Source organism: Pseudomonas protegens CHA0 (genome assembly GCF_000397205.1).
In the GTDB taxonomy this organism is placed as follows: Bacteria; Pseudomonadota; Gammaproteobacteria; order Pseudomonadales; family Pseudomonadaceae; genus Aquipseudomonas; species Aquipseudomonas protegens.
This window is the reverse complement of record NC_021237.1, coordinates 3,164,733-3,220,850: the sequence shown is the minus strand read 5'-3', so window position 1 is coordinate 3,220,850 and position 56,118 is coordinate 3,164,733. Positions and strand designations below refer to the sequence as shown.

51 protein-coding genes (2 of these 51 running past the window's edge) are annotated in these 56,118 nt (G+C 62.4%); 16 read left to right on the top strand and 35 right to left on the bottom strand.

The genetic code is table 11. From position 1 onward, the window contains the following. Window positions 1-754: the 3' portion of a PoNe immunity protein domain-containing protein gene (locus PFLCHA0_RS14560; protein ID WP_015635508.1), read on the top strand. Its footprint begins 23 nt before the window's first position; the window shows 754 of its 777 coding nt (coding positions 24-777); the start codon falls outside the window, past its left edge; the stop codon is at window positions 752-754. 58 nt (window positions 755-812) lie between these two features. Then, window positions 813-1,367, top strand: a complete 555-nt coding sequence (locus PFLCHA0_RS14555) for a hypothetical protein (protein WP_015635507.1) — start codon at window positions 813-815, stop codon at window positions 1,365-1,367. Window positions 1,368-1,592: 225 nt separating this feature from the next. Here the strand turns inward: PFLCHA0_RS14555 and PFLCHA0_RS14550 are convergent, their stop codons facing one another. The 9 genes from PFLCHA0_RS14550 to PFLCHA0_RS14510 all read right to left on the bottom strand — a co-directional run bounded on the left by PFLCHA0_RS14550 (window position 1,593) and on the right by PFLCHA0_RS14510 (window position 16,122). Beyond that, complete coding sequence (locus PFLCHA0_RS14550) at window positions 1,593-2,339, bottom strand: SDR family oxidoreductase (protein ID WP_015635506.1); 747 nt, start codon at window positions 2,337-2,339, stop codon at window positions 1,593-1,595. A 208-nt stretch (window positions 2,340-2,547) separates the two neighbouring features. Next, window positions 2,548-4,623, bottom strand: coding sequence for a putative bifunctional diguanylate cyclase/phosphodiesterase (locus PFLCHA0_RS14545; RefSeq protein ID WP_015635505.1), 2,076 nt, complete (start codon window positions 4,621-4,623; stop codon window positions 2,548-2,550). Between the two features lie 267 nt (window positions 4,624-4,890). Then, window positions 4,891-6,384 (bottom strand): efflux transporter outer membrane subunit, encoded by a 1,494-nt coding sequence (locus PFLCHA0_RS14540; protein ID WP_015635504.1) that lies wholly within the window; start codon window positions 6,382-6,384, stop codon window positions 4,891-4,893. After that, on the bottom strand, window positions 6,381-9,488 hold the full coding sequence (locus PFLCHA0_RS14535) for an efflux RND transporter permease subunit (protein WP_015635503.1): 3,108 nt from the start codon (window positions 9,486-9,488) through the stop codon (window positions 6,381-6,383). Before PFLCHA0_RS14535 ends, PFLCHA0_RS14540 begins: the two co-directional genes overlap by 4 nt. A 37-nt stretch (window positions 9,489-9,525) precedes the next feature. Then, window positions 9,526-12,624 carry an MdtB/MuxB family multidrug efflux RND transporter permease subunit gene (locus tag PFLCHA0_RS14530; protein WP_015635502.1) on the bottom strand — a complete coding sequence of 1,033 codons (3,099 nt, stop codon included), beginning with the start codon at window positions 12,622-12,624 and terminating at the stop codon, window positions 9,526-9,528. After that, window positions 12,621-13,940: an MdtA/MuxA family multidrug efflux RND transporter periplasmic adaptor subunit gene (locus PFLCHA0_RS14525; RefSeq protein WP_015635501.1), complete on the bottom strand. Its 1,320-nt coding sequence runs from the start codon at window positions 13,938-13,940 to the stop codon at window positions 12,621-12,623. Before PFLCHA0_RS14525 ends, PFLCHA0_RS14530 begins: the two co-directional genes overlap by 4 nt. A gap of 177 nt (window positions 13,941-14,117) precedes the next feature. Continuing rightward, the gene (gene tpx, locus PFLCHA0_RS14520; protein ID WP_011061148.1) at window positions 14,118-14,618 is read right to left on the bottom strand and encodes a thiol peroxidase; all 501 of its coding nucleotides are present in this window, start codon (window positions 14,616-14,618) and stop codon (window positions 14,118-14,120) included. Between the two features lie 333 nt (window positions 14,619-14,951). Next, window positions 14,952-15,635: a type 1 glutamine amidotransferase domain-containing protein gene (locus PFLCHA0_RS14515; RefSeq protein WP_015635499.1), complete on the bottom strand. Its 684-nt coding sequence runs from the start codon at window positions 15,633-15,635 to the stop codon at window positions 14,952-14,954. Window positions 15,636-15,678: 43 nt separating this feature from the next. Beyond that, window positions 15,679-16,122, bottom strand: coding sequence for an SRPBCC family protein (locus PFLCHA0_RS14510; RefSeq protein WP_015635498.1), 444 nt, complete (start codon window positions 16,120-16,122; stop codon window positions 15,679-15,681). Between the two features lie 369 nt (window positions 16,123-16,491). Between PFLCHA0_RS14510 and PFLCHA0_RS14505 the strand changes: the two genes are divergently transcribed. Then, complete coding sequence (locus tag PFLCHA0_RS14505) at window positions 16,492-18,129, top strand: molecular chaperone DnaJ (RefSeq protein WP_015635497.1); 1,638 nt, start codon at window positions 16,492-16,494, stop codon at window positions 18,127-18,129. Beyond that, window positions 18,126-19,103 carry a DUF3829 domain-containing protein gene (locus PFLCHA0_RS14500; RefSeq protein WP_015635496.1) on the top strand — a complete coding sequence of 326 codons (978 nt, stop codon included), beginning with the start codon at window positions 18,126-18,128 and terminating at the stop codon, window positions 19,101-19,103. The genes PFLCHA0_RS14505 and PFLCHA0_RS14500 overlap by 4 nt, the downstream gene beginning before the upstream one ends. A 53-nt stretch (window positions 19,104-19,156) precedes the next feature. Here the strand turns inward: PFLCHA0_RS14500 and PFLCHA0_RS14495 are convergent, their stop codons facing one another. Further along, complete coding sequence (locus PFLCHA0_RS14495) at window positions 19,157-19,828, bottom strand: DUF3313 domain-containing protein (RefSeq protein ID WP_015635495.1); 672 nt, start codon at window positions 19,826-19,828, stop codon at window positions 19,157-19,159. A 212-nt stretch (window positions 19,829-20,040) separates the two neighbouring features. Between PFLCHA0_RS14495 and PFLCHA0_RS14490 the strand changes: the two genes are divergently transcribed. Beyond that, complete coding sequence (locus tag PFLCHA0_RS14490) at window positions 20,041-22,398, top strand: tetratricopeptide repeat protein (RefSeq protein WP_041752232.1); 2,358 nt, start codon at window positions 20,041-20,043, stop codon at window positions 22,396-22,398. A 139-nt stretch (window positions 22,399-22,537) separates the two neighbouring features. On the opposite strand, the gene PFLCHA0_RS14485 is transcribed toward PFLCHA0_RS14490, so the two are convergent. Together PFLCHA0_RS14485 and PFLCHA0_RS14480 are read right to left on the bottom strand one after the other, a co-directional pair. Then, the gene (locus PFLCHA0_RS14485) at window positions 22,538-23,032 is read right to left on the bottom strand and encodes a DUF934 domain-containing protein (RefSeq protein WP_015635493.1); all 495 of its coding nucleotides are present in this window, start codon (window positions 23,030-23,032) and stop codon (window positions 22,538-22,540) included. Then, window positions 23,029-24,702 (bottom strand): nitrite/sulfite reductase, encoded by a 1,674-nt coding sequence (locus PFLCHA0_RS14480; RefSeq protein ID WP_015635492.1) that lies wholly within the window; start codon window positions 24,700-24,702, stop codon window positions 23,029-23,031. The genes PFLCHA0_RS14485 and PFLCHA0_RS14480 overlap by 4 nt, the downstream gene beginning before the upstream one ends. A 267-nt stretch (window positions 24,703-24,969) precedes the next feature. Between PFLCHA0_RS14480 and ccoN the strand changes: the two genes are divergently transcribed. Then, window positions 24,970-26,397 carry a cytochrome-c oxidase, cbb3-type subunit I gene (ccoN, locus tag PFLCHA0_RS14475; protein ID WP_011061125.1) on the top strand — a complete coding sequence of 476 codons (1,428 nt, stop codon included), beginning with the start codon at window positions 24,970-24,972 and terminating at the stop codon, window positions 26,395-26,397. Window positions 26,398-26,459: 62 nt separating this feature from the next. Then, entirely contained in the window at window positions 26,460-26,678 is a 219-nt protein-coding gene (locus tag PFLCHA0_RS14470; RefSeq protein WP_015635491.1) for a hypothetical protein, read from the top strand. A gap of 48 nt (window positions 26,679-26,726) precedes the next feature. Here PFLCHA0_RS14470 and PFLCHA0_RS14465 read toward each other — a convergent pair whose 3' ends face one another. After that, a complete protein-coding gene (locus PFLCHA0_RS14465; RefSeq protein WP_015635490.1) occupies window positions 26,727-27,218 on the bottom strand; it encodes an SET domain-containing protein in 492 nt (163 codons plus the stop codon). A 155-nt stretch (window positions 27,219-27,373) separates the two neighbouring features. Then, window positions 27,374-28,174: a helix-turn-helix domain-containing protein gene (locus PFLCHA0_RS14460; RefSeq protein WP_015635489.1), complete on the bottom strand. Its 801-nt coding sequence runs from the start codon at window positions 28,172-28,174 to the stop codon at window positions 27,374-27,376. Between the two features lie 78 nt (window positions 28,175-28,252). Here PFLCHA0_RS14460 and PFLCHA0_RS14455 point away from each other — a divergent pair, with 78 nt between their 5' ends. Continuing rightward, window positions 28,253-28,945, top strand: a complete 693-nt coding sequence (locus PFLCHA0_RS14455; protein ID WP_011061121.1) for an aspartate/glutamate racemase family protein — start codon at window positions 28,253-28,255, stop codon at window positions 28,943-28,945. A 113-nt stretch (window positions 28,946-29,058) separates the two neighbouring features. Here the strand turns inward: PFLCHA0_RS14455 and PFLCHA0_RS14450 are convergent, their stop codons facing one another. Both PFLCHA0_RS14450 and PFLCHA0_RS14445 read right to left on the bottom strand, forming a co-directional pair. Further along, window positions 29,059-29,571 (bottom strand): GNAT family N-acetyltransferase, encoded by a 513-nt coding sequence (locus PFLCHA0_RS14450; protein WP_011061120.1) that lies wholly within the window; start codon window positions 29,569-29,571, stop codon window positions 29,059-29,061. 89 nt (window positions 29,572-29,660) lie between these two features. Next, the gene (locus tag PFLCHA0_RS14445; RefSeq protein WP_041752229.1) at window positions 29,661-31,610 is read right to left on the bottom strand and encodes a hypothetical protein; all 1,950 of its coding nucleotides are present in this window, start codon (window positions 31,608-31,610) and stop codon (window positions 29,661-29,663) included. 197 nt (window positions 31,611-31,807) lie between these two features. Here PFLCHA0_RS14445 and PFLCHA0_RS14440 point away from each other — a divergent pair, with 197 nt between their 5' ends. Then, window positions 31,808-32,203 carry a hypothetical protein gene (locus PFLCHA0_RS14440; RefSeq protein WP_015635487.1) on the top strand — a complete coding sequence of 132 codons (396 nt, stop codon included), beginning with the start codon at window positions 31,808-31,810 and terminating at the stop codon, window positions 32,201-32,203. A 66-nt stretch (window positions 32,204-32,269) separates the two neighbouring features. Here PFLCHA0_RS14440 and PFLCHA0_RS14435 read toward each other — a convergent pair whose 3' ends face one another. The 10 genes from PFLCHA0_RS14435 to PFLCHA0_RS14390 form a co-directional block, all read right to left on the bottom strand. Beyond that, window positions 32,270-33,247 (bottom strand): LysR family transcriptional regulator, encoded by a 978-nt coding sequence (locus PFLCHA0_RS14435; protein ID WP_011061119.1) that lies wholly within the window; start codon window positions 33,245-33,247, stop codon window positions 32,270-32,272. A gap of 174 nt (window positions 33,248-33,421) precedes the next feature. Next, on the bottom strand, window positions 33,422-34,378 hold the full coding sequence (locus PFLCHA0_RS14430; protein WP_015635486.1) for a peptidylprolyl isomerase: 957 nt from the start codon (window positions 34,376-34,378) through the stop codon (window positions 33,422-33,424). Then, window positions 34,375-34,860, bottom strand: coding sequence for a YbjN domain-containing protein (locus PFLCHA0_RS14425; RefSeq protein WP_011061117.1), 486 nt, complete (start codon window positions 34,858-34,860; stop codon window positions 34,375-34,377). The genes PFLCHA0_RS14430 and PFLCHA0_RS14425 overlap by 4 nt, the downstream gene beginning before the upstream one ends. 20 nt (window positions 34,861-34,880) lie before the next feature. Continuing rightward, window positions 34,881-35,528, bottom strand: a complete 648-nt coding sequence (locus tag PFLCHA0_RS14420; protein ID WP_015635484.1) for a hypothetical protein — start codon at window positions 35,526-35,528, stop codon at window positions 34,881-34,883. Window positions 35,529-35,545: 17 nt separating this feature from the next. Next, entirely contained in the window at window positions 35,546-37,240 is a 1,695-nt protein-coding gene (locus tag PFLCHA0_RS14415; RefSeq protein WP_015635483.1) for a putative porin, read from the bottom strand. 40 nt (window positions 37,241-37,280) lie between these two features. Beyond that, window positions 37,281-37,997 carry an energy transducer TonB family protein gene (locus PFLCHA0_RS14410; RefSeq protein ID WP_011061114.1) on the bottom strand — a complete coding sequence of 239 codons (717 nt, stop codon included), beginning with the start codon at window positions 37,995-37,997 and terminating at the stop codon, window positions 37,281-37,283. A 3-nt stretch (window positions 37,998-38,000) separates the two neighbouring features. Further along, a complete protein-coding gene (locus tag PFLCHA0_RS14405; RefSeq protein WP_011061113.1) occupies window positions 38,001-38,426 on the bottom strand; it encodes an ExbD/TolR family protein in 426 nt (141 codons plus the stop codon). 11 nt (window positions 38,427-38,437) lie between these two features. Beyond that, window positions 38,438-40,255, bottom strand: coding sequence for a DUF2341 domain-containing protein (locus PFLCHA0_RS14400; protein WP_015635482.1), 1,818 nt, complete (start codon window positions 40,253-40,255; stop codon window positions 38,438-38,440). A 19-nt stretch (window positions 40,256-40,274) separates the two neighbouring features. Next, entirely contained in the window at window positions 40,275-41,909 is a 1,635-nt protein-coding gene (locus PFLCHA0_RS14395) for a ShlB/FhaC/HecB family hemolysin secretion/activation protein (RefSeq protein ID WP_375154139.1), read from the bottom strand. Window positions 41,910-41,983: 74 nt separating this feature from the next. Further along, window positions 41,984-42,586 (bottom strand): transposase, encoded by a 603-nt coding sequence (locus PFLCHA0_RS14390; RefSeq protein ID WP_019093945.1) that lies wholly within the window; start codon window positions 42,584-42,586, stop codon window positions 41,984-41,986. Between the two features lie 340 nt (window positions 42,587-42,926). On the opposite strand from PFLCHA0_RS14390, the gene PFLCHA0_RS14385 reads away from it, so the two are divergent. Then, window positions 42,927-43,115: a short-chain dehydrogenase gene (locus tag PFLCHA0_RS14385; RefSeq protein ID WP_375154140.1), complete on the top strand. Its 189-nt coding sequence runs from the start codon at window positions 42,927-42,929 to the stop codon at window positions 43,113-43,115. A 177-nt stretch (window positions 43,116-43,292) separates the two neighbouring features. Here the strand turns inward: PFLCHA0_RS14385 and PFLCHA0_RS14380 are convergent, their stop codons facing one another. Together PFLCHA0_RS14380 and PFLCHA0_RS14375 are read right to left on the bottom strand one after the other, a co-directional pair. Continuing rightward, complete coding sequence (locus PFLCHA0_RS14380; RefSeq protein WP_015635478.1) at window positions 43,293-44,504, bottom strand: MFS transporter; 1,212 nt, start codon at window positions 44,502-44,504, stop codon at window positions 43,293-43,295. A 14-nt stretch (window positions 44,505-44,518) separates the two neighbouring features. After that, entirely contained in the window at window positions 44,519-44,836 is a 318-nt protein-coding gene (locus PFLCHA0_RS14375; RefSeq protein ID WP_230493597.1) for a hypothetical protein, read from the bottom strand. Between the two features lie 99 nt (window positions 44,837-44,935). On the opposite strand from PFLCHA0_RS14375, the gene PFLCHA0_RS14370 reads away from it, so the two are divergent. Then, window positions 44,936-45,829, top strand: a complete 894-nt coding sequence (locus PFLCHA0_RS14370) for a LysR family transcriptional regulator (RefSeq protein ID WP_041752226.1) — start codon at window positions 44,936-44,938, stop codon at window positions 45,827-45,829. Between the two features lie 123 nt (window positions 45,830-45,952). Here the strand turns inward: PFLCHA0_RS14370 and PFLCHA0_RS31235 are convergent, their stop codons facing one another. The 4 genes from PFLCHA0_RS31235 to PFLCHA0_RS14360 all read right to left on the bottom strand — a co-directional run bounded on the left by PFLCHA0_RS31235 (window position 45,953) and on the right by PFLCHA0_RS14360 (window position 49,027). After that, on the bottom strand, window positions 45,953-46,492 hold the full coding sequence (locus PFLCHA0_RS31235; RefSeq protein ID WP_065363949.1) for a P-loop NTPase family protein: 540 nt from the start codon (window positions 46,490-46,492) through the stop codon (window positions 45,953-45,955). 339 nt (window positions 46,493-46,831) lie between these two features. Beyond that, window positions 46,832-47,428 carry a hypothetical protein gene (locus tag PFLCHA0_RS14365; protein ID WP_041752224.1) on the bottom strand — a complete coding sequence of 199 codons (597 nt, stop codon included), beginning with the start codon at window positions 47,426-47,428 and terminating at the stop codon, window positions 46,832-46,834. Window positions 47,429-47,483: 55 nt separating this feature from the next. Then, on the bottom strand, window positions 47,484-48,155 hold the full coding sequence (locus PFLCHA0_RS31230; protein ID WP_230493596.1) for a DUF998 domain-containing protein: 672 nt from the start codon (window positions 48,153-48,155) through the stop codon (window positions 47,484-47,486). A gap of 77 nt (window positions 48,156-48,232) precedes the next feature. Beyond that, a complete protein-coding gene (locus PFLCHA0_RS14360) occupies window positions 48,233-49,027 on the bottom strand; it encodes an NYN domain-containing protein (protein ID WP_041752223.1) in 795 nt (264 codons plus the stop codon). A 526-nt stretch (window positions 49,028-49,553) separates the two neighbouring features. Here PFLCHA0_RS14360 and PFLCHA0_RS14355 point away from each other — a divergent pair. Together PFLCHA0_RS14355 and PFLCHA0_RS14350 are read left to right on the top strand one after the other, a co-directional pair. Continuing rightward, on the top strand, window positions 49,554-50,024 hold the full coding sequence (locus PFLCHA0_RS14355; RefSeq protein WP_015635476.1) for a DUF6896 domain-containing protein: 471 nt from the start codon (window positions 49,554-49,556) through the stop codon (window positions 50,022-50,024). Then, window positions 50,021-50,452: a hypothetical protein gene (locus PFLCHA0_RS14350; RefSeq protein ID WP_015635475.1), complete on the top strand. Its 432-nt coding sequence runs from the start codon at window positions 50,021-50,023 to the stop codon at window positions 50,450-50,452. Before PFLCHA0_RS14355 ends, PFLCHA0_RS14350 begins: the two co-directional genes overlap by 4 nt. A 123-nt stretch (window positions 50,453-50,575) precedes the next feature. Here PFLCHA0_RS14350 and PFLCHA0_RS14345 read toward each other — a convergent pair whose 3' ends face one another. Continuing rightward, the gene (locus PFLCHA0_RS14345; RefSeq protein WP_015635474.1) at window positions 50,576-51,760 is read right to left on the bottom strand and encodes a contractile injection system protein, VgrG/Pvc8 family; all 1,185 of its coding nucleotides are present in this window, start codon (window positions 51,758-51,760) and stop codon (window positions 50,576-50,578) included. 164 nt (window positions 51,761-51,924) lie between these two features. Next, window positions 51,925-53,028 (bottom strand): extracellular solute-binding protein, encoded by a 1,104-nt coding sequence (locus tag PFLCHA0_RS14340; RefSeq protein ID WP_015635473.1) that lies wholly within the window; start codon window positions 53,026-53,028, stop codon window positions 51,925-51,927. Window positions 53,029-53,167: 139 nt separating this feature from the next. Here PFLCHA0_RS14340 and PFLCHA0_RS14335 point away from each other — a divergent pair, with 139 nt between their 5' ends. Continuing rightward, the gene (locus PFLCHA0_RS14335) at window positions 53,168-53,959 is read left to right on the top strand and encodes a response regulator transcription factor (protein ID WP_011061102.1); all 792 of its coding nucleotides are present in this window, start codon (window positions 53,168-53,170) and stop codon (window positions 53,957-53,959) included. Window positions 53,960-54,082: 123 nt separating this feature from the next. Then, the gene (locus PFLCHA0_RS14330) at window positions 54,083-54,865 is read left to right on the top strand and encodes a hypothetical protein (RefSeq protein ID WP_015635472.1); all 783 of its coding nucleotides are present in this window, start codon (window positions 54,083-54,085) and stop codon (window positions 54,863-54,865) included. 262 nt (window positions 54,866-55,127) lie between these two features. Here the strand turns inward: PFLCHA0_RS14330 and PFLCHA0_RS14325 are convergent, their stop codons facing one another. Further along, window positions 55,128-55,715, bottom strand: a complete 588-nt coding sequence (locus tag PFLCHA0_RS14325; protein ID WP_015635471.1) for a TetR/AcrR family transcriptional regulator — start codon at window positions 55,713-55,715, stop codon at window positions 55,128-55,130. Window positions 55,716-55,864: 149 nt separating this feature from the next. Here PFLCHA0_RS14325 and PFLCHA0_RS14320 point away from each other — a divergent pair, with 149 nt between their 5' ends. Beyond that, window positions 55,865-56,118 carry the beginning of an alkene reductase gene (locus tag PFLCHA0_RS14320; RefSeq protein WP_015635470.1) on the top strand. The gene runs 847 nt beyond the window's last position, so the window shows 254 of its 1,101 coding nt (coding positions 1-254); the start codon lies at window positions 55,865-55,867; its stop codon lies off the right edge, out of view.

Here is a 56,118-nt window from a genome sequence, read left to right as displayed (position 1 = left end):
CGACCCGAAGCAGTACCCCATCCTCCTGGAGTTCCTGGCGGGTACCGAAGCCCATTGGCAGACACACTCTATGGAAGAGGACTACCCCGGGCAGGAAGCCTCGCTCAAGGCCTGGGAGGTCAAGCGAGCACGCCTGGACCATCTGATCCTGGGCTACACCGGCGGCAAGGCCATGCCGGAGCTGGCCCAGGAGCTGGACGCACTGATCGCCAGCTACGAGGAGCATCAGCGCACCCTGGCCCTGTGCAACGAGGTGCCCGATATCGCGCCGCTGAACATCGAGGACTACCTCGACCAGTACGAGGAATACGTGCAGGTCATCAGCCTGTGCATCCTGCTGCAACGCCGCGACCTGCTGCCGCGCATGGCGGCGCTGCAGGACCGCGCCGGCTACCACGCCGAGGACACCCTGATCGAGGACTTGCTCAAGCCCTGCCTGCCGGGCCGCGCAGACATTGATGAGTGGTACCACCCGGTCTACACGCCGCTGATCAGGGCCATCTACGCCGATCAAGCGGACGAGGCCCGGGAGCTGCTGGTGGAGTACTGCAACCAGTGGTATGAAGCGTTCGAGCAGGCCCCATGGCACGACTCCCACCTGGACGGTGAATCCTACTTCGGCTACTGGGCCTTTGAAGCTGCGGCAGTGGCCTACCTCTACGGCCTGGACGACAGCGCGGTCAAGCACATGGTCTTCCCCCGGGAGATGCTCGAATACGCCCGGCGCTTTACCCCGCCGCCGATGCCCCAATAGCTGGCGCAGCACTGATAGCCCCCGTTTACCGCTCCTTCTTAAAGGTTATGCATTGCCCATGAAATCCTGGATCAAGACCCTGCTGATCACCCTGCTCGCAGCCGCCCTGTGCCTGCTGTTCGCCCGCGTTGTGCTGCCCCCGCTGCTGGTGCAGTTGATACCGCCGAGCTGGGAAGGCGGCCCGTGGTTCTGGGTCAATCTGCTGCTGGCGGGTTTCCTGGCCGGGCTGATGGTGGCGCCCCTGCTGCGGACCCGGCGTTATTACCCGGTGCCGCTGCTGCTTCTGCTGTCCGTCCTGGTGGTGGTCGGCAATTGGGCGCAGAACCGCTGCAACGACGCCCAGTTGCAGGCCATCGAACAGCTGGAAAGGCGCAGCGCGAGCCATTCGAACCTGGGGATCTCCAATGAGGAACCCGCACCTTCGGCGCCTGTGGACGTGAGCGCCACACCGGGCGTCTGGGCCCATGAGCAAGGCGATGGATATGGCTACAGCTGCAACCGCCCGGGGGAAACCCTGGGGTTCCTGATGCCACAGTTGATGAGCTTTGGCACCAGCGTACTGGGGCTATTGCTGGCCCTGCTGATCGGCCCCGGCCGCCGCCGCGCCCGCTGAGGAAACCGCAGGAGCTGGCTTGCCAGCGAAGGCGTCCGCAAGCGCGGCGCAAGACTCAAGGGCCTCTTCGCCGGCAAGCCGGCTCCTACACGGCAGACCACAAGCTCGGAGGGGGCTGTAGGAGCTGGCTTGCCAGCGAAGGCGTCTGCAAGGTCGGCGCAAGGCTTGAGGGCCCCTTCGCCGGCAAGCCGGCTCCTACGGGATAGGCCGCGGACTTGCGGGGGCTCAGCGGCCGCCGCCCAGGTCGACGAAGGTGCCGGTGGCGTAGGAGGCCTTGTCCGACAGCAGCCAGACAATCGCCTCGGCTACTTCATCAGGACGCCCGCCACGCCCCATGGGGATTGCCGATTCCAGCTTGCTGACCCGGTCGGCATCGCCGCTCAGGGCATGAAAGTCGGTGTAGATATAGCCCGGGCGCACCGCGTTGACGCGGATGCCCTCGCCCGCCACTTCCTTGGACAGGCCGATGGTGAAGGTGTCCAGGGCGCCCTTGGAGGCGGCGTAGTCGACGTATTCCCCCGGCGAACCCAGGCGCGCCGCCACAGAGGAGACGTTGACGATGCTGCCGCCCTGCCCGCCATGGCGCGGCGACATGCGCAGCACCGCGTGCTTGGCGCAGAGGATCGGCCCCATGACATTGGTCTTCATGATCTTCTGGATGCGAAATTCGGACATTTCATCCAGCCGCGACTTGTGGCCCACGGTCCCGGCATTGTTGACCAGGGCCGTGACCCGCCCCAGCTCGCTGTCGACCCGCTGGAACAGACCGATCACTTCATCCTCGATGCTGACGTCGGCGCGCACCGCAATGGCCTGCACGCCCAGGGCGCGAACCTGTTCGAGCACCTGCAGGGCGGACTGCTCGTCGGCCTGGTAGTTGATGCACACCTTGAATCCCTGCTGCGCGGCCAACACTGCCGTGGCGGCGCCTATACCCCGTCCGCCACCGGTGATGACGATGACTTTATCCATGCTGCCGACTCCCTCACTGAACATATCAACGCGAGCCATTAAACACCGCGCGGGCGGCGATGAAAACTGCGCAAATGTGCCACATCAAGCCAGTAGAAGTGCACGGTAGCCCCGCGCACCGACGGCGCAAACCGGCAGGGACCTGGGCGGCGGCCATATCCCTGCGAACTGCCGCCAGATCGCGACCGCAGCCGGCAAGGCGAGAGGCTCAGGCTTTTTCTTCGCCCCGGTGGATGCCCTGCATGAAACCTTCGGGCGGCAGCGGATGGCCAAGGAAATAGCCTTGCAGGGAATCACAGCCCAGTTGGGTGAGGAAGGTCTGCTGCACCCCGGTTTCCACGCCCTCGGCGACGATCCGCAGGCCCAGTGCCTGGCCCAGGGCGACAATGGCCGAGACGATGGCGGCATCGTCGCTGTCGTGCTCCAGGTCGCGGACGAAGCCGCGGTCGATCTTCAGCTCGTTGGCCGGCAGGCGCTTGAGGTACATCAGGCTGGAATAGCCGGTGCCGAAATCGTCGATGGACAGGTCCACCCCCATGTCCGCCAGCTGTTGCAGGACAAGCATGCTGACATCGGCGTCGTTCATTGCCGTGGTTTCGGTGATTTCCAGGGTCAGGTTGTTGGCCGGCAGGTGGTAGCGTTCCAGGGCATTGGCCACGCTCCTGACCAGCCCGGCATGGCAGAACTGCAAGGCCGAGAGATTCACCGCGATGCGCCAGTCGGTGTAGCCCTGGACGTACCACTCGCGCATCTGCCGGCAGGCCTCGTTGAGCACCCACTCGCCGATGGCAATGATCAGCCCGGTCTTCTCCGCCAGTTCGATGAACTTGTCCGGCAGCAGCAGGCCATGCTGGGGATGCTCCCAGCGCAACAGCGCCTCGGCCCCCACCGGCAGGCCATTGGCAGCGTCGAACTTGGGTTGGTAGTGCAGGCGGAACTGATGATGCTCCAGGGCATTGCGCAGGTCCTGCAGCAATTGCAGCTGGCGCCGGGCATTGCTGTTCATCGAGGCATCGAAAAAGCTGTAGCCATTCTTGCCGGTGCCCTTGGCGTGGTACATCGCCGCATCGGCGTTCATCAGCAGTTCCTGGGCACTCAGGCCATTGCCCGGGTACACCGCAATGCCGATGCTGGCGGAAATCTGCAGGTCGTGCTCGGCCACCCGGAACGAGCGCGATACCAGCCCCACCTGGCGTGCCGCCAGGCGCAGGGCATCGTCCGGCTCGGCCAGTTGCACCAGCAGCACGAACTCATCGCCGCCGATCCGCGCCAGGGTGTCTTCGCTGCGCAAATCCTCGCGCAGGCGCTGGGCCACTTCGCGCAGCAACTGGTCGCCCATGTGGTGGCCAAAGGCGTCGTTGACCGGCTTGAAACCGTCCAGATCGATGAACATCAGCGCAAAACAGCCACCATGGGCAGTGACCCGGTGCATCGCCTGGTCAATGCGGTCGGCCAGCAGAATGCGATTCGGCAGCCCGGTCAGGGTGTCGTGCAACGCCAGTTGGGTCAGTTCCTTGTTGGCTTCGGTCAACGATTGCGCCAGCACCGCGGTGCGGGCTTCCAGCCGCGCATCCAGCACCGAGGTCAGCAAGGCAATGATCAGCACCGCCAGGGTGGTGATCAGCACCAGGTTGTCCAGGCCCTTGCCGCTCAGGCCGTTGCCCAGGGCGCCGCAGAAACTGCCATCGGCGAAACGCGCCGCGGCCATGCCGGTGTAATGCATGCCGACGATGGCAAAGCCCATGACAATCGCCGCGCCGGTCCGGGCCAGACGTACGTAAGGGGTGTTCTGGCGCAGGCGAAAGGCAATCCACAGCGCCGCCAGCGACGCGCCGAAGGCAATCAGCAGCGAGGCGCCGAACAGGCTCGGGTCGTAGTCGATGCCCGGCTGCATGCGCATGGCCGCCATGCCGGTGTAGTGCATGCCACTGATGCCCGAGCCCATGACCAGTGCGCCGAACAGCAACTGCCACAGCGGCAGCCGCGGCTGGCTCACCAGCCACAGGGCAAAGCCGCAGGACAGGATCGAGATCAGCAACGACAAGGCGGTGAGCTGGATGTCGTAGCCCAGATCAATGGGCAGGCTGAAGGCCAGCATGCCGATAAAGTGCATGGACCACACACCGACGCCCATGGCCAGGGCTCCGCCCATCATCCATAGATAAGCGGCACGGCCGGTGGTGGTGGCAATGCGCCCGGTCAGGTCAAGGGCAGTATAGGAAGCGAGGATCGCCACGAAAATGGAGATCAGGACCAGTGCGGAGGAGTAGCTACCGATGAGCATGAGGCGTCTCTTGGCCGTTGTGCCGACATCCCTGCGCGGCGGGCAAAACCGCAGATTGTACTGATTGCGTGGAAGAACGCATCTACAAAGTTAGCAAAAAGCCATTAGTCGGACAGAACGCCGTTTTCGGCTGTCTCATACCCCTACAAGCCCTGTGGGCATGGGCTTTGCGGGAAGTCGTGAGCAGTTGCAAACGGCTCCGGATGCACTTTGCCTGAGGCTGTCGAGCAGGCCTTGCAGCCACCTTGCTGCAAGGCCTTCAAGGGCCTATTTCTGCTCGCTGGCCTGCAGTTGGCCATCCCAGCCACCGCCCATGGCGGCGATCAACTGCACGCTGGCGATCAGCCGGCTCTGCAACAGGCTGAGCACGCTACGCTCGTTGCTCAGGGCTGTGGTCTGGCTGGTGACCACATCCAGGTAGGCGATCAGCCCGGCCTTGTACTGGTTCTCGGTCAGGCGCAGGGCCTCGCGGGCCGAATCCAGGGCCTGCTGGCGCACCCCCGCCTCGTCCTCCAAAACCTTGAGCTGGACCATGTAGTTCTCCACCTCGCGGAAACCGTCGAGCACGGTCTGCCGGTACTTGGCCACGGTCTGGTCGTACACCGCCTCGGTGCGGTCCACTTCCGCCGAACGCTGGCCGCCGTCGAACAGGGTCATGGCCAGTTTCGGCCCTACCGACCAGAAGCGGTTGGGCAGGCTGATCCAGTCGGCGTAGGTGCTGCTGCTGTAGCCGCCGGCCAGGCTCAGGGTCAGGTCCGGGTAATAGGCGGCCTTGGCCACGCCGATCTTGGCGTTGGCGGCAATCACCGAACGCTCCGCCGAGGCGATGTCCGGGCGCCGCTCCAGCAGTTGCGACGGCACGCCTAACGGCACCTGGGGCAGCACGGGGATGGTCTTGCTCTCGGCCAGGTTGAACTCTGCCGGCGGCACGCCGATCAGCACGGCGATGGCGTTCTCGAACTGCGCCCGCTGCCAGATCAGGTCGATCAGGTCGGCCTGGGTGCTTTTGAGCTGGGTCTGGGCCTGGGCCACCGCGTCCTTGCCGGAGACCCCGGCCTGGTACTGGTTCTGGGTCATGGTCAGGGAGCGCTGATAGGCCGCCACCGTGGCCTCCAGCAGGCGCTTCTGCTCATCGATCACCCGCAGTTGCAGGTAGTTCTGCGCCAGCTCGGACTGCTGGCTCAGGCGCATGGCCGCCAGGTCGGCGAAGCTGGCCTCGGCGCTGGCCTCGTTGGCTTCCAGGTCACGGCGCAACTTGCCCCACACGTCCGCTTCCCAGCTCACCCCCAACTGGGTGTTGTAGGTGTCGCGAATGCCGCTGCTGGAACTGCTCAGGGCCGAACTGCTGCTGCCGGTGCCCTGGCTGGCGCGGGTCTTGCCGGCGCTCAGGTCGACACTGGGAAAGAACGAACCCCGGGAGCTGCGCACCAGGGCCCGGGCCTGACGGAACTGCGCCTCGGCCTGGGCCACGCTCTGGTTGGAACTGTTGAGCTTGTCGATCAGGCCATTGAGCTGGGCATCGCCGTACAGCTCCCACCAGGCGCCACGGGCCAGGGCGTCGCTGGGGTTGGCCTGGCGCCAGCCTTCGGCTTCCTTGTAGTGCACCGGCTCGGCCACCTGCGGGCGCTGGTAGTCGGGACCGATGGCGCAGGCGCTGAGCAGCAGCACGCACAGGCCCAGGCTCAAGGCCCGCGAGCCCCGGGCCATGGCCAGGCGCTGGGCGGACAGCAGAGTAACGGGACGGGACGATTGGTCGGTCATAGCGGCGTTTCCAGAGCAGCATCGGTACGGACCCCACGCCAGTGGTTGAACTTGTGGCGCAGGCGATCGAGATAGAGGTAGACCACCGGGGTGGTGTAGAGGGTCAGGACCTGGCTGAAGACCAGGCCGCCAATGATGGTCAGGCCCAGGGGCTGGCGCATTTCCGAGCCTTCGGCCCCGCCCAGCAGCAACGGCAAGGCGCCGAGGATCGCCGCCAGGGTGGTCATCAGGATCGGCCGCAGGCGTTGCAGGCAGGCGCTGCGGATCGACTGCAACGGGTCCAGGCCCTGGTGCCGCTCCAGTTGCAGCGCCAGGTCGATCATCAGGATCGCGTTCTTCTTCACCACCCCGATCAACAGGAACAGCCCCAGCAGCGAGATCAGGCTGAACTCACCACCCAGCACATAGATCGAGAGCAAGGCGCCAACCCCGGCCGAGGGCAAGGTGGAGAGGATGGTCAGCGGGTGGATGTAGCTTTCATAGAGCACCCCCAGCACCAGGTACACCGCCAGCAGCGCGCCGAGGATCATGAACGGCTGGCTCTTCTGGGTGGCGGCGAAGGCATCGGCGGTGCCGGCCATCTTGACGATCACGTCTTCGGGCATGCCCAGCTTGGCGATCGCCCGTTCGATGGCGGCGGTGCCCTGCTCCACCGTTACGCCCTCGGCCATGTCGAAGGAAATGCTTTCCGAGGCGAACTGCCCTTCATGGCTGACCCGGTCGTCTTCCAGGCTGTTTTCATAGTGGGCGATGGCCGACAGCGGAATCCGCGCGCCGTCGGCGGTAATCACCTGCACTTGATTCAGGGTAATCGGGTCCTGGGCGTATTTCGGGTTGACCTCCATCACCACCTGATACTGGTTGAGGCTGTCGTAGATGGTGGAGATCTGCCGCTGGCTGTAGGCGTTGTTGAGCACCGCGGTGACCATGTCCATGTCCACCCCCAGGCGCTTGGCCTGGTCGCGGTCCACCATCAGGGTCACTTGCTGGGCACCGTGGCCTTCCCGGGCGTCGATGGCGGTGAGCTCAGGCAAGGCGCGCAGCGCCGTCACCACTTTCGGGTACCACTGGCGCAACTCGCCCAGGTCGCCGCTTTGCAGAATGTAGGAATACTGCGAGGTGGTCTGCTCGCGGCCGCCGCCGAACTGCAGGTCCTGGTCGGCCATCAGCATCAGTTGCGCGCCGGGCACCTTGGGCATTTCCTTGCGCAGGCGCTCGATGACCTTCTGCGCCGAGATATTGCGTTCCTTGATCGGCTTCAGGCGTACCAGCATGAAGGCGTTGTTGGTGCCGTTGTTGCCACCGATAAAGCCGGCCACGCTCTCCACTGCCGCATCCTTGAGCACGGCGCGGCGGAATATTTCCATCTTCGGCTGCATCACGCTGAAGGACAGGCCGTCGTCGCCGCGGACAAAACCGATCAACTGGCCGGTGTCCTGCTGGGGCATGAAGGTCTTGGGCACCACCACGTACAGGGCCACGTTGACGCCAATGGTCAGCAGCAGGCTGAGCAGGGTCAGGCGCCTGTGCCGCAGCACCCAGTCCAGGCTGGTGGCGTACTTGCCCATCATCCAGTCGTTGCTGCGCCGGCTCCAGCGTTGCAGGCGGTTCTCCTGGCCCGGGGTGTGGGGCTTGAGCCAGCGCGCGCAGAGCATCGGGGTCAGGGTCAGGGACACCACCAGCGATACCACGATGGCCGCGGCCAGGGTGATGGAGAACTCGCGGAACAGGCTCTCGATGATCCCGCCCATGAACAGGATCGAGAGAAACACCGCCACCAGCGACACGTTCATCGACAGCAAGGTGAAGCCCACCTCCTTGGCCCCCAGGTACGCCGCTTTCATCGGCGCGATGCCTTCGTCGATGTGCCGGGAGATGTTCTCCAGCACCACGATGGCATCGTCCACCACCAGCCCGGTGGCAAGGATCAGCGCCATCAGCGACAGGTTGTTCAGGGAAAAACCGTAGAGGTACATGATGGCAAAAGTGCCCACCAGGGATACCGGTACCGCCAGGGTCGGGATCAGCGAGGCGCGGAAGTTGCCGAGGAACAGGTACACCACCAGGATCACCAGGGCCACGGCGATCAGCAGGGTCATCTCGGCCTCGTGCAGGGTGGCCTTGATCACCGGTGAGCGGTCCATGGCCAGGTTGAGCTTGACGCTGGCCGGCAGCACCGCCTGCAACGCCGGCAACTGAGCCTTGATCTCGTTCACCGTCTCGATGATGTTGGCCCCGGCCTGGCGGTTGATCACCAGCAGCACCGCCGCGTCGTCGTTGAAGAAGCCGCTGTTGTAGCGGTCCTCGACGCCGTCGCTGACCTTGGCCACGTCCTTCAGGCGCAGGGCCGCGCCATTGTTGTAGTGGATGATCAGCGGCTCGTAGTCACGGGCCTTTTCCAACTGGTCGTTGGCCTGGATCTGCCACAGCCGCTGGTCATCCTCCACCGAGCCCTTGGGCCGGCGCTGGTTGGCATTGGCGATGGCATTGCGCACGTCGTCCAGGGCTACGCCGTACTGGTTGAGCAGTTGCGGCTCCAGTTCGATGCGCACCGCCGGCAAGGAGCTGCCACCGACCTGCACTTCGCCCACGCCCTGCACCTGGGACAGGCTCTGGGACAGGATGGTCGAGGCCAGGTCGTAGAGCTGGCCTTTCTCCAGCACATCGGAAGTCAGCGACAGCACCATGATCGGCGCCTGGGACGGGTTGACCTTCTTGTAGGTAGGCATGCTGCGCATGCCGCTGGGCAGCAGGTTGCGCGAGGCGTTGATGGCTGCCTGCACCTCCCGTGCCGCGCCGTTGATGTCGCGGTCCAGGTCGAACTGCAGGATCACCCGGGTCGAGCCCTGGCTGGAACGGCTGCTCATGGTGTTGACCCCGGCGATGGCGCCGAAGGAACGCTCCAGGGGCGTGGCCACGGTGGAGGCCATGACCTCGGGGCTGGCCCCGGGCAGGCTGGCCTGGACCACGATCACCGGGAAGTCCATCTGCGGCAGCGGCGCCACCGGCAGCAGGCCGAAGCTGACGCCGCCCAGCAGCATGATCGCCAGCGACAACAGCATGGTCGCCACCGGGCGCTTGATGAAGGGGCCGGAGAGGTTCATGCCGACACGCTCCAGGCTTGAGGCAGGCTGCGGCCCTTCATGCCTCCACCTCTTGGGCGTCTTCACGCTTGCCGAAGCGCCGGCCCAGGCGGTCGAAGTACAGGTAGATCACCGGCGTGGTGAACAGGGTCAGCACCTGGCTCACCAGCAGGCCGCCCACCATCACCAGGCCCAGGGGCTGGCGCAGCTCGGCGCCGGAACCGGTGGCCAGCATCAGTGGCACGGCGCCGAACAGCGCCGCCAGGGTGGTCATCAGGATCGGCCGGAAACGCAGCAGCGCCGCCTGGTAGATAGCCTGTTCCGGGGCCATGCCCTGGTGGCGTTCGGCGTCGAGGGCGAAGTCGATCATCATGATTGCGTTCTTCTTGACGATGCCGATCAGCAGGATGATGCCGATGATGGCGATCATGCCCAGGTCGTTGCCACTGAGGATCAGCGCCAGCAAGGCCCCCACCGCCGCCGAGGGCAAGGTGGAGAGGATGGTGATCGGGTGGATATAGCTCTCATAGAGCACGCCGAGCACGATGTACATGGTCACCACCGCCGCCAGGATCAGCAGCAAGGTGCTCGACAGCGAGGCCTGGAAGGCTTCCGCCGCGCCCTGGAAGCGGGTCTGCACGCCCACCGGCATGCCGATCTCCTGCTGCACCTGCTCGATCACGTCCACCGCCTTGCCCAGGGCCACGCCCGGAGCCAGATTGAAGGACATCATCACCGCCGGGAACTGGCCGATATGGGCGATGGCCAGTTGCGCCTGGCGCTCCTCGACATGGGCCAGGCTCGACAGCCGCACTTGGCCGCCATCGGTGGTCTTGACGTGGATCTGCTCCAGGGCCTGGGGCCCGATGCGCTCGCCGGCCTGGGCCTGGAGCACCACCCGGTACTGGCTGGCCTGGGTGTAGATGGTGGAGATCTGGCGCTGGCCGAAGGCGTCGTACAGGGCGTCGGTGATGTTCGCCACCGAAACCCCGACCCGGGACGCGGCGTCACGGTCGATCACCATGAACACCTGCAGGCCCTTGTCCTGCAGGTCGCTGGCCACGTCGGTGAGCTCCGGGCGCTGGGCCAGGGCCTGCACCAGGCGATTGCTCCACAGGCTCAGCAGCTCGGCATCTGGCGACGACAGGCTGAACTGGTACTGGGTGCGGCTGACCCGGTCCTCGATGGTCAGGTCCTGTACCGGCTGCATGAACAGGCGGATGCCCAGCAGCTTGTCCACCTCGGGCTGGATCCGCGCGATCACCTGGGCTGCGCTCAGGTCGCGCTCGCTGTGGGGCTTGAGGTTGATCAGCAGGCGGCCGCTGTTGAGGGTGGCGTTGTCGCCGTCCACCCCGATGTAGGACGACAGGCTTTGCACCGCCGGGTCCTGCAGGATGATCTTGGCCAGGTCCTGCTGGCGCTGGCTCATGGCGGCGAAGGACACCGACTGCGGCGCCTCGGAAATGCCCTGGATGACCCCGGTGTCCTGCACCGGGAAGAAACCCTTGGGCACCACCATATAAAGGAACACGGTCAGGCCCAGGGTGCCGATGGCCACCATCAGGGTCAGGAACTGGTGCTTGAGTACCCACTGCAACTTGCGCCCGTAGCTTTCGATCAGCCAGTCGATCCAGGCCCCGCTGGCGCGGTAGAAGCGCCCCTGCTCTTCAGGCTTGGGCTCACGCTTGAGCAGCCGCGCGCACATCATCGGGGTCAGGGTCAGGGACACCACCAGGGAAATCAGGATCGCCACCGCCAGGGTGATGGCGAACTCGCGGAACAGCCGCCCCACCACATCCGCCATGAACAGCAGCGGGATCAGCACCGCGATCAGCGACAGGGTCAGGGAGATCAGGGTGAAGCCGATCTGCCTGGCGCCCTTGAGCGCTGCCTGCATCGGGCTGTCGCCCTCCTCGATGAAGCGCGAGATGTTCTCCAGCATGACGATGGCATCGTCCACCACGAAGCCGGTGGCGATGGTCAGGGCCATCAGGGTCAGGTTGTTCACCGAGAAGCCGGCCAGGTACATCACCCCGAAGGTGCCGATCAGCGACAGTGGCACGGCAATCGAAGGAATGATGGTGGCACTGGCGCGGCGCAGGAACAGGAAGGTCACCATCACCACCAGCGCGATGGCGATCAACAGCTCGTGCTGCACATCCTTGACCGAAGCGCGGATGGTCTGGGTACGGTCGGTGAGCACGGTGACGTCCAGGCCTGCCGGCAGGTTGTCGGTGATGCTCGGCAGCAGCGCCTTGATCCGGTCCACCACCTCGATCACGTTGGCCCCGGGCTGGCGCTGGATATTGAGCAGCACCGCCTGGTTCTCGTTGGCCCAGGCCGCCAGGCGCTCGTTCTCCGCGCCATCGACGATCTCGGCCACATCCTTCAGGCGCAGCGGCGCGCCATTGTTGTAGGCCAGGATCAGCTCGGCGTAGTCCTTGGGCGAGGTCAACTGGTCGTTGGCGTCGAGCATCGAGACCCGGGTCGGGCCGTCGAAGTTGCCCTTGGGCTGGTTGACGTTGGAGGCGCCAATCAGGGCGCGCACGTCCGCCAGGTTCAGCCCGTTGGCCGCCAGGGCCTCGGGGTTGACCTTGATCCGCACCGCCTGGCGCTGGCCGCCGGCAATGCTGACCATGCCGACGCCGCTGATCTGGGCGATCTTCTGCGCCATGCGCGTATCCACCAGGTCATTGAGCTTGGGCAGCAGCATGGTCTTGGAGGTAATGGCCAGGGTCAGCACCGGGGTGTCCGCCGGGTTGACCTTGTTGTACACCGGCGGGGCCGGCAGGTCCTTGGGCAACAGGTTGGTGGCAGCGTTGATCGCCGCCTGCACCTGCTGCTCGGCCACGTCCATATTGATATCGAGGCTGAAGCGCAGGGTCAGCACCGAGGCCCCGCCGGAACTGGTGGAGGCCATCTGGGTCAGGCCGGGCATCTGCCCGAACTGGCGTTCCAGGGGCGCGGTGACCGCGCTGGTCATCACGTCCGGGCTGGCCCCGGGGTACAGGGTCATGACCCGGATGGTCGGGTAGTCCACCTGGGGCAAGGCCGACACCGGCAGCAGGCGATAGGCGATCAGGCCGGCCAGGACAATGGCCAGCATGCTCAGGGTGGTGGCTACCGGACGGAGGATGAACAGCCGCGAGAAATTCATGCGCCGACCTTTTGCGCCTTGCCATCAACCGGCTTGCCGTCTGCGGCCGGTGCCCCGGCGGGCTGCCCTTGCAGGTGTTCGGTGGGGGTGGTGGGCACGTCGATGCTGTCGTTGACCACTTCCACTTCGCTGCCGTCCTTGAGGCGGTCGGTGCCTTCCATCACCACCCGGTCACCGGCCTTGAGGCCGTCCTGGATCACCGTCGAGTCGCCGTTGCTGGCGCCCACCTTGAGCTGGCGGATCTTCACCTTGTTGTCGCCATCCAGGGCGTAGACGAAGGTGCCGTTGGTGCCGAACTGGATCGCCGCCGAGGGCGCCAGCACCACGTTCTTCAGGGTATCGGCCAGCAGCCGCACATTGACGAACTGGTTGGGGAACAGGCCCTGGTCGCGGTTATCGAAGCGCGCCTTGAACTTCAGGGTGCCGGTGGTGGTGTCGATCTGGTTGTCCAGGCTCTGCAGCACGCCTGTGGCCTGCAGCTTCACGTCACCGCGGTCCCAGGCTTCCACCGCCAGCCTGGCGCCGCTGTGGTAGCGAGCGAGCACGGTTTCCAGGCTGTTTTCCGGCAGGGTGAAGGCCACGCTGATGGGCTGGGTCTGGGTGATGATCACCAGCGCGGTGGTGTCGTTGGCCGCCACCAGGTTGCCCACGTCCAGCTGGCGCAGGCCCAGGCGGCCGGCGATCGGCGCGCGGATGTTGGTGAATTCCAGGTTGAGCTTGGCGTCGTTGACCGCCGCCTGGTTGGTCTTGACCGTACCCTGGTACTGCCCCACCAGCGCCGCGGCGGTGTCCAGGGTCTGTTTGGCGATGCTGTCCTGGGCGTACAGCCCGCGGTAACGCTCAAGGTCGACCTGGGCGTTCTTCAGTTGGGCCTGGTTCTGCAGCAAGGTGCCTTCGGCCTGGAGCAAGGCGTTCTGGTACGGACGCGGATCGATCTGTGCCAGCAGGTCGCCGGCCTTGACCATCTGCCCTTCCTCGAAGTTGACCTTGACCAGTTCCCCCGCGACCCGGCTGCGCACATTGATGGTGTTCAGAGCCGTCACCGTGCCCAGGGCCTTGTAGTACACCGCGAAATCCCCCTGGGTCACCGGTGACACCCGCACCGGGATCGGCCCGCTGGCGCCGCCGAAACCGGGGCGCATGCTACCGCTGCGCCCTGTATGCCCGGCCGCGGCTTTCTGCCCGGCGGCCTCCTGGTGGGTACTGGCCGGCCAGAATTTCCAGCACAGGCCAACGACCAGCAGCAGGACGAACAGGCCGAACAGCCAGCGACGGGAGTTGCGGGAGACAGAGGATTGCATGGAGTGATCAACCATTGGGCGCGTGGGAGGCTTCTTTGAGAAGGCTGAAAGATAAGCACTGGAACCGTTTTAGCAAAGCGCCTTTACCGGCAATTTACCTTTGACTGACGTTTCAAGGAGCGGTGCTAAGCCACTGAAGCACAAATAAAAACGGCCTGGACAGAGCCAGGCCGTGAATAATTGTAAAACCTGTTACTTGAGCACGGCCAGGGCCGCATCGTAGTTCGGCTCTTCGGCGATTTCCTTGACCAGCTCGCTGTGCAGCACCTTGTCGTTTTCGTCCAGCACCACCACGGCGCGGGCAGTCAGGCCGGCCAGCGGGCCGTCGGCGATGGCCACGCCGTAGTTCTCGATGAACTCGCGGCCACGCAGGGTCGACAGGTTCTGCACGTTTTCCAGGCCTTCTGCGCCGCAGAAGCGTGCCTGGGCGAATGGCAGGTCGGCAGAGATGCACAGCACCACGGTGTTGGCCAGCTCGTTGGCCTGGGCGTTGAACTTGCGCACCGAGGTGGCGCAGGTCGGGGTGTCGACGCTTGGGAAGATGTTCAGCACCTTGCGCTTGCCGGCGAGGCTGCTCAGGGAAACATCGGCCAGGCCTGCGCCCACCAGGGTGAACGCTGGGGCTTTGGAACCGACTTGCGGCAGTTGGCCGTTAACCTGCACCGGGTTGCCTTTGAGAGTGACTTGAGCCATGAACGGAGTCCTTATTGAACAGTGATGATGGAACAGCAATGAGAAATTCCTGAGAGGCCGAAGTTAAGCATGAAACGGCCCGGGCACCTATGCCCCACGGGCAAATTGTCCAACAACCCGCCCCGACACCGGCATTACCGGATGCAGGGGCTGGCTTGCCAGCGAAGGCGCTTTCAAACCTTGCGCAAGCCTCAAGGGCCCCTTCGCCGGCAAGCCGGCTCCTACAGGGGTGAATTTGGGTGTTTCGGTGTAGGAGCTGGCTTGCCAGCGAAAGCGATTTCGAGACTTGAGCAAGCCTCAAGGCCGCCTTCGCCGGCAAGCCGGCTCCTACGGTTATTTGTTGAGGTGCGCCAGGAGCAGATCGGCCACCGGGCCACCGGACGCCGGGTTCTGCCCGGTGATCACCCGCTGATCCTCCACCGCGAACGGCGCCCAGGGTGCGGCGGCCTTCTGGTAAAGGGCACCGCGCTTGACCAGTTCGGTTTCCGTCAGGTAGGGCACGTACTGGTCCAGTTCGGCGAGTTTCTCCTCTTCATTGGAGAAACCGGTGACCTGCTTGCCGGCGATCAGCAGCCTACCGTCGCCCAGCTTGATGTTGAGCAAGCCCACCGCGCCATGGCACACCGAGCTGACATAGCCCCCCTGCTCATAGATCTCCCGGCTCAGGGCCTGCAGTTCCGGGTTATCGGGAAAATCCCAGACCACGCCGTGGCCACCGGCGTAATAGATCGCCACATAGTCCCCGGACCTGACCTGGGAAGGCTTGAGGGTCGAGCCCAGGCGGCTCATGAAGGCACTGTCCTGGTACCACTGCCAGTCGGTGTCGTCGGCCATGGCCAGGCTATGGGGGTCGATGGGTACGTAGCCACCCTTGGGGCTCACGTAGTCCACCTCGAAGCCCGCCGCCTCGACCTTCTTCACGAAATGCACCGCCTCACCCAGCCACAGGCCAGTGGCGCGGGCCAGGTTGGGGTATTTGGCCACGCTGGTCAGGACCACCAGTATCTTCTTGCTCATGGGCATGCTCCTTGGCATTGGAAAACAGGGCAAGGCACGGCAATCAACTGAGCAACCGCAGCATGTTGCGGTGCCGGGCATCGAAAATCCGCGCCATGTAGGCATTGACCATCAACCACTCCAAAGGTGCACCACCTATGGCCCTGTAGGTCACCCGGTCGGTGTACAGGGTGCCCCCTTCGGCGGCCTCGACCCGGTGCTCATGGCGAAAGGCCCGCAGCGGCCCCTTGAGCATCTCGTCGACAAAATGCCGGTCGCCGACCTCACGTATAACCACTGTCCATTTCGCCGGTATGACACCGAACATCCAGTGCAGGAAGCTGAACTGGCGCCCGACACTGATGCGCAGGTCATTGATATCGAGGCCCCCCAAGGGCGTGACACGCGCGGGGAAAATCTTTGGAAAGTTGGCGCCTTCGAGGCAGAAATCCAGTACCTGAGCCGGGCTGTAGCCGGCGAAAGAAGTCGTACGCTCTACTACGGGCATTCGGGGCATTCCTCCCTGGCATCAGTGCAAAAAGCTCACAAGAAACAATAAATAACTTCATGTCTTAACCGTATCTATATGTTTTATATAGTTTTTTAAAATAAATAAATCACACAATCTTAACCACTTAAACTTTGCGGAAATAATCATAAGTAACATTAACTGACAGCCCATCCCCCAATGCGCCGGCCTCGCCCGCTCTAAACCAATGGTAGTTCTCTACTGACTCCATCGGTGCGCCGACCACAGAGACGAAGCCGAGCCGGGCCTCATCCGGCTTGGGACTTTTTTTCAGGAAACCGGTAGGGTGCGCAGTTTCAGCGCGCCACTGCCCGGGCGCGGCGGTCTTTCATGGAGTCGTACCGCCCAATGAGTTGCTGGACCCTGCTCGGCCTGCCGGCCACCGCCGATACCCGCACCATCAAACGCCACTACGCCAGGCTGCTCAAGCAGACCCGCCCGGATGAAGACCCGGTGGCGTTCCAGCGCCTGCGCGAAGCCTATGAATCGGCGCTGGAGCAAGCCCGGTGGCTGGGCATGCAGGAGCAGGATCCACATTCGGACGAAGATCCGGTGCCGCTGGCCGGGCAGGCGCCGCAGGGCCCAAAGCCGCTGTCGCCGGCGCAGCGAGTCGCCCCCTTGCTGGAGGGCATCCGCATCGAGCAACTGGACCTGCGCTATCAGCAGGCGATCCAGAGCGACTGCCTGCTGGAGTTCGAGCTGGGCCTGTTGCGCCACTGCGTGGAACGCCCGGACCAATCGCAACAGCTGCTGGCCTGGGCCTTTGCCACGTTCCACTGGCTCAGCGCCTGGCAGCGCCTGGAACTGCCGGAGTACCTGATCGATGCATTGCTGGAACAGTGCCAGGAAAAGCTCTTGCAGCCCCTGCAGGACGCCCTGGCCCAGCGCGACGACCAGGCTCTGCTCCAGGCCTACGCGCAACGCCAGCAGCAGCCCTGGCTGAACAGCCTGGACCAGGGCCAGTGGTTCAACCTGCAACTGGTGGAGCTGCTGCTCAACAGCCCCTACTGGTCCAGCCCGGGGTTCGCCGCGGTGTGTGCCGGCCAGGGCTGGCACAACGGTGCGGACAACGCCTGTCCGGCGCTGGAATGGGAGCGCCTCAAAGCCCGTGACGAAGCACCGGTATTCATTGCCCGCCAGCAGGCCCTGGCCACCCAGGCGCCGGCCAGCCCGCAACAGCGCGCCGCCTACCTGCTGCTGGCGCCCATCAGTTTCACCCGCCGGCGCAACTTCGCCCGGCGCCTGCGCCCCGATGACTGGGCCTGCTGCCGCCAACTGAGCTCGCGGCTGCACGCCAATCACCCCGAGGTATCGGCCGGCATGCCCGGCGGCACGCCGTTCTTCTGGCGCGACTGGGAGTTCGCTTTCAACGCCTGGCCCATGTACCTGGGCATTGTCCTCGCCTGCCTGGCGGGGGCCGTGGCCCGCTATGCGCCGCAAGCCGGCAGCCTGGGGGAAATCATCGGCGTGACGCTGTTCTGGAGCACCTGTTTTGCCGGCGCCGGGGCCCTGCTGGGGTGGCTCTGGCAGCCTCTGGCTCACCGCCTCTGGGTACGCGACCAGGCACTCGGCGCACGCCTGCCGCACTGGCTCGACCCGGACCGTGAGGTGCTGGTCCTGCGCGACCTGCTGCCGGCCCTGCTGATCAGCGGTGCCCTGGGATATTTCTGCGGCCCGGTCAGCGCCGCCACTTACCTGGCCGTGCTGCTGGGGGTGGCGAGCCTGCGGCGCCGCGAACTCAAGGCCCAGGCTTCCTGGGAAAAACCCGCTCCCTGGCGCCGGCGGCTGTTGATCGGCCTGGGCTGCATGGTGCTGGTGGCAGGCCTGGGCAGCCTCCAGCTGTTCACCAGCCAGCGCACGCTCAACCCCAACCAGGGCCTGCAGCAATGGAGCGAACGCCTGTGCGCGCGCATGCCCGCCAATGCCGAGGGCTGCACGGCCCCGGCCACCGCCCGCCAGTGGTACGGCCAGGAGGGGCAGCCATGAACCCCAATTGGTTGCTGCCCATCGGCCTGGTTCTGGGGTTGACGCTGGTCGGCCTGGCCGGGGCCAGCAAGCCCCTGGGGCGCCTCGACCTGTGGCTGGACTACCAGGACAGCCCGAGCACCGCCCAGGCCAATGCCCTGGCGCCGATCGTCAATTGCATGAACCAGGTGGATGTGCCCTGGCGCCTGGCCCACCAGGCCTTCATGACCGAGGGTGCGCCCCGGGCCAAGGCGCCCGAAGCCTACGACCTGTATGCCTACAGCCACCAGGACATCGACGCACTGTACCGCCTCAACTGCCCCGGCAGGATCACCGACAAGTTGCAGGTCCTGGCCCCGGACAGCCCTTTGCTCCCCGCCACCGTGCGCTATCTGCAAGTGCTCGGGCCCTTCGCGGCCCTGACCAAGGATTCCTTCATGCGCAAAATGGGCATCGGGCGGCCCCTGACCGAGGCGCAACTGGATGAGTTTGCCCGCCAACTGGCGCAACAGAGCGAGGCTTACCTGGAAGCTTCCAATGCCGTGCGCCGGCTGCTCCCGGCCCTGGATATCGAACCGCGCAGCCAGCAACTGCTGCGCCTGGAGCAACGCCTGGGGCGCAATGCCCACTGGGCATTGCTCGATTACATGATCCAGGCCCGCAGCACCGTGGAATTTGTCGAGGCAGGCGTACGCCAGCAAAGCCTGACCCCGGACCAACTGGCGCAGGTCACCCGGCAGTTGCGCCAGACCTGGGACGCTCGGCAGCAGTACCTGAAAACAGGCCAGCCGGACAAGAACACCGAGCAGGTGCTGTACCTCTGGCAACTGATCGCCCAGCCCGGCGAACAGTACCTCAAGGCGCTGGACACCCTGCACCGCGACTGGCAGCAACATGCCGAGCCGCAACGCCTGAGCGACGACTACCACGCAGTGACCCAGGGTTACGACCAGATGCTCTACCACTACAACAAACTGGCGCGCAGCCAGTACTGAAACCGAACGATGGCCGCGGCACCTTTCAAGATGCCGCGGCCATCAACGGTCGGTCACTTTTTCTTCAGTTGCAGGTAGGACTGGTGCATGTCATAGGCCCAGCCGTCGATGACGTTCTTCACGTCGCTGGCCTGCATCACCTGGGTGTCGTTTTCCAGGGGCTTGCCGGTGCCTTTGCGAACCACTTCGGCAATCACCGCGTGGGTGCTGCCATCCAGGAACGCCGCCTCGGTGGCCAGGGTGGTTTCCTGGTCGCGGATGCCACTGGCGGTGCTCACCGCCGCCGCCACCAGGGCCACGGGAATGATTTCATAGGGCTTCAGGCCCTCGGTCTTGCTGGTGACTGCGGTAATCGCCGCGCGCACCACGATCACCCCCGGGCCCGGGCCGGTGGCCAGTGGCAGGGATTTGCTCACCTCGCGCTGCAGTGCCTGGTCGTAGTAACGGGTGATGGCGGTCAGGGTGCTCTGGGGGATCTTCGCCGTCGGCTGCGGCTGCGGGTAGAACTGGGTCGGTTCGATGTACACGCTGCTGTAGTTGCTCAACTTGAGCTTGGGATCGATCCAGCGCATCACCTCCACGCCGGAGGGCGACTTGGCTTCCTTGAGCTGGCTGTAGTCGCTGAGAAACCCGGAGTACTCGTCAGGCTGGGGCACTTTGCTGGAACAGCCCACCATCCCGAGGGTGGCAAGGCACAGCATGCTGAGGGTCAGAGCAAGCTTCATGTGTAACTCCTGTAGGTGCAGCAGCCAGGGACTGGCTAGGGGAAATTAAGGTATAGCCAAAAGCCGGCGCTTTGCCCCGCCGGCGCGGGTTGTTTGTCACGGCTTGCGGGCTGATTCACAGCCCGGATTTGACAGACCGGCAGCTGCCGTCAAAGCTCCATCGAGCCTGAGAGTGCCGATCAAGGCACCGCATTCTGGATACGGACGTCGCAATGCCCAAGCCGAAGAAGAATAACCCACGCTCGACACCCCCTGCTTCAACCGCACCTTCGCCCCACCGCTACCTGTTCCCCTTCAGCGCCCTGCTGTTGCTGCTGGTGCTCGGCGGGCTCGTCTGGTTCCTGCTGGCCGAACCGCCCCGGCTGGCGGCGCCGCAGGTGGCTGCGGCCCCGCCCCCCGCCCAGCCCAAGGCCGTGCCGGCGCTACCGGCCGCCCAGTACGTCGATGAACAGGCCTGCCAGGGCTGCCACCAGGCCCAGGCCAGGGACTGGCAAGGCTCGCACCATCAACTGGCGATGCAGGAGGCCAACCCGCAGACGGTGCTGGGCAATTTCAATGAACAGCGTTTCAAGGCCGAAGGCGAAAGCACCCGGTTGTTTCGCCGCGGGACCGAGTTCTGGGTCAACACCCCCGGAGCCGACGGCAGGCCCGCGGACTTCAAGGTGGCCTACACCTTCGGCATCGAGCCCTTGCAGCAATACCTGATCGAGGTCGGCCAGGGACGCCTGCAGGCCCTGGGCGTGGCCTGGGATACCCGCAAGCAGCAGTGGTTCCACCTGTATCCGGGCCAGGGCGTTAACTTCAAGAACCCGCTGCACTGGAGCAAGCCCAGCCAGAACGCCAACTTCATGTGTGTGGAATGCCATACCACCGGCTACCAGCGCAATTTCAGCGCCAGCCAGGAGCGCTTCGACAGCCGCTGGAACAGCCTCGGCGTTGGCTGCCAGGCCTGTCACGGCCCGGCCTCCAACCACCTGCAGGCCACGGCCAGCAAGGCCACCCTGGCCAACGCCGGCTTCGCCGTGGACCTCAAGGCCGCAAGCGCCACCCAGGAGATCGAGACCTGCGCCCGCTGCCACGCGCGGCGCGCGCCCCTGGGCGACGGCTACCACGTCGGCCAGCGCCTGATGGATGACTACCTGCCCAGCGCCCTGACCCGGGAGCTGTACGCCCTGGACGGCAAGATCAAGGACGAGGTGTTCGAATACGGCTCCTTCGCCCAGAGCAAGATGTTCGACAAGGGGGTGCGCTGCAGCAATTGCCACAACCCCCACAGCACCCAGCTCAAGGCCCCGGGCAACGCCGTATGCCTGCAATGCCACAACCCCGCCGGCAAGAGCGCGGCAGCCGGCATTGACGGACGCGGCTTGCAGGCCAAGGATTACGATTCCCCCGAGCATCACCGGCACACCCCCGGCCAGCCCGGTGCGCAATGCGTGGACTGCCACATGCCGGGCAAGGTCTACATGGGCAATGACTATCGCCATGACCACAGCTTCAGCCTGCCCAACCCGCTGCGGGCGCAGAAGCTTGGCACGGCCGATGCCTGCCTGGGCTGCCACCAGGGGCAACAGGCCGGCGAACGCATCAGCCGGCAGTTCCAGTTATGGACCGCCAACAGCCCACCCCAGCCACCGCGCTACGACGACAGCCTGTGGTTGATCCGCGGCGGCCACCCAGGGGCAGCCCAGGCGTTGCAGGAACAACTGCAGCGCAGCGATCTGCCACCGATCCGGCGTGCCACCCTGCTGGCCGAGCTGGCCAACTATCCCAATGCCCAGGCACTGCAACTGGCTACCCAGGCCCTCGGGCATGCGGCCCCCCAGGTGCGCGAAAGCGCGGTGCGAGCCACCAGCGCCCTGGTGCCGCCAGCCGAACGTGGCCCGCTGCTGGTGCCCCTGCTGCAAGACCCGGTCAAGGCCGTGCGGATCACCGCGGCTCGCGATCTGCTGGGCGCCGCGCGCAGTGGCCTGGGCCCGGCTCAAGGGGCCTGGGACAAAGCCCTTGGCGAATATGAAGCGGTGCAGTTGAGCCTCGTGGAGCGGGCCGAAGCCAACCTCAACCTGGCCATGCTCTACCAGGCCAGCGGGCGCGGTGCCGAGGTCGAACCCTACCTGCGCGCAGCCTTGCGCCGCGACAGCGACTTCTTCCCGGCCCTGGTGACCCTGGGACAGTGGCTGGAAGCCAATGGCCGCAGCCAGGAGGCGCAGCAATTGCTGGCCCAGGCCCTGCAACAGCACCCGGAGTCGGCGCTGCTACAGCACACACGGGGCCTGAGCCTGATTCGTGGGGGCGACACTGCCCGGGCCATGGCCGCCTTGAAAAAGGCCGCCGAGCTGGAACCGCAGAATGCTCAGTACGCCTATGTGCTGGCAGTGGCCCTGCACGACAGTGGCCAGCAGGACGCTGCCAACCGTCAGTTGCAAGCCCTGCTGCAGCGCCAGCCGACCCAGCGCAATGCGCGCCTGAGCCTGATCCAGTACTACTTGGAGAGCGGCCAGGAACCCAAGGCCCAGGCACTGATGCAGCAATGGAAGCAGCTCAACCCCGGGGACCCGGCGTTGCAATAGGCGGGGTGGCAAGGAGGGCTCGGTTACCCGAGCCTTCCTAAAACCAATCAAACAAGATTAACTATCAATATTAATCTATTGATTTTAAACGACTATTTATTCTAGAAATTACATTAACCAGCGCAACCGCGCGCCACCTTCAGCGCCGACGAAACAGCGGCCGCGGCTCGATCACCGAGCGGCCATACAGCACGCTCATCCCCGCCAACCCTTTGAGTGCGTCCAGCGCGCATTTGTCTTCACGCACGGCAAAGCTGTCGAAGCCGCATTGGCGCATATGGCTCAACTGGTCGCGCAGCACATCGCCAATCGCTCGCAATTCGCCCATCCAGCCCAGGCGAGTGCGCAGCAGGTAGGCCTGGCTGTAACCCCGGCCATCACGAAAGCTGGGGAAGTCCACGGCGATCAGCGGGATCAGCTTGAGCCAGGGCTTGAGGCTTTCCACTTCGTCATCCGGACCGATCCAAACGCCGTCCCGGGCCGGGTGATGCTCGATGCGACGTATCAGCCACAGGGCCAAGGGCAGGATCAGCGGCCCGTCGGGCAGCGTATCGTCAACCCCGCGCACCAGGCTCCAGGCATCGTCCTCCACCAATTGGGCGTCGCCCTCGTGCAGACGCAACAGGTTGTTCATGCCAGCGCCTCCATAGCCTTGGGATAGACCCGCTCCTTGAACGGCTCCAGGCCGATGCGCTGCAGGGTTTCGACGAAGGGTTCGTCGCTTTCGCGGTAGCGCACGAAAGTGGCGATGATGCGCTCGATCACTTCGGGGATTTCCTCGGCGCTGAAGGACGGCCCGATCACCTTGCCCAGGGCGCTGTCACGGCCCTTGGCCCCGCCCAGGGTGACCTGGAACCACTCGCTGCCGTTCTTGTCGACCCCGAGGATGCCGATATTGCCGATGTGGTGGTGGCCGCAAGCGTTCATGCAGCCGGAGATGTTCAGGCTGATATCCCCCAGGTCGTGGAGGTAGTCCAGGTCCTCGAAGCGCTGCTGGATGGCCAGGGTAATCGGCAGCGACCGGGCGTTGGCCAGGGCGCAGAAGTCACCGCCCGGGCAGGCGATGATGTCGGTCAGCAAGCCCGCGTTGGCGGTGCCCAGACCGTGTTCGCTGGCACACTGCCAAAGCTCGAACAGCTGCGACTTGGGCACATCCGGCAGGACGATGTTCTGTTCATGGGCAATACGGATTTCGCCAAAGCCGAAGCGCTCGGACCAGTCGGCCACCGCGTCCATCTGCTGACCGGTGACGTCCCCCGGCGGCGAGCTTGGCCCCGGTTTGGTGGACAGCACCACGCAGGTATAACCCGGCACCTTGTGCGGGTGCACATTGCGCGCCACCCAGCGGGCGAAGGCCGGGGACTCGGCCAGGTGGCTGCCGTAATCCAGATCGGTGTCCGCCAGGCGCTCGTAGATCGGCGGCACAAAGGCGCTGGCCACCCGCTGGAATTCGTCCTCGGTGAGCTGCGCCGGGCCATCCTTGAGGTGCTGCCACTCCTCCTCCACTTCCTTGGCGAAGGCCTCGATGCCCAGGGCCTTGACCAGGATCTTGATCCGCGCCTTGTACTTGTTGTCACGCCGGCCGTAGCGGTTGTAGACCCGCAGCACCGCCTCGACGTAGGACAGCAGGTGCTGCCAGGGCAATCCGTCGCGAATCTGCAGGCCAAGGATCGGCGTGCGCCCCAGGCCCCCGCCGACGATCACGCGCAGGAGCATTTCGCCGCTGCGGGCGCGGTAAAGATAGAGGCCGATGTCATGCATCATGATCGCCGCGCGGTCCTGCTTGGCCGAGCAGATGGCGATCTTGAACTTGCGTGGCAGGAACAGGAATTCCGGGTTGATGGTGGACCACTGGCGCAGGATCTCCGCCAGGGGACGCGGGTCCAGGTACTCATCGGCGGCGACCCCGGCAAAGGCCTCGGTGGTGATGTTGCGCACACAGTTGCCGGAGGTCTGGATGGCATGCATCTCCACCTCGGCCAGGCGCTGCAGGATGTCCGGCACCTGGGCCAGCTCGATCCAGTTGAACTGCAGGTTCTGCCGGGTGGTGAAGTGGCCGTAGCCGCGGTCGAAGTCCCGGGCGATGCTGGCCAGGGTACGCATCTGCCGGGCGCTGAGGGTGCCGTAGGGAATCGCCACCCGCAGCATGTAGGCGTGCTTCTGCATATACAGGCCGTTCTGCAGGCGCAGGGGCAGGAACTCCTCCTCGCTCAGTTGGCCGCCCATGAAGCGCTCGACCTGGTCGCGAAACTGCGCCACCCGCTCAAGCACCAGGGCCCGGTCATAGTCGTCGTACTGATACATGTCCCTACCTCATCGAAGCTGATCGTGCTCTAAACGGCGCGTGTTGTGAGGGGGCGACTATGCGCGTACGGCGCAGAGCGTTACAGATTCAGGTAAAAACTAAAAAACCATATCAGCCAAGGCTGCACCACCGTAGGCATGAGGAAAATCTGATCCGTATTAATGTGGTTTTTCTGAGCCTGTTTTGTTTCCCCGCTGATTCCTACAGTGCACCCCGTGCCAGACCGGGTGGCCTGGCAAGACTTTGCAACCGTGGAAGCATTGACCATGAACTCAGCAACAATCGGACAGGCCTACAACTACAAGGTGGTTCGCCAATTCGTCGTCGCAACAGTGGTATGGGGCGTGATCGGCATGGCCATGGGGGTGTGGATTGCCTCGCAGCTGGTGTGGCCGGAGATGAACCTCGACCTGCCCTGGAGCACCTTCGGCCGGCTGCGGCCGCTGCACACCAGCCTGGTGATCTTCGGTTTCGCCGGCAGCGCGCAGTTCGCCGCCAGCTACTACGCGGTCCAGCGCACCTGCCAGGTGCGGCTGTACTCCGACACCCTGGCCGCCTTCACCTTCTGGGGCTGGCAGTCGGTGATCGTGATCATGCTGATCACCCTGCCCCTGGGCTACACCACCACCAAGGAATACGCCGAGATCGAATTCGCCGGCGCGGTGTGGATGGCGGTGGTCTGGGTCGCCTACGCGATTGTGTTCTTCACCACCGTGGTGCGGCGCAAGAGCCAGCACATCTACGTCGGCAACTGGTTCTTCGGCGCCTTCATCCTGGTGATCGCCATGCTCCACGTGGTCAACCACCTGTCGATCCCGGTGGACTGGTTCAAGTCCTACCCGGTGTATTCCGGGGCCACCGACGCCATGGTCCAGTGGTGGTACGGGCACAACGCCGTAGGCTTTTTCCTGACCACGGGCTTTCTCGGGATGATGTACTACTTCGTGCCCAAGCAAGTCGGGCGCCCGGTGTACTCCTATCGCCTGTCCATCGTGCACTTCTGGGCGCTGATCACCCTGTACATCTGGGCCGGCCCGCACCACCTGCACTACACCGCGCTGCCGGACTGGGCCCAGTCCCTGGGCATGGCCATGTCGCTGATCCTCCTGGCCCCGAGCTGGGGCGGCATGATCAACGGCATGATGACCCTCTCCGGGGCCTGGCATAAGCTGCGCACCGACCCGATCCTGCGCTTCCTGGTGCTGTCCCTGGCGTTCTACGGCATGTCCACCTTCGAGGGCCCGATGATGGCGATCAAGACCGTCAACGCCCTGTCCCACTACACCGACTGGACCATCGGCCACGTACACGCCGGTGCCCTGGGCTGGGTGGCGATGATCACCTTCGGGGCCATCTACCACATGGTGCCCAAGGTCTTCGGCCGCGAGCAGATGTACAGCGTGCCGCTGATCAACCTGCACTTCTGGCTCGCCACCATCGGCACCGTGCTGTACATCGCCTCGATGTGGGTCAATGGCATCACCCAGGGCCTGATGTGGCGCGCGGTGAACGAAGACGGCACCCTCACCTACTCCTTCGTCGAGGCCCTGGTGGCCAGCCATCCGGGGTTCGTGGTGCGTTTCGCCGGCGGCGTGTTCTTCCTCAGCGGCATGCTGCTGATGGCCTACAACACCTGGCGCACCGTGCGCGTTGCCGATGAGCGCCTGGCGCTGAGCGACGCCCGGATCGCCTGACCCACCTGCCCCACGCCGGCCCCCGTGGCCGGCGTGTTGCGTTTCAGGGAGCCTGAAAACCCATGGATATACTGCTCAACCTGCTGGGGGTGGCGTTTCTCTACCTCTGCATCGAGTACTGCCTGCGTCACCAGAGTGCCAAGAGCCTGGACGACGCCAGCCTGATCCCCTTCGCCGACGACCCCGACGTAGCCCGCCGGGTGGAGCTGGCCACGGGCAAGAAAATCAACGCCGTGACGCCGGAGGAAGCCAAGCCGGGTTGGATAAACCTGGATATGTAGAGCGCTTTGGCTGGCAAGCCAGCTCCTACAGTGGGGGTATTGGCCGGGTCAGGCGCGCTCGCGGGGGATCAGGCTCTGCAACTGAGCGGCGAGGAAATTGCCGTCAAAGGCAAAGACGTCAGGGTCCTTCAAGCCGTTGGTCTTGCGCCATTGCCAGCCGCCCGAAGCCTCGCCGACCAGGGACACGCTGCCCAGCCGCGCCGCAGTCAGGCCGATCACCGCCAGGGAAATCTGCCCTTGGGGGCCCATCACATCCGGCACGAACTCCACCGGTTTGCCGGCGATATGGATGGTCAGCTTCTCGCTCTTGAAGGTCGAGACCTCCAGCGGCACCGCCGGGCTGAAGGCCACATAGGGCTCGCGTTGCAACGCCAGCAGGTCCGGCAGCAATACCGGCGCCAGCCAGTCTTCGATCTGCCCGAACAATTGATGAATGCGACGCGCCCAGACCACCGACTGGCTGTCGAACAGCTGCTTCTTGTGGGCTTCACTGGCCGCGTAGTGGCGCAGCATCTCGCCCAGTTGCTGGATATCGTCCATTGTGCTGTGTCCCTGGCTTCGACCTTTGAGAACAGCAGGTCGCCGGCCCTGAGCATGGCAGATGCCGGTGTCGGGCGTTGAGTTGTTTGCCCGCCGGCTCGCCGAGCCCTGTAGCTGCGCCCACCGATGATGATCCTGCGGGCCGCTGGCGACGATCACTGGCGAGGCGTTACCAGGGTATCCGCCGCTCGGCGCTGAAACTGCAGCCGGTACTGACGCGGCGTCAGGCCGATGGTTTGGCGCAAGGCGCTGCCCAGGTGGGACTGATGGGCAAAACCACAGTCCTGGGCAACCGCCGCCAGGGGCAGGTCCGTGTGCTCCAGCAGCCGCCGGGCCGCTTGCAGCCGCACCTCGGTGATCCAGGCATGGGGCGTGATGCCTACAGCACGACGAAAGTCGCGCAGCAGGCGCAGTTCGTTGTGGCCGTAGGTCAGGGCCAGTTGCGCCAGTGACAGGGGCCGGGCGTATTCATCGGCCATCTGTTGCAGCACCTGCCCCAACTCCGGGGCCCGGGCTGGCGCTGCCCGCCCGGGCTGGGCCAGCCCCAGAAACGCCAGCGCGCATTGCTCAAGAGCCAGCTCATCGGCCTCGGGCGCCAGCAGCAGGCGCCTGGCTTCGCGCCCCAGGGCCAGGGCGCGGGCATGCCCCGGGCTCTGCATCCGGCGCTGGCCAGGAACCAGCGGCGTCGCGCCCTGCCAGCGCAGCAGCAGGTATTCGCCGCCCATGGCGGATTCGGAAAACACCTCAATGCCTGCGGGCGTCAGGGCCAGGGTGCCGGGCCAGGTATCGAAATCCTCGCGGCGGTCGGAGTCGATGGCATGCACCCCGCGCTGGCGTTCCAGGGTCACCCCCAAGGTCTGCCACTGGGCCGGATCGCGGGCGCTGTAGGCCGCGGCCGGCAGCAGTTGCAGCAGCAGGCGGCCGTCCAGCAGGCGATGTTCGAGCACCTGGGGCATGTGAAATTTCCTGATAGATCGCCACCCATGGCGGCGTGAAACTGAGGCTTACCCAACCGCACCACAGAGGAGTTGCCCATGCGCACCATCGGCCTGATCGGCGGCATGAGCTGGGAGTCCAGCGCCGAATACTATCGCCTGATCAATCAGCAGGTTCGCGATCGACTGGGGCCGCTGCGTTCAGCGCGGCTGTTAATGTACAGCGTCGACTTCGGGCCTGTCGAACAGGCCCAGCATGCCGGGCGCTGGGACGACGCGGCGGCGATCCTGGTGGAGGCAGCCCGGCGCCTGGAAGCCGGCGGCGCCGAATGCGTGGTGCTCTGCACCAACACCATGCACAAGGTCGCCGGGCAAATAGAGGCCGCCATTGGAGTGCCCTTTGTGCATATTGCCGACCCCGTGGTGCAGGCCGCCCAGGCAGCCGGCACCCTGAGCGTGGGGCTGCTGGGCACAGCCTTCACCATGGAGCAGGCGTTCCTCAAAGGCCGCCTGGAAGACCAGGGCCTGAAGGTGCTGGTGCCCGATGCAGCGCAGCGCCAGGCGGTGCACCGCATCATCTATGAGGAGCTGTGCGTGGGCGTTGTCAGCGAGAGCTCGCGGCGGCTGTACCAACACGTGATCGACGGGCTCCAGGCCCGTGGTGCCGAGGCGATCATCCTCGGCTGCACGGAAATCGGCCTGCTGCTCAAGCCCGAGCACAGCGCCCTGCCCCTGTTGGACACCACCGAATTGCATGCCCGGGCGGCGGTGGATTTCGCTTTGCTGGAGTGAACGTCAAGGCCCGCAGGGCCTTGCAGGGCGATCGCCTGGATCCCTGCCTCTGCTGCGGAGCCGATCGTCCGAACGCGGCCCGAGCCTGCGGCAGCGGCTACACGAACCCGGCCTCAACGACGCAAGCGCGCCATGCTCAGCACATCGACATAACCGCCGTCGCGTACGGCGTAGTCGCGCAGCTGGCCTTCGGTTTCGAAGCCGAACTTGCGGTACAGGCCGATGGCGGCCTGGTTGTCGGCATACACCGTCAACTCCACCCGGCGCAGGTTCATCCAGTTGTCGGCCACCTCCAGCACGGCCGCCAGCAGGCGGCTGCCGATGCCCTGGCGTTGCCAGGCCGGGGATACGCCCATGCCGATATCGGCGCAATGGGCCCGGCGCACCCGCGCCACCTGCAGCAAGCTGCAACTGCCGATCACCGCACCCTGGTGCAGGGCAACCAGGGCCACCAGTCCCTCGTTTTCCTGCCCCAGCCCGACGCGCTTGCGCCACAACTCGCGGGACTGGTAAGGCAGTTGCAGGGTCTGGGCCGCCACACTGGGTTCGCTGTACAGCGCCGTCAGGCCGTCGATATGAGCTTCGTTGCACCGCTCGATGACGATGGTGGGATGGGCGTTGGGCATGGCGAGGTCATCCTTGAAGTCGAAGTGGCCATCGAGTGTACGGGCATGCGTATAACTCTGGCGAGGCGCTCAAGCACAAAGCGCAAACCTTAGAAACCCTGGTCTGGCGACTCGGGTGAGCGAGCTTGCTGTCGACGCAGATCCTCGGCATAGCTTGCAGGTGAAAGCAGTTGCAGAACCTGGTGCTGCAAAGCATCCGACAACGCAAGATAGAGAAATAACCCCGGGTTCAGGGCTTCTTGCTTCTCTAGGTGCAATGCTGACAGATAGAAGCCCACATCACGCAGACACTCGTAGGGACGGAGACCACCAATACGCATGACCGACTTGCTTTTGCCCGTCCCAAACTCTGCATTGATGCAACGCTTGAGGGTCGCCGCCTCGATCTCCCCTCCGGCGCTGGCAGCGCTCAAGGAACGTTGCAGAATCTCACTCAAGCGTTGCAGCGGATTGCACAGATACTCCAACGGATACTCACAGTGAGCGAGTATGTAGCGGTTGTATTGATGGATCATGATAAGTGCTACATCCGCGCCCGCCGGGCTCAGGGTGCGCGTACAGCGGCCGAATTGGGTTTCATAGACAATCCGGTGACGGATGTCTCGCTGATCGACACAGTCATCGAGAATCGCCTCCAGCTTGTCCGTGGCATGCGGCTGAAATCCTGGATCGTAGTTGTATTTAAAGGCATAGATGAAGGCAAGAAGCTCCATCGATAGCCACCCCAGGTGATGCTGGGCGTGGTAGGAATCCAGCAACGCCTTGAGCGCACTGATCTGCTCTCGAGCCGCCACAGCAAGCAGTCGTTCCCGCTGCTGTCCTTCGGTCTGTTCGGCCTCGACTAGACGCCTGAGGATCAACGCGGCCTCTGCGAAGGCCTCCTCGCCGAAGAGCCGCTGAATCAGGGTTAAGGCAGAGGAAAAGATCGCGTTGAGCAGGAACAGCGACAACGAAATGTCCTGGAAGAACGCCTGCCAGCACTCTCGATCTGAACCGGATATCCCAACCAGCACCTGAACACTGTTTTCGACGCGCTGCAGCCGGCGCCCGACATGAAGGTCACTCTTGATCTGCTCCAGCAAGACATAGGCATGGAGCTGCCCGGCATTATGCTCGATCAAGCTGCGAGTCGCCTTTGACCGCCCGACTTGCCTCGCTTGTTGCGACAGAAACTCACCAGGCTCCACATGCCTGATCTGGGCTTTGAAAATGCTCACCAGCCTGTCGAGCAACAAGCTCGGCGAGCGTCTGCCGACCGCAGCATCACTCCTGGCCTGCTGATAAAGGTTTCGGTGTACTTCGTGCAACTCATCCGGCAGCACCGGTCTGGGCTCAGGCAACGACCACCGGCCCGCGGCATGCAGCACCTTTACACCTTCGAACAGATGTTCCAGGTGCTGAATGACTGCTCCGGCTTTCTGTGATCGCCCCAAGGCCAGCTCCAATTCCTTCACGGGCGCGTCGACCGAGGTTCTTCCCGGAAACGAATCATGCCGAATCAGGCGACCCAAACGTCGCAGGAACTGCAAAATAGCCGCCTGCGCCCTTTGCTGGGGAATTCCCAAGCACTCCATGACCTGTACCAGAGACGCCTCTAAACTTGTCAGAATGGCCTCCCTCGTCGCCACCGGGTCGCCGAAGAGCCGGTCTCCATAGCACTCATAGCAACGTGCCAGATAGCGCAATGGGATAGAACCCTGACCATTCTCCAAGGCGTCCACGAACATTTGCTCAAGTTGTGGCCACACGATCAGCCAGAAATACAAGTGCGTAGCGCATACGTCCTTGTCAGGAAACAAGGCAACGAACCCTAGGTGCTTGTGAATCTCCCGCAAATTGCGCAACACCGGGGTCAGCAGTGAATCATCTCCCCCCTCCGCCATCCGCCTGGTCACTAGGTCGAGCATTGCCTGCTGACGCTTCTGGCGCTGCTCCAGGCTCTGGCCTTGCCGCGGCAAAGGCGCCTTCGACCTTTTGAACACAGCCCGCTCGTAAAACAGCTCGATGACTTCGTGAAACTTGGGAATCCTGTTAATCACACCGCACCCACCCTCCGTTGTCCTGCGCCCATCCTGAGTGGTTCGTCATGGTGCTACAACATTTTCCCGTCATCCCCTCGTTGAATTACACAAACCGGGGGGCGGCCACCGATTAACTTGTAAGGCATCCAAGGTCAGTCACAAACAGCCTCGGTGAACCCCATCCACTGAACAAGCAATGCACAAGGAACCACCGAATGTTCTACAAAGATGACAACGACGCATTTGAGCTGAAACAACGGCAAATCGACGCCATGGAACAAGCACTGCTTGTTTCTCGTGGTACTCCCCGAGCTGAAGCAGCCGAGATAGTGGCGGAGCGCAAGCGATTGCAAGAGGCCTACGCAGGGGATCCTGGCGTTAACCCGGCGCCAGGCGTATGGATCAACCCAGAGGGCGAGGACCTTGAGGGTGACGTGCCGGCAGACCGGCAGGAGGCCATCAAAGCCAACGCTATCGCCAAAGACCTGCTCGGCGACGAGTTCAGTACCGACACCCAGTGGAACATCACCCACTTCCCCGATCGGAAGAGCAGCAACGCCGAAGTACAAGACTTCTGGGAGGATTTCACGACCCCTGACTCCAAGGCATGAGCCCAAGCACCCGGTCCGGATAGCACCAAGAGTTCGGCCCTGGTCACTCCGACAAAACGGCTCGCCTCAAACGAACCAGTCCTGGCGTTCGCTGAAGGTGTTGAGGATCAGTTCCACCAGTTGCTGTACCTGCTCTTCATGCTCCACCTGGGCATTGACCGCCAGCCAGGCGCGGCGTTGCATGCTTTCCTCGAACAGGCCCGGCAAGGCGGTGAGGCCGCGGTCGAAGCGGCTCATGTACTGCGGCAGCAGGCCAATGCAGGCGCTGCAGCGGATCATCTCCAGCATCAGTTCATAGGAATGCACCTGCACCACCCCGGCCAGGCGCTGTTCCACCAGGCTGTTCCAGGGCCGGAACGGCTCGATATGACGGTCGTGCTGCCACTGCACCAGCATGTAGTCCGCCAGGTCGTCCAGGCTGTCGGGGCGGGCCGCGACCCGGGAGTAGCGCTTGGCGATGTGCGGCAGGTAGTCGATGCGCGCCAGGGGCATGGGTTCGCGGGTGGCGAAGCTGGGGCCCGGCAGGGGTGAATCCTCGGCCGCCAGCCACAGCACCAGGTCGGCGCTCAGGGCCTGCAGGGACAGGTCGCTGTCGATGGAGATGATTTCCAGCCGGGCGCTGGCGTTGCGCCGCAGCAAGGCGATCAGGTCACGGCCAAGGATGTCGTGGAGGATGGTTTCCGCCACGGCCACGCGGATCAGGGGTTGCTCGATCACCGGCAGCCGCCGCTGGTGGGCCAGGGCAATCAGCTGGGCCTGCAGTTGCAGGCCTTCGCGGCTCAGGCTCAAGGCATTGCCCTGGTAGCAGAACAGCGAACGACGCAGGTGCTCCTCCAACTGCGCCAGTTGCTTGCGCAGCAGCGTGGCCTTGATGTTCAGGCTGCGGGCCGCCTGCATGAAGCAGCCGCAACGGGCGCTGACCAGAAAATACTGGGCCACCGCAGGTTCGATGCCGGCGGCCAGGGCCAGCCAGGCTTCCCGGGGTTCCTGGGGCGCGGTGTATGGCGCAAAGCCCTGGAGTGGAGCGGGTTCGAGAAATGACATCGGTGACTCCCTGTCTTGTTGAGTGTTGCTTCCTTGGCGGGCGGACGGCGGGGCCGTGGGATCGCCTTCGCGGGCAAGCCAGCTCCTACAGTTGCCGGTGCTGCGTATTGCCTCGTAGGAGCCGGCTTGCCGGCGAAGGGGCCTGTGAGATCGCCTTCGCTGGCAAGCCAGCTCCTACAGCTTGTCCTCCAGGACCTGGTTCAACACCGCGCCATCGATGCTCAGGGTCGCAGTGTTGAGCATGCCTTCCAGGTAGGCCTTGGCGATCTGCTCCTGGCGCTGGGCGCGCAGGGCCTGGGTCAGGCGATCACGCAGTTCGTCCAGGCTGGCAGTCCGTGCCGGCTGCTGTTCGGTGAGCTTGAGCACGTGGAAACCCGCCGCGCTCTGCACCACCTCGGACACCCCGCCCACCTTGAGCCGGGCCACCGCGCTGCGCACCTCCGGCAGCAGTTGCTGCAAGGGCTGCAGGCCGGAGTCGCCACCGCGCTGGGCGCTGTCCCGGTCCTGGGAGTACTGCGCCGCCAAGGCGGCAAACTCCCCCGGCGCGGCCTGGGCCTTGCGGCTCAGCTCCTGCGCCTGGCGGCGTACCTGCTCGGCCGCCTGGGGCTCGGCGACCCCGAGGAAGATCTGGCTGACCCGGTACAACGGCGGTGTCATCCACGCCGACTTGCCTCTGTCATAGGCCTGCTGCAACTCCGCCGGGCTGGGGTAGTCCGCCGGCACCTGGCTGACCGACTGCAGATAGTCGCGAAACACGATCTGTTCGGTGGCGGCGCGGGTCTGCTGCTCCACCTCCGGGCGCTGGCGCCAGCCCTGGGCATCGGCCTGCTCCAGCACGGCCTTTTCCGCCAGCCGTGAACGAATCCAGGCTTCCAGCGCCGGGCGATTGCCGCGCAATTGCCCCCGGGATTCCTCGGGCAGGCTGGCGAACAGGCGCTTGAGCTCCTCGGCCGCCACCTGCTGATTGCCTAGGCGCGCCACAGCGGGCGTAGACGCCAGTTGTTGTTGCAGCGGGGTCGGGGCCGGCTGCTGCGCCGCCACCGGGTCATTGCCCGGGCGCAGGGCCAGGCCCAACGCCAGGCCGAGCAAGGTCAGTGCCCCGGCACCGACCACCAGGGTGGGCTTTTTCACAGGGTGGCCGCCTCTTCCCGGGGTTGGCTTTGCGCCGCCTGGGGCGCTTCGGCCTGCGCCTGCAACTGGGCCGCCTGCTGGCTGTATTCGCGCAGGTAGACGATGAACTCCTGCAGCAACCGATCCCACAGCTCCAGCTGGCTGCGCAGGTGGGTCTCGCCGACGCCGGCCACCACCACGTCCATCTCCATCACCAGGAATTCGCCCTGCAGCGACAGCCGGGCAAAGCGCCGTGAGGCGTTCCACAGTTCCGCCAGCCCGGCCGGCAATTCGCCCTGCACCCGCAGCGCGCAGCTGTAGGTGAAGTCCACGTAGTGCCCGGCTTCGCTGCCCGGGTTACCGAAGCGCACGGCGTAGCCGATGCCCTGGCTGGCGCTGAGCAGTTGCACGATGCCGTTCTGTTCGGTCTGGTTGACCCGGTAGCCGGCGCCTTGCAGCAGGTCGGTGAGGCTTTCGGTGGTGACGCTGTTAATCAAGGTCATGGTCATCTCTTCCCTGGTGATCAGTGGGTGCTCGCCGCCCGGGGGGCGTCGAACTGGGTCTGGTAAAGCTCGTCGCCAAAGCCCTGGGCCAGTTCCTCGAACTTGACCCGGGCGCTGCCGGCGAAGGGCTGGCGGATTTTCACCAGCTCAGCCACATCGATTTTTTCGTAGGCCGCCAGAATCTGTTTGGCGATGCCGTACATCTGCTGATTCTTGACCGCACATTGCTGCACTTGTGTGTCACGCTCGCTCAATTGCGCCTGCAATCTGGCCCGTTCGGCCTCCTTGCCCCGGGCCAGCACCAGCAGGTCCTCATAGGCCTTCTTGAACTTGCCCAGTTGCTCGCTGCTGGCGGCCGCCTGGGCCTGGGCCTGGTTGTGCAGGCTCTGCTGCTGGCCGGCCAACTGCTCTGCCACACCACGGGTCTTGGCCAGCTCGGCCGTCAGTTGCTTGACCTGGGCCTGGGCCTCCCTGGCCGCGTTCTCGGCGGCGACCCGCGCCGCCGCGGCCTGGGCCTGTTCGCTTTGCAGGGCCTGCAGCTGCTGGGTGGTGCTGCGCAACTGGGTGCGCAGGCGCTCCTCCATGCCTTCGGCACTGGCGCCGACACTGGCCAGCACGCCCCAGACCAGCAACAGGCTCGCCGCCCCTGCCCTCGCTCGGCTGTTCATAACCTTCCTCCTGACGCTTAGAAGCGCGTGTTGAGTTCAAGCTGCATCACGTCCACCTCGTAGCGCGGCCCGTAGACTTCCGAGGCGCTCATGTAGCGGGCCGTGGCGTAGATGTTCTTGTCGATGCCGTAGTTGCCGCCCAGGAAATAGCCCTTGGCGTTGGTGCCCCCCAGGTGGAACGAGGAGTCGTTGAAGCCGTCGGGCAAGGCGTCGGGCTGGATGTACTTGTAGCCAGCCAGCAGGTTCCAGTCCCCGGCCTTCTTCATTTCCAGGGCGTTGCCCAGGGTGAACTGCACCATCAGCGCATTGCCGCCGCTTTCGAACTGGCCCTGGCTGTTGATGTTGTTGACGATCTCGCCCTCGCTGCGCTTGAGCATCTCGCCCTTGTCGTAGGCCAGGTTGCGAATGAAGTTGGTCTGGCTGCGCAGGCGCAGGTCGTCCGGCAATTCGGTGTCCCAGGCCAGGTTCAGGTCGAGCACGTCGAACTTCGAGGCCAGGCCGACGAACTGCGGCTGCGGGGTCAGGCCCGGGGTGGCCGGGTTGGGGGTGATGTCGCGCAGCAGGAACACGCTGTTGCCCTTCTGCATGAAGGCGACGCGCGAGCCGTCGGTGTCGCAGCCCGGGGCCCCGGCCCAAGGCGCACAAGGGCTGGAGCGCTGGCCTTCGATGTCGTCGAAACGGTAGTAGGCCAAGGCGCCTTTGAGGCTGTTGCTGCGGTTGATCTTCCAGTTGGCGCCGATCTGCCCGCCGAACAGCCACTTGGTGTCGCTCTCGTTCTTGTCGAAGCCGTTGCTGGTGGCGGTGTCGTTGGTGTACTCCACCGGGAATACGCCGAGGGTGCCGAACAGGCCCCAGTCGCTGCTGAGCTTGTGGTTGAACAGCGCCGCCACGCCGTCGAAGTTCAGGTCGTTGGAATACAGCATGTCGGTGGAATAGAACGGGTTGGCGATCCGCCCGCCGGTCAGGGTCAGGTCCTGGGTGGCCTTCCAGGTCAGGTAGCCCTGGTCGAGCCAGATGTCCTTCTTGCCAAAGCCGCCGCCCAGGGTCTGGGTGGTGGACACCGGGTTGTTGTCCGAGCCGGTGCCGATGCGGATGCCGGCGGTCCATTCCGGCGAGATCACCGCCTTCATCCCCAGGCGCGCGCGCAGGCGGAACAGGTTGTCGCGGTCCTCGCGGGTGTTGAGCAGCGGCGGCAGCTTGCTGTTGGTGTCCTTGTTGACGTCGTAGGGGCCACTGTCGTTGAGCTTGGCGTAGTCGACGAGCTCGTTGCTGTTGTTGTCGGCGAAGAACCGCGACTCGTCGCGCAGGCGGATGTCGCCGTCGAAGCTGATGCGCGAGATCCAGTCCGGGAAGGTGTTGGGCTGGGCCCAGTTTTCCTGCTTGGCGGTGGCCATGACCTCGGCCTTGACCTGATCGCGGATCTGGTCGCGGACGATGGCCGGCACGTATTGCACCCGCACATCACCGGGCGCCGCAGCCGGGCCGGTTGCCGCCACGGCGGTGGCCGCGCGGGCCTGCTGGGCTTCTTTCTCGGCCTGGGCGATCAGCCCGTCGGCCTGCTCCTGCTTCAATACCCCCTGCTGCACCAACAGACGGATCAGGTTGATCGTGGCGTTCTCCGAGGGCGCGGCCGCGGCGGCCGTGGCCTGTCCGGCCAGGGTCAGGGCGACCATGCCGAGCGCCAGGGTCAATCGATTCACGGTGGAAATCATCTGCACACAACTCCTGTAGAAACTGCAAATAGGGGTTCGCTCATTCCGGTCGCCGGCCCTTGAGGGACAGGCGTACCGGCAAAGTCAGGGAGGCCGGCATGCGCTCTTTCAGGCGCGGCGTGGCCCGCAGCGCCGCCAGCACTTGCTGGTCGGTCTCGGGGTTGCCACTGGAGCCGGCCAGCTCGGCGCGGGTCACCTGCCCGTCGGCGCCCAGCCACAGGTCCACCTGCAGCGCATAAGCCTTCTTGCGCAGCTCCGGGTCCTCGCGCAGCGCGCGCTGGAAGGTCGCCGCCAGGTACTGCTTGTAGGTCCCGGTGCCCAGCCCGCCGCCACCGGCGCCGGCCATGCCGCCGCCCTTGCCGGCACCGACGTTGAAGCCGTCGTTGCCGGACTGGGCGTCGCCATCGATCTGCATCGGGTTGGCCAGATCGTCCGCCGGCGATGGCGGTGCTTCCTCCTCCGGCTTGACCTCCTCCGGGGTGGGCGTGGGTTCGGGCTCCGGGATCTTTTCTTCCACCGGCTCCGGCTCCTTGGGTTTCTCCGGCGGCGGTGGGGGTGGAGGCGGCGGAGGCGGCAGCGGGATGATGGTCGGCACCTTCGGCGCTTCCCGGCGCACCCCGGCCATGTCATTGGCCCACTGCCACAGCAGCCAGGCCGCCACGGCACCCAGCAGCAGCCCCGCGCCCCACTTGAGCAGGCGCAGGGCGCGCGGCTTGTTCTGTACCGGCGGCAGCTCGAACGGTTGATGTGCGCTCATGGCTCAGCCCTGGCTCGGTTTGCCGGTGACCAGGCCGACCTGGGACAACTCCAGGCGGCGCAGCAGGTCGAGGACTTCGATGACCTTCTGGTACTGCACCGTGGCATCGCCACGGACGATGATCGGGAAGTCCGGGTTCTGCGCCTTCTCGATGCGCAGGCGCTCTTCCAGCTCGCCCAGGGTCACCGGGTAGGCGTCGAGGAACACCTGGCCGCCATCGTTCACCGAAATGGCCTTGGTCTTGGCCTCGGAGAGCGACACCGAGGCACTGGCCTTGGGCAAGTGGATCTGGATGCCCGAGACCTGGGCGGTGGCGGTGAGGATGAACATCACCAGCACCACCATCAGCACGTCCACCAGGGGCGTGATGTTGATGCTGTCGACGGCGGCATCGTCTTCGTCGTCATGGGAGGCGTTCACGGAAGCCATGGCAGTTCTCCTCAGGCCGGAACCGACGCGTTGCTGTGACTGACCCGCCAGTGGGCGTTCTCGCTGTGCTGGCTCTCGCCATGCAGCTCCGCCAACCGGGTGATGAACTCGTCGACGAACACCCGCATGTCGGCGCCGACTTCCTTGTTGCGGGTGATCAGGCGGTTGTAGCCAAACAGCGCCGGAATCGCGACGAACAGGCCCATGGCGGTGGCCAGCAAGGCCGCGGCCATGCCCGGTGCGATGGCGTTGATGTTGACGTCACCGGCCATGGCGGTGCCGAGGAACACCACCATGATCCCCAGCACCGTGCCCAACAGGCCGATGTAGGGACCGCCGGCAATGGCGTTGGACAGGGTCGAGAGCTTGGAACTCAGTTGCTGGTTTTCCCGGGTGCGCACGCCATCCATGGAGCAGCGGATGGCCTCGATGGTGGCCGCCGACACCGAGGAGGTATCGGCGCCCTGCTCGCGGCGGGTGCGGATCTCTTTCACCGCCACCAGGTACAGGCGCCACAGCGAGGAGTGCTCCAGGCGACTGGCCAGGACCTGATCGTCGGCGAACATCTCCAGGCGCGTGCCGACCTTGGCGAACTGCTCGCGGAACAGCGCATTGGCAGCGCTGACCCGGCTGACCATGCGGTTCTTGCGCAGCATGATCACCCAGGACTGGATCATCATCCCCACCAGCACCAGGATGATCACCCAGGCATCCACCGGCACCGCCTTGAGCAGGAAACCCAGGCTGCCGAAACCGAAGCCCGACTGTTCTTCATCGACGCCGTAGACCACCAGCTTCGACTCGGCGCCCTGGGCGCTGGCATCGGCCAGGATCAGCGCCGCCGGACGCGCCACCTTGGACAGGCGCAGCTCGTCCAGGGCCCCGGTGAACGGCTGGAAATGGCCGGCCTCGACCCCGGCGGCCGCCGGCAAATCGGCACCGATGGCCAATGGCGAATTGAAGGTGGGAATGGCCTGGGCCAGGCTCGCGGTCTCGCGGCCATTGACGTACAGCGCCAGCCGGCTGCCCTCGCCGCTCAGGGCCAGGTGCTGCCATTGCCCCGGGTTCAGCGGCTGAGTGGAGGCGGCGCGCTGGCCGTCCACTTCGACGAAGGGCATGCCCTGGTTGATGCCGATCAGCAAGCTGCCGGCGCCTTCGCGGCGAGCCAGCAGCAGTTGTTCGCCGCTGGCCTGATCCAGGCGCACCCAGGCGCTGAAGGTGAAGGCGCCGCCGGCGTTGTGCTGCAGCGACGGGCTGGCCGGCAGCAGCAGCGGCTGGCCGCTGAACTGCAAGGCCCGGCCGATGACCCCGTCAATCGCCGCGCCGGTGGCGTTCTGCGCGGTGTTGCCGTAGGCGGTGGTGTCCTTGGCCGGGGTGCCGTTGCTGCCGTCGAAGTGGTAGATCGCGGTGTAGCTGGGGTCGAAGGTCAGCTGGCCGTTGGCGGTGCTCGGGGCCTTCTGGTTGCCGTAGTACATCCAGATGTCCTGACGCTGGCCGCCTTCGACCTTGGGCACATCGACCCAGATCAACGCCATGCCCATCAGCGGGTCGAAGCTTTCGATCTGGTGATTGAGCAGGGTCTTGTCATCGGCGGCGACAAAGCGCAGGTCGGCGCCGTCTTCCTTGACCCCGTCGAAGGTGAAGTTGCCGGTGTGCAGGCGCACCAGCAACGCGGTGCGGCCCAGGGCTTCATTGATGGCGGCGCCTTGCGGGGTGGTGTCCACGCTGATCTGCTTGCGGTAATGCCAGTCGTCCTGCCACCAGGCATGGGCCGTGGCCGGGAGCACGAAGCCCAGGCAGATCAACAGGCTCAGGAATAAGCGTTGCATGTGAAGGGTCTCCGTAAAGTCAGAACGTCGCTTGCACACTGAAGTGCAGGCGCGGGTCGTATTTCTGGGTGTTGGGGCCATCCTTGAGCGGGTAGCCCCAGTCGAGGCTGCCGGACAGCCACTTGCTCAAACTGGCGCGGGTGCCCAGGCCGACACTGGCCAGGCTGTATTGGTCTTCCTGCTCGGGCAGCGGGTCGTGCAGGGACAGGTGCGCGCCTTCGGCAAAGGCGTAGAAGCGCCACTCCTGCACATAGCTGCCGAGGAACTTGGCCAGGGACGGCGTGCGCAGCTCCTGGGAGAACAGGTAGCCCTCATCCCCGGTGCGCTCGGCGGCCAGATAGCCGCGCACCGAAGTGGAGCCACCGGCGGAATACTGCTCGTTGGACACCAGCGGCCCCGAGGCCAGCTGGAAGGCGGTCTTGGACGCCGACTGCCAGTCGTTGGCGAAGGTGTAGGTGAAATTCAGGTCGCCCTTGAGCACCGAGAAACTGGCGCTGGCCTCGTCGCGCTTGTACTGAAACTCCTCGGCGTCGCTGCCGTAGCCGAAAAAGCGCCGGGTGCCGATGATCAGGTTCAGGCCCAGGCCCAGCTGGGACTTTTCGCTGTAGCGGTAGCCGTTGTAGCCAAAGGTCACCGGGGCGTACTTCAACGGAATCTGGTCGCTGCTGCGGCCAAAGCGCATCTCTTCCTCGAAGTCCTTGAAGTCCACCCCCACCGACAACGAGTTGGCCCAGCTACCTGCGGCGGGCAAGGTGTAGATCGCCGACACCCCGTAGGAATGGCCCTTGCCCAGCACGTTGCTGCCACCGATGGTGGCGATGTTGCTGTCGGACTGGTAACCGGAGAACTGCAGGGCCCAGCGATCGCTCAGCGGCGCGGTGTAGGAACCGGACCAGACCTTGGCGTTGTCGGTGTCCTGGGGCGCGGTGAAATAGGTCAGGGAAATGCTGTGGCCCAACTGCCAGAGGTTGTCGTAGCCGACGTTGACCACCGTGCGCAGCTTCTCGGTGTCGGCGCTGTAGTCGTTGTTCAGGCCGACGCTGGCGTGCCAGGGATTCTGGTCTTCCACTTGCAGGTCCACATCCATGGTCCCCGGGCGCTGGCCTTCACGCACCAGCGGCATGACCTGACGCCCGGCGCCACGATTGAGCCCGGCCAGCTGGGTCTGCACCGTGGCAAAATCCGGCACCTCGCCTTCTTTGAGCGCCGGCACCTGATCGCGGATCTCCACCGGCGAGTAATGCTTGGCCCCCACCACCCGCACCCGACCGACCTTGGTTTCACTGACCTGCAGATAAACGATACCGTCCTCGACCTTCTGCTCCGGCAGCTCGACGAACACCGACTGGTAGCCGCGCTCCTGATAGACCTTCTGCAGCGCATCCCGGGCGCCTTCGATATCGGCCAGGGCCTTCTGCGGGCCAAGGAAGGGATACACCGCCTCCTCGATGGCCCGGGCATCGAGCACCGTATTGCCGCGCACGAAGTACTCATTGACGTCCACCAACCGCGCCGCAGCCGTGGCCTCGACCGGGACCGGTTCACCCTCCTCGCCCTGCACCGCCGGCACCAGCGCCGCCAGCGTCAACCAGCCGCACAACGGCCACCAGCGCCCGCCACTGCCGGGTCGCCCTGATTTGCCCAGATGCTCCACACCGCCCCCTAAAAAACTGAAAATTGGCGCGCGTACGCGCATTGCCGTCGCCGTCTGCACAGCGTTTGGCCGCTTCAATTGCTGCTGATCGAGGTGTTTTCGTGGCGCGCCAGCCAGGTGTGCAACAGCGCAAAATTCAGCGAGAACTCGGGCATTTGCAGCAGAGCGCCGCAAAACACTTCACCGATGATTTTCTGGATCAACTGCACCGCCCGCGGGTTGTTCAACAGCGTGGCGATATCACGACTCAGGACACTGAAGCTCCAGACCTTCTGGTTCAGATCCAGACCGACGAACCAACGGAACAACAGGTTGTAACTGAGCTGTTCATACAGCTGCTGCTCGCTGGGCACCGAATACAGCAACTGCAACAACAGAATGTGCATCACCGTACGCGGCGCGATCAGCATGCCGGGCTCGGCATTGAGGCCCTGGAGCAGATCGCGGTGCTGATCCAGCAACTCATCGATCTGCGGACGCAGCAGCACCAGCGAATGCCCCGGCGGGATATAGCTGGCCACCTCCTTCAAGGCACCCTGCCAGTCATCCTGGGAGACGATCCAGACCCACGGCGCGCCGTAGCGATAGACCGACACCGGCTTCTTGCGCGCCGCCTCGACGATCTTCGACAGCCGTTGATCCAGCTCCTGCATGCCCACTTTCGAGTAGCGTTCCATAGTCCCCATAGCCTCACTCCCGGCGTCCCGCCTCGGCTTAAAAAAGTGGCCTGGCGGCCCCCTCAAGCGCGTTACATACCCAAGACGTGCGTGGCCATGTGCTACCGAACTTTTGTCATAAAAGCTTCATTCACAAGAGGAACGCGCGAACGTTGTAGGAGCCGGCTTGCCGGCGAAGACAGCCGACCGGACAACGCTGAACTGTCTTTATTCCGCGCACGACCAGACCGCCCTCTTCGCCGGCAAGCCGACTCCTACGAGAGGGAATTGTTGTGCTGGGGAAGGCATTGAAAATGCGCCGCCCGGACGGGGGCTCTGTTTCATAAGCAAGACCGCACCATTGGACGTGCTACATGCCAAGGGTGCGGCACCTTTACTGGCCATGACTCAACTGCTGGAAAGCCTCTCCCGCGCAGAGCCGGGGAATGCTGACGACGCCAATCTGCAACAGATCTCCAACGCAGCGGCAATCGTGCTGCGTGACAGTTGCGCCCTGTTGGGTGTGATGGGCCGGCGGCTGCAAGCCTGATGCGTTGCGCTCCGTACTGCTGGGCGGCGCGGAGCGCTTCAAATGGGGACGGTGATTTGTTTTTTAGAGGGAAAGAAGTTTTTAAAAAGTGGTTGAAAACGGCCAATAGCGGATGTTGGATCAAATCCGATCTTACAAATTGTGGACAGTTGCCTGCCTTACTCAGTCTGCCTTCTATTAAACCTGGTTTCGCGATGTGAAAAAGGCCATCACTGCCGCGAGTACCAGCAAGACAGAGCTTGCGAGAAATGTCATGCGATAACCGCTGCCGTCGAACAGCAGCCCACCGAGGGTAGAGCCCAGCGCAATGGATAGCTGAATGACTGCCACCATCAAGCCGCCACCGGCTTCAGCATCCTTGGGCAGCGCCTTGGCCAACCACGACCACCACCCCACAGGTGCCGCCGTCGCGATCAGGCCCCACAGCCCAAGCAGTACAAAAGCTGCCACGACTTTGCCGCCAAGGACAATCAAAGAAAGTGCAATCGCGGCCATCAAGAGTGGAATGCAGACCAGGACGCGGTACATTCCGGTTTTCAGGAAAGTGCCGATCAGAACGGTCCCGACAAAACCCGCCACGCCGATGACCAGCAGGACCATCGACAACAGGGATACATCTGCACCTGTGACGGTTTCCAGGAACGGGCGCAGATAGGTGAACAATACAAACTGCCCCATGAAGAAAATGCCCACACTCAACATGCCGAAACTGACCAATGGGCTCTTAAACAATCGGAAGACATTGCCAGCGCCCGGTTTGCGCGGCGCCGGCGCCATGGCTGGCAGGCTGATCCACTGCCAGATCAACGCGATAATCGCTACCGGAATAAGGCAGAAAAAAGCACCCCGCCAACCGATGACACTCCCCAGATAGCTTCCCAGCGGAGCGGCCACTACGGTTGCCAAAGCATTGCCGCCGTTGAAGATTGCCAGAGCCTTGGTCACGCTATGGGCAGGTACCAGGCGCATGGCCATTGCCGCCGACATCGACCAGAATCCACCGATCACCACGCCGATCAGCGCACGACCAATCATGTACACCGTATAGTTCGGCGCCAGACCGACCACCAGCCCCGACACACACATAATCCCGGTCAGTACAAGCAACAGCGTCTTGCGGTCCATTGAACCCACTAGCCTGGAAATCGCAAGGCTTGTCAGCACCGCGAAGGCGCCGGAGATGGCGATCCCATACCCGGCCAGTCCTTCACTGATTTGCAGATCCGATGCAATCGGCGTGAGCAAACTGACAGGCATGAACTCCGAGGCGATCAACGCGAATACGCACAGTGTCATCGCAAAGATGCCACTCCAGTAAGCCGGCAGTTCACCAGTCTCCGGCGTGCCGAGGGCCTCACCTGCCGGGGTGTCGAATACTTGAGCCGTCATTCAAAAACCTCTCATCAAACAATTGCAGGCGTTTTAGCGTTTCTATCCAGATTTTTGGGCGTTACAAGATTGCCCACAATTTGAAGACTGTATGAGCTCTTGAAGGTCACCTTTTGCACAGTGACCTTGTCACTTTTGTAAAAATTGTTGGCGCCTTCCGGCGCGCTCACAGCGCTTTTCGAGTCAGTTGCTAAGGCAGCACCGCCTGCGACTGAAAGGACGCCCAGGGCCGCAATGCTGACGTCGCTGGCCTTTACGAATGCGCGCCGATCAAGCCCTGGAGAGTTCAAGGCTTCTGCAGCTTCGAGGAGGGTTACAGGTGTCTCGCTCATCATCAGTACTCCGTTCCAGATATGTGACAGAGCTTGACGGATTCGAAATATCTTGATTAGTAGGCGTAATCTTCATGTGGTTTTGAGAAAAACTCAGCAATGGCCAGTACTAAAGTCAACGATCTCCAAGCTTTTCTTGCGGTGGCGCGAGATCAAAGCTTTACGAAAGCCGCCGCTAAACTGGGCATTACTCCCTCTGCGCTGAGTCATACGATCCGGGCACTTGAACAAAGACTGGGGATACGACTGCTGGCCCGCACGACACGCAATGTGTCGCCCACAGAGGCGGGAGAAAGATTGATGCGCTCGATCGCTCCGCTTTTTGATCAGATCACCGCCGAGCTTGAAGCGCTGGGCGAGCTGCGGGACAAGCCCAGTGGCACGATTCGTATTTCCTGTACTGATGATCAGATTGAGTTGTGCATTCGGCCAATGCTTGCAAGCTTCCTGAAGAGCTACCCGGATATCACACTGGAGTTCTACATCGACTATGGATTCACCAACGTGGTCGAGGAACGATTCGATGCTGGCATTCGCATGGGCGAATCGATCAGCAAAGACATGATCGCCGTTCGCATAGGCCCAGATTGGCGGTTGGCTGTAGTGGGCTCTCCAGAATATTTCGAACGCAACCCGGCACCAACAACCCCCCATGAGCTGACCGGGCATGACTGTGTGAATATCCGACACAGACCATCAGGGGCGATCTACGCATGGGAATTTGAAAGTAATGGCCAGGCTTTTACCGTCAAGGCAGATGGACAACTTGTTTTCAACAGCATCATGCACGTACTCAATGCCGCCGTTGATGGCGTTGGCTTGGCCTACGTACCAGAGGAATTGGTAGCACCCTATCTGGCTGACGGCCGGCTCAAAGAAGTCTTGGCCGACTGGTGCCCTGAGTTTCAGGGTTACCATTTGTATTACCCGAACAGGCGACAAGCGTCTCCCGCCTTTTCTGCATTGGTGGAGGCGCTGAAATATAGAAGCTGAGCCCTCTGCATTCGACGCGCGAAAACGTCTGCTATGGATCGATTGCGGCCGATCGTGACAGGCAACAATCGGCCAGGAGCTGCCGCTCGTAAGCGGCAGTTTCCGCAGTCAGTCAACCGTCGATCAATCCTGCAGAGCTTGGACAGTCGCACTTCCCATACTCGCGAGAAAAATGCCGATATCCCGATTAGACCGCAGACAAACCACGAGGCAAGCTGATGGCGCTGTTGCTACAAGTTGCTGCATTTTTTCTCGCGCTGATTTTTTCGTCCGCCACATGAATCTAAAAAACTCCGGCAGGTTCGCCAGCAGCTCGGGGCAGTTCTCCGGCAAGTCGGGCCGAGACTGACCGCGTTGGAGCAGCGTTCTGCGCAGTACGCGCAAGAATCGAAGCGTCGCCGAACGATCAATCCATATCAAAAGATCGGCACGGGCCACCCGGTTGTCCCAAGTGGCTGAATGGCCACCTTCGAATATCCAGCGATCTCGAGCCTCTACATCGAGACAAAGCCGCGTCTTTTCGTCCGGGCTTCGTTCGATCCACCCTGGCTGCCAGTGGATAGTGTCGATATGAACGACCGGCAAGCCCGTGCGCTGACCAAGCTCACGCGCCAAAGTGCTTTTGCCTGATCCAGGTTGACCAACAATCATCACCCGTTGCATCGAAGCTCCTTCTCGCTATGCAAGCTGATTTTTTGGGGCGGCGATTTTACGTCAATGCTTACCTCGGTCAACAACAGGCGGTCAGCACGACAGGCAACTTCTGACCAAAAGCGGTCAGCCCAAACGACAAAGCATCGACACAGGTGAGTCCAAACGGTTAGCCGCCAAGGGCCACAGATACTTAGGTCAGGCCCCGACCAAGGGATAGAGCATTGGCCCTCTCCGTCGATCTAGAAGCATCTCAGCTGGCATTGTTCGAGCAGCGCCCGTTCACGCAGTCAAACGCCCTTTCAGCGAAAATCGCTGGCCTGGCCGTTGCTTTCGATAGCGCCATCTCCCCTACCCCAACTGCAAAAAAAACCGACCAATCCCCGCGCCTATCCGCTCTGAAAAATCCTCATCCAGAAACAGATACCCCATGCCATCCGAAAGCACGCCTTTGTGCTCAGGCAGCGCTCTATCCAGATCGCCCCCATAAATGGATACCCTTCTGCGCCCTGCCTCCGCTGAAACAGGCGCCTGCAGCCAAGCGTCCACGCCATCCAGCTTCGAGGCCAGGTTCTCGTCATCATCCACGTCGCGGTTCACCCCCAGCCGTACCGCCCCGCGATCTGAAATCGGCTGAACAGCCTCATTCCGCTCGGAACCGGCTCGAACATAGCCCATGACAACCGCTTGCGAGCGTCCCTGGACGGCACGCAACTTTCGATAGTGGCCGACCTCGCCCGGCAAGTACGGTACAAAAACCGAAACCCAATAACTCCTATCGATCAGGGCCTCTGAAAACCAACGTCCAGGAAAGGCCACCAGGTGTGTCAGCGGCACTCCATCAGGCGAACAGGGCCAAGCCAGCTCCGTGGGCAGGCAGGCCCCACCACCGGCATAGGCACCCTCTTTTGCAGGCGTTTCACCGGTAAATATCAGCTCGTCAAACATCCGTTTCTTTCCGCTTAGTTAATGATTCCAACATGTGACTTTCCAACTGAAAAGTCTATTTAAATGGATGAGTCCTCTCGTCGACCGCAGAAATGACCGGAAGCAACTTACTGGCGGTCAACCAGGATATGCCGAATGCGATCAGACCGACCCGCTCACAATAAAAAGTAAGCCTCGAGTTAAAGCCAGACAACGCTTCATTAAAAACATGATCAACAACCATCACCAGCATTGACAAAACTATTGCGACGCCACAGAAAGTATAAATCACCGATCGCCGCCTTGCCTCAACATGCCCCTTGGACTCAGCACGCCCACGAAACAAGTAACAAAAATAAGCCAATATGGAAAACATCACAGCAGCAGAAACATAGTGCACATGAGGTATGATTTCTATATATCCATTACACCCGCATGGAAATGTTGCAACACCAAATGCGGCAACGGCCGCCACTTTACTAAGCAACATCTCTTTTCGCGAAAAGCCATTGTACGCGAGCATAAAAGCAGATATCGCAAAAAGCAACCCAACAAACAAATTGCGCCCCCATTCACTCTCATGATACGAAGCACTTATAGAAGTTATGTCCCCTCCCGAAAGAAAGTCCGTTACATTCGCAAGCACCATAGCTATTATGCCCACTTGCAACTTTATCGTATTGTTGTCTATTTCAGGACGCTGAGGCGTTGAAAGCATAACCTGTCCCTCACATAGTTTGATATTCATCAGAGCTTTTCAGGTATACCGTTGCCCCAGCGTGGACTCCATTGACAAACTTGGACGCCGGGGCATTTAAAATACATCTACAGGTATTCCATTAGTCTTGTCGACACTGCGGAAATTACATCTTTGTCAGACCAATACTCACCATGGCTCGCGACGTTCCATGACGAAAGTATGCCACCGGCATTAATCGAATGATCATGAACAATATTGTAATTCTTTCCAAGTTGGCGTAATGGCCAGCCTAATACGTCATCCTGATCATAGTAGTTATCCCAGGTAAAATTGGGGCTTGGCGGATCAAAGCAAACCCTTGCGTCCAGACCTGAAACGAAGATGGGGATATTGCACCCCGTTGTAATTAGATTATTGAGCGACTTCAGCTTAAGAAAATTCGCCTCCGGACCGGTATTGGGCGATGAAAATATATACCTTCCATTTTGGGCATCCCATAGATAATTCGATATGACTTGGCAGCCCAAAGACTGAGCAATCAAGACTATTGGCGTATTCGGATCATTACCACACTCTTTGAATGCAGACAGCAAAACATTTTGGATTTCTTTTTGGACATCAAGATATTTTCGAGGGTCCTTTTGCGCACTGTATTCCAAAGAGCCGGCATCCCCAAAACCAAACAGAAAAAACTGTCGTATTTTCAGTGCATCAAACTCATTGGTTTTCTCCTTCAACATGGCATCCCATAATTTATCCTGAGGACCTTGTAAAATAGGGGCATACTGTATGTTCTTGAAGGATACTTTATCCCACCGCTTACTCCCGAGCTTTTCGATGACCCCCTCTTCAAGATCTCGAAAATATCCCGGTTTGATTTTCCCCATGCCATGAATCGTTATCAGTGCGACGCTTTTCATGAATGACTCCTTTCTTCGGAAGGTACATCTGACGCTTGGCCACATAGCTGCAAGAGTGATCTACATATAAATCAGATTGAGCATACATCACCCGTAAAGTAATATTCCTGACATAGCCATTATGTAATCAGGGAGCATATCGCCGACTAGTATTTGATCTACTATGGCTGCCGGGGAAAGCATGGCGGTTAGAACAGAACAACCGAAAAGTTCAATTTGATATGGCGAAATGGTGAAACTCGGGATTGTCGACGTAGTGCTACTCATTGGTAGATCCCTCTAAAACACTCTCCATTGAGATGTTTATAGCTCAGATAATGGCAATGTGCTCCGAGCCCACCAATGAACCAAAAAACTCATCACTGAAAGATGCAACCCATAGATAGAGGCCAGGCACCCCAAGGTCGATTCTCAGGGTATGTCAAAATTGGCTGCGCTGCCGGTACTACAACGTGATGCAGGAACTGATCAAGCGCTTCTGGGGAAAACCAGGCTCCCCGCCCCTTCAACCTCGACGTGAATGCCCATGAACCCGCACCTCGCCCATCTTGTTTCCGACTACCAAGCCAGCATCCGCACGGCTGTCGAACTGATGCAACAATCCGCCATTCCCCTCCCTGCCAGCAACGCCGATTGGGTGGGAACCGATATCCCGGATCAAGGAGAACTGGCTGGCGGTATTCGCTACTTCAAGCACGGCTATGGCTGCGCCGTTCACCTGCCAACGGCAACGGTGAGCTTTGACTTTGGCGAGCAGGGCGAAATCGACGGAATAACCCTATCGAGGCTGGCCGGCTTTGCCGAGAATAGACTCGTGGAATACGGCTTTACGGATGAGGATGAACTAAAGCAGTGCTTCGACCAAGAAGTGGCAGCAGGCTCGCTGGTGTATTCGGGCTATATCCTTTATTACGTCGCAACCGTTAGATCCCAAGCGCGCACGCTCGAAGATAGCGACAGTCCTTCACCCCCCGAGCACCCCGGAAGCCCATCATGAAGTTCACCTCAGCCGGCCAAATCATCGACCCACGAACCGTCGGCTATCGCAGCCTGGGCTTCGGCGAGGCACTGACGATCCCGGTAACGCCCTATGAACTGCGCATCCACCACGGCGATCTGCCGCAACGCTTTCTTGACTGCGCGGACACCTTTGCCGCCGAATGCAAAACCGACGATATCGACCAGGGTTTTGTCGACATCCCGGAACTTGCAGAGCTGGGCTACCCAAGCTTCAGGACGCTGTTGAAGGACCATCCCGATCAGGCCGCGCGCCTGGTCCAGGACTACCTGTATTTCGAGTTGCTGTTTTCGCTGTTCCCGCATTCAAGCGGCCTTAAAGTCGTGATCAACAGCATCACCCGCGTCTGCTCAAAAGAAGGTGTCATCCTGCTGACGGGCCAGACCTACGCGGCCAGACACTCATGAGAAAGCCCTGGCGTCAGGACCGAGGCCTGGGATCAGGCCACTGATGGCAACCGACGATTCACTATCGAGTGTGGTCCGGGCCTTCTCCCTGGCGGCTTGATGCGCGTTCAGGGCAATGGCGTATCAGCCGCAACACAGGCAACCGCTGATCAGCGGTTGATCGGGGTCGTTTTCAAGAAATGCGACTTTGACCTCCACACCGGGTCGCAGCGGCGTCACTTCACAACGCCAATTGGCAGTACCGGCCAGCCAACAACTGCTCTTGTCGTCGAACCGGCCTTCGCGGTCCCAGGGAAACTTGACCTTGACCCTTTCGAAGCGCTGACCACGCGAGTTCGCCTGGTCTTCCAGGGCGATGACCAGCGCCGTCTGGTTGCCTGGCGCCAGAGGCTTCTCATGAGCCAAAGGCGGGCGATAGCAAAGGTCCAACGCAAGCGCGGTGAAACGGTTGCGATAACCCTGGCGCAGTTGATCCTGGTTGTCAGTGTGGCCATTGGCGACGCTCTCATCCGCAACCTGTGGTTGCTTGCCCTCATGAATGACCTGAGTCAGTAGCCAGAGGTCGCTGCCCTGGCCCGAGGTTTCCAGGACATGACCACTGAGCAGCCCGCTCTGCGTACCTTGCCCTTCAACCTGGCGCGACTCCCTGGCACGCAGGCTTGTCGGCGTGCCGTGACCGATCGGTAACAGGGTGGTGAGCCCATCGTGCCCGGGGGCAAAAGCCGTGGTCGGCCCGATCGCGGGGAATACTGCCTGCTGATCGCCAAAGACCAGCACGTGGCCTTGAGCGCTGTGCTGGAAGTGGAAGTGAATTCCCTCTTCCTCGCACAGGCGCTGAATAAAATGCAGATCGGTTTCATCGTACTGGGTGCAGCAGTCACGCTCGGGGTAGCTCGCCCCGAGCTCAAAGCGGTAGGCATCCCCCAGAATCCCATGCTCCTCCAGGACCAGGGCGACGATAGCAGGCACCGAGAACTGCTGATAGATCCTCTTGTTGATACGGTGACGCAAGTAGGACAGGTGCGGCACCAGGGCCAGGTTGTAGTGCGTCAAGCCTTGAGCGTCCGGGCCTCGCGCAATGTGATAGATGCGCCCATGAATGCCATTGCCCCAAGTGTCGAATGCCAGAAAAGCCGACACATCGAAGAGGCATTGCAGATCCAGATCCGGTCGCTCGCTCACACACTCCACATTGAAGAAATAGGGCTTGCTGATCGCCTCTTCTCCGGTGAACGCGCGCACCTTTAAGTCGTGCGCAAAACCGTCGATTGTCAGGCTGAACCGGGGTGCATTGGCTGGGCTTAACATCCACTGTTCTCTTATTGCATAACCTGTTGAATGGGCACGGTCGTGCAGCGCCTTGCGCAAAAGTTCATCTTGCACAAGACGCGTACATGTCTCCGAGTGTTTGAACAATGCGCTCACACACAATGAAGATGTGCATGAAGCAGCAAGCGAAGAGTCAACTCAGATCAGATACTGCTCTTCACCTTGGTCCAGACCCGAGTACGGATTCTTTCCAGTTTCAAAGGCAGCGGCTCAAGCGGAACCAATGTGGCGATGGTTTGCTTGTCCGGATAAATCCAGGGGTTATCGCGCAACTTCTGCTCGACGAACTCGGTGGCATCTTTATTGCCATTAGGATAAAGCGTGTGATTCGAGGTCTTGGCAATCACTTCCGGGCGCAACATATAGTTGATGAAGGCCAGCCCTTCCTTGGGGTGAGGAGCATCTTTCAACAGCACCAGGTTTTCCGACCAGACCAGCGCACCTTCACGAGGAAGGCTGTAGTTGATCCTGCGCCCGGTATTGGCACTTTCATTGGCGGCCTGCGCAGCCAGGGCGCCATTGGCCCAGCCCACAACGACACAGATGTTGCCGCCCGCCAAGTCGGTGTCGATTCTGGAGGAGTCGAAATAAAGGATATAGGGGCGAATCTTCAACAGCAGCGCTTGAGCTTTCTGGTAATCATCCGGGTTCTTGCTATTGCTGGGCAGCCCGAGGTAATTCAAGGCAATCGAGATGATCTCGCTGGGAGAGTCGAGCATGGCCACACCACAAGACTGCAGCTTGCTGATGTTCTCTTCCTTGAAGATCAGGTCCCAACTGTTGACCGGGGCATTGTCGCCCAGGGCTGCCTTGACTTTATCGACGTCATAACCAATGCCGGTGGTACCCCACAAGTAGGGCACGGCGTAGCGATTGCCCGGGTCATTGACCGCCAGTTGCGCCAGGATGGCGGGATCGACATGGGACAGGTTACTTAGTTGACCTGAATCAAGTGGCTGCAGGACTCCGGCCTGGATCAGGCTGGGCAGTACATTGGAGGTCGCCACCACCACGTCATACCCCGTGCGCCCGGCCATGACCTTGCTCTGCATGATATCGGCGCTGTCGAAGGCATCCATGTGGATACGGGTGCCGGTGGCCTGTTCGAACTCCTTTGGAGTCTCTGGTGCGAGCAGCCCGAACCAGTTGTAGAGGTACATGGCAGGCTCTGCGGCACCCGCCGTTGTGCTTATTCCGGCATAGAGAAACGCAGCCGAAAAAATGGTTCGCAAACGTGACTTTCTCATGCAACATCCTTGTCCAGACGACGTGCCCTCATGGCGGTCGTAAACCTGTGCCAGCGAATATACCGGGCATCAGCCAATAGTAAATACCTACGATTACTTAGCTCCGGCCGACCATTCCCTAACCCTAAAGGGGTAGAAAATGCCACTCGATCTTCATAGCCTGGCCTGGCACCGTTCGATTGGAAAACTGATTCTGCAGTTGAATCGCCCAGAGTTCTGGAGCTCACTTATCCGCACACTCAATGAATATGTGCAGATTGATAACTGGGTGGTTTTGATCTTCAGCAATCAACAAGTGCAAGTTGTCAGCCTGCCCGAGGTGGCAGATGCAGAAGAAGTGGATGCGTTCATTCACCTCTATGTAAAAGGCCTGTATTTGCTGGACCCCTTCTATATCGCCAATCGAGAAAACCCGCAGAGCGGCTTCTTTCATCTACTGGATATAGCGCCGGAGTACTTTGTTGAAACCGAGTACTACCACAAGTACTTTGCACAATATATTTGCGTAGATGAAGTGCAATACAACATCCAGCTCGATGCTGACAGAACACTGTGCATTTCCATTGGCAGCAACGCCCATTTCAGCCAGGAACACATCACCATGCTGGACATCATCAAGCCGTGGGTCACGGCACTCATGCATCAACGCATGTGCTTCGAAGTCGATGTGGAAAAAAGCCTCAGCGAACCGCCGCAATGGCCGGAGACGATCACCCAGTTTGGTACCCAGATAACCACGCGGGAAAGTGATGTGCTCAGGCTGCTGCTCAGTGGCTTTTCCAACAAGGAAATCGCAGGAAAGCTCTCCCTCTCCACAGAGACGATCAAAGTGCACCGCCGCAACATCTACGCCAAGTTGAACATCAAGTCACAGTCCGAACTCTTTGCACGCTTCTTCATGCCCAGGCAGGATGTGCTCTCTTTAAGCTAGGCCCCGGGCCTGGAATGAACTCACAGGCCTGGCACGAACAGCGAGAGCACCAGCAGGCTCACGTACGTTCGACCAAGCGTTGCTCATTCGCCTGAACACCCACATGGAGCCGGTAGCCATTCGATGGATATCCAATTTCGCGGTAACGCAATGCCTGGCAACCCCGCCGCTGGCACCTGCGATGAATACAGCCTGAGCGCCATTTCCAGCCTGGATGAGCTGATCGACGCCTACCGCAAGATCGCGGGCGACCACCCGGGTTTCCAGCCCCTTCTCTCGCTGGATGATCTGCCCCAGGCCCGCTACACCTCCGGGCATGCCCGCAACAACCTGGGGCTGGACGATGCCTCGGAGCAGGAGATCGCCCTGCTACCTGCAGAGTGCTTCGAACAGGGTGAATACCTGGGCTACCCCACCACCAAGGCCGAGTTCGCGATCTGCTTGCGCAACTTCACTGACCTGGTGGCAGGCAGCTCGTTCGAAGACGCTTGCGCCCACGGCCTGACCCTTGATGCGCCAGCCCTGCGCGAATGGGTGGACTATCAGCAAAACCCTGTATCACTGCTCGACCAGCCCCTCTCGGCACTCCTGGTGCCCGTCGAGCAGTCCTATCAGGCGCTCGCCGCTTTTCCCAACGGCTACTTCAGTTGCGACCTGGGCCCCGCGCAGAACTTTGCGGTGGCCCGCCATTTCGCCCAGGCCCATGGCTATGAGTTGATCGGGGTGGGCGCGTCCTACCTCGGCTTCCTGCGTGCAGAGCCTGCCGACCTTTGCGTCGCCAGCGCGGTGGCGAGCGATTTTTGTGCGCTCTACAACACCCCCGAGGAGGACCGACAAGCCGTGGTTTCAACGGTTGTCGAGGCTGTTCACGGTCGCACCCATTTGTGGCTGCGCTACGTGGAATGACGCTCGGAGAAAAGACGTGTGCGGTATATGTGGTCGAAAACTGGGCCTCAAAGACGATCCGCTTTCGCTCGATTGTGGCGGTGACTGTTGGGGGTGCATTGGCCCCATTGAGGCTGATCTTGAAAATGCCGAATCGTCAGTCAAGGTGAAGGAAGAATTTGCCACGGGTGTGCGCCCAGGCAGATCCGAGACACGTTTCAAATCATAATTGACGCCGACGCGCGCTCAACGACCGCAAGCGCACACCCATGGCATGCCCCCTTTATGCCGGCTTGCCTTTATCAACCGGCAACGACGCCAACATCTCAGCGCGGCACACCTCAAGAATCTCATCCGCCAGCGCTGAATCATCCGGACAGGCACGCGACAACATAATCGCACCCACCGCACGGGACAGCAGGTCGATCATTTTCCGTCTGCCCTCCTCCGCAGCGGCATCCGGCCGGGTCGGGTATTTGTCCCCCAGGGTTTGCAGGGTGTGCTCGACCCCTTCGGCAAACGTCGCTTTCACATCCTCCGATTGGCGCGCCGCATCGCCACACAACGCGGCCATGGTGCAACCGCTGCCACGTCCGTCGCGATGTTCTCTGGTCACATAGACGTCGATGAAGCCAGGCACATCCAGCGCCTGCACGCCTGCCAGCGACTTGGCAAGGCTGCAGGCCGAGGCCTCGGCCATGAGGTCGGCCTTCGAGCCGAAATGCTTGTAGAAGCCGCCGTGGGTGAAACCGGCCGCCGCCATCAGATCCGACACACCCACACCGTCGAAGCCGCGCTCACGGAACAACTCTGAGGCCGTTTCAACGATGTGCTCTCGATTGGCCTGCGCCTGGGCCTTGCTCACTCTCACGTGCAATACCTCATGTTCATTGGGAAATCATGGGCCCAATCATACATAGATGTCGTTCATAATCAAAACCGTTGACAGTTTAGATTTCGATCATCATCCTAATTGCACGCACCACCGACCTCCACCCACGGGCACGGAAGAGACACCAGATGACCGATCAGAATCTGTTCACCCCTTACACCCTTGGCGCCCTCACGCTGTCGAACCGCATCGTCCTCGCGCCACTGACCCGCAACCGCGCGGGCGCAGGCTTTGTTCCCAGTGAATTCGCCGCCACCTATTACAGCCAACGCGCTAGCGCGGGCTTGCTGATCAGCGAAGCCACGCAGATTTCCCAACAGGGCCAGGGCTATCAGGACACCCCCGGGATCTACACCCAGGCGCAGATTGATGGCTGGCGCAC

Excerpts from the sequence above, each read along its gene's own strand:
- PFLCHA0_RS14555 (WP_015635507.1), top strand. The coding sequence starts at position 813 with ATGAAATCCTGGATCAAGACCCTGCTGATCACCCTGCTCGCAGCCGCC.
- PFLCHA0_RS14550 (WP_015635506.1), bottom strand. The coding sequence starts at position 2,339 with ATGGATAAAGTCATCGTCATCACCGGTGGCGGACGGGGTATAGGCGCC.
- PFLCHA0_RS14545 (WP_015635505.1), bottom strand. The coding sequence starts at position 4,623 with ATGCTCATCGGTAGCTACTCCTCCGCACTGGTCCTGATCTCCATTTTC.
- PFLCHA0_RS14540 (WP_015635504.1), bottom strand. The coding sequence starts at position 6,384 with ATGACCGACCAATCGTCCCGTCCCGTTACTCTGCTGTCCGCCCAGCGC.
- PFLCHA0_RS14535 (WP_015635503.1), bottom strand. The coding sequence starts at position 9,488 with ATGAACCTCTCCGGCCCCTTCATCAAGCGCCCGGTGGCGACCATGCTG.
- PFLCHA0_RS14530 (WP_015635502.1), bottom strand. The coding sequence starts at position 12,624 with ATGAATTTCTCGCGGCTGTTCATCCTCCGTCCGGTAGCCACCACCCTG.
- PFLCHA0_RS14525 (WP_015635501.1), bottom strand. The coding sequence starts at position 13,940 with ATGGTTGATCACTCCATGCAATCCTCTGTCTCCCGCAACTCCCGTCGC.
- tpx (WP_011061148.1), bottom strand. The coding sequence starts at position 14,618 with ATGGCTCAAGTCACTCTCAAAGGCAACCCGGTGCAGGTTAACGGCCAA.
- PFLCHA0_RS14515 (WP_015635499.1), bottom strand. The coding sequence starts at position 15,635 with ATGAGCAAGAAGATACTGGTGGTCCTGACCAGCGTGGCCAAATACCCC.
- PFLCHA0_RS14510 (WP_015635498.1), bottom strand. The coding sequence starts at position 16,122 with ATGCCCGTAGTAGAGCGTACGACTTCTTTCGCCGGCTACAGCCCGGCT.
- PFLCHA0_RS14505 (WP_015635497.1), top strand. The coding sequence starts at position 16,492 with ATGAGTTGCTGGACCCTGCTCGGCCTGCCGGCCACCGCCGATACCCGC.
- PFLCHA0_RS14500 (WP_015635496.1), top strand. The coding sequence starts at position 18,126 with ATGAACCCCAATTGGTTGCTGCCCATCGGCCTGGTTCTGGGGTTGACG.
- PFLCHA0_RS14495 (WP_015635495.1), bottom strand. The coding sequence starts at position 19,828 with ATGAAGCTTGCTCTGACCCTCAGCATGCTGTGCCTTGCCACCCTCGGG.
- PFLCHA0_RS14490 (WP_041752232.1), top strand. The coding sequence starts at position 20,041 with ATGCCCAAGCCGAAGAAGAATAACCCACGCTCGACACCCCCTGCTTCA.
- PFLCHA0_RS14485 (WP_015635493.1), bottom strand. The coding sequence starts at position 23,032 with ATGAACAACCTGTTGCGTCTGCACGAGGGCGACGCCCAATTGGTGGAG.
- PFLCHA0_RS14480 (WP_015635492.1), bottom strand. The coding sequence starts at position 24,702 with ATGTATCAGTACGACGACTATGACCGGGCCCTGGTGCTTGAGCGGGTG.
- ccoN (WP_011061125.1), top strand. The coding sequence starts at position 24,970 with ATGAACTCAGCAACAATCGGACAGGCCTACAACTACAAGGTGGTTCGC.
- PFLCHA0_RS14470 (WP_015635491.1), top strand. The coding sequence starts at position 26,460 with ATGGATATACTGCTCAACCTGCTGGGGGTGGCGTTTCTCTACCTCTGC.
- PFLCHA0_RS14465 (WP_015635490.1), bottom strand. The coding sequence starts at position 27,218 with ATGGACGATATCCAGCAACTGGGCGAGATGCTGCGCCACTACGCGGCC.
- PFLCHA0_RS14460 (WP_015635489.1), bottom strand. The coding sequence starts at position 28,174 with ATGCCCCAGGTGCTCGAACATCGCCTGCTGGACGGCCGCCTGCTGCTG.
- PFLCHA0_RS14455 (WP_011061121.1), top strand. The coding sequence starts at position 28,253 with ATGCGCACCATCGGCCTGATCGGCGGCATGAGCTGGGAGTCCAGCGCC.
- PFLCHA0_RS14450 (WP_011061120.1), bottom strand. The coding sequence starts at position 29,571 with ATGCCCAACGCCCATCCCACCATCGTCATCGAGCGGTGCAACGAAGCT.
- PFLCHA0_RS14440 (WP_015635487.1), top strand. The coding sequence starts at position 31,808 with ATGTTCTACAAAGATGACAACGACGCATTTGAGCTGAAACAACGGCAA.
- PFLCHA0_RS14435 (WP_011061119.1), bottom strand. The coding sequence starts at position 33,247 with ATGTCATTTCTCGAACCCGCTCCACTCCAGGGCTTTGCGCCATACACC.
- PFLCHA0_RS14425 (WP_011061117.1), bottom strand. The coding sequence starts at position 34,860 with ATGACCTTGATTAACAGCGTCACCACCGAAAGCCTCACCGACCTGCTG.
- PFLCHA0_RS14420 (WP_015635484.1), bottom strand. The coding sequence starts at position 35,528 with ATGAACAGCCGAGCGAGGGCAGGGGCGGCGAGCCTGTTGCTGGTCTGG.
- PFLCHA0_RS14415 (WP_015635483.1), bottom strand. The coding sequence starts at position 37,240 with ATGATTTCCACCGTGAATCGATTGACCCTGGCGCTCGGCATGGTCGCC.
- PFLCHA0_RS14410 (WP_011061114.1), bottom strand. The coding sequence starts at position 37,997 with ATGAGCGCACATCAACCGTTCGAGCTGCCGCCGGTACAGAACAAGCCG.
- PFLCHA0_RS14405 (WP_011061113.1), bottom strand. The coding sequence starts at position 38,426 with ATGGCTTCCGTGAACGCCTCCCATGACGACGAAGACGATGCCGCCGTC.
- PFLCHA0_RS14400 (WP_015635482.1), bottom strand. The coding sequence starts at position 40,255 with ATGCAACGCTTATTCCTGAGCCTGTTGATCTGCCTGGGCTTCGTGCTC.
- PFLCHA0_RS14390 (WP_019093945.1), bottom strand. The coding sequence starts at position 42,586 with ATGGAACGCTACTCGAAAGTGGGCATGCAGGAGCTGGATCAACGGCTG.
- PFLCHA0_RS14380 (WP_015635478.1), bottom strand. The coding sequence starts at position 44,504 with ATGACGGCTCAAGTATTCGACACCCCGGCAGGTGAGGCCCTCGGCACG.
- PFLCHA0_RS14375 (WP_230493597.1), bottom strand. The coding sequence starts at position 44,836 with ATGAGCGAGACACCTGTAACCCTCCTCGAAGCTGCAGAAGCCTTGAAC.
- PFLCHA0_RS14370 (WP_041752226.1), top strand. The coding sequence starts at position 44,936 with ATGGCCAGTACTAAAGTCAACGATCTCCAAGCTTTTCTTGCGGTGGCG.
- PFLCHA0_RS31235 (WP_065363949.1), bottom strand. The coding sequence starts at position 46,492 with ATGCAACGGGTGATGATTGTTGGTCAACCTGGATCAGGCAAAAGCACT.
- PFLCHA0_RS14365 (WP_041752224.1), bottom strand. The coding sequence starts at position 47,428 with ATGTTTGACGAGCTGATATTTACCGGTGAAACGCCTGCAAAAGAGGGT.
- PFLCHA0_RS31230 (WP_230493596.1), bottom strand. The coding sequence starts at position 48,155 with ATGAATATCAAACTATGTGAGGGACAGGTTATGCTTTCAACGCCTCAG.
- PFLCHA0_RS14360 (WP_041752223.1), bottom strand. The coding sequence starts at position 49,027 with ATGAAAAGCGTCGCACTGATAACGATTCATGGCATGGGGAAAATCAAA.
- PFLCHA0_RS14355 (WP_015635476.1), top strand. The coding sequence starts at position 49,554 with ATGAACCCGCACCTCGCCCATCTTGTTTCCGACTACCAAGCCAGCATC.
- PFLCHA0_RS14350 (WP_015635475.1), top strand. The coding sequence starts at position 50,021 with ATGAAGTTCACCTCAGCCGGCCAAATCATCGACCCACGAACCGTCGGC.
- PFLCHA0_RS14345 (WP_015635474.1), bottom strand. The coding sequence starts at position 51,760 with ATGTTAAGCCCAGCCAATGCACCCCGGTTCAGCCTGACAATCGACGGT.
- PFLCHA0_RS14340 (WP_015635473.1), bottom strand. The coding sequence starts at position 53,028 with ATGAGAAAGTCACGTTTGCGAACCATTTTTTCGGCTGCGTTTCTCTAT.
- PFLCHA0_RS14335 (WP_011061102.1), top strand. The coding sequence starts at position 53,168 with ATGCCACTCGATCTTCATAGCCTGGCCTGGCACCGTTCGATTGGAAAA.
- PFLCHA0_RS14330 (WP_015635472.1), top strand. The coding sequence starts at position 54,083 with ATGGATATCCAATTTCGCGGTAACGCAATGCCTGGCAACCCCGCCGCT.